Origin of the sequence: Prevotellamassilia timonensis (genome assembly GCF_021531665.1) — a bacterium.
Lineage (GTDB): Bacteria > Bacteroidota > Bacteroidia > Bacteroidales > Bacteroidaceae > Alloprevotella.
The window spans coordinates 1-57,404 of record NZ_JADYUH010000006.1 but is presented as its reverse complement, the minus strand read 5'-3'; the positions used below and the strand labels follow the sequence as shown (position 1 = coordinate 57,404).

General features: G+C 49.7%; 58 protein-coding genes (1 of these 58 running past the window's edge). 52 read left to right on the top strand and 6 right to left on the bottom strand.

Annotated elements, in window-relative coordinates:
* The 8 genes from I6E40_RS02780 to I6E40_RS02745 form a co-directional block, all read left to right on the top strand.
* Positions 1–1,110: the 3' portion of an OmpA family protein gene (locus I6E40_RS02780; RefSeq protein ID WP_235385346.1), read on the top strand. It extends 39 nt beyond the left edge of the window; the window shows 1,110 of its 1,149 coding nt (coding positions 40–1,149); the start codon falls outside the window, past its left edge; the stop codon is at positions 1,108–1,110.
* A 1,091-nt stretch (positions 1,111–2,201) separates the two neighbouring features.
* Complete coding sequence (locus I6E40_RS02775) at positions 2,202–2,759, top strand: fused DSP-PTPase phosphatase/NAD kinase-like protein (RefSeq protein WP_235385344.1); 558 nt, start codon at positions 2,202–2,204, stop codon at positions 2,757–2,759.
* A gap of 46 nt (positions 2,760–2,805) precedes the next feature.
* The gene (locus I6E40_RS02770) at positions 2,806–3,798 is read left to right on the top strand and encodes a 5' nucleotidase, NT5C type (RefSeq protein WP_235385343.1); all 993 of its coding nucleotides are present in this window, start codon (positions 2,806–2,808) and stop codon (positions 3,796–3,798) included.
* A gap of 71 nt (positions 3,799–3,869) precedes the next feature.
* On the top strand, positions 3,870–4,235 hold the full coding sequence (locus I6E40_RS02765) for a hypothetical protein (RefSeq protein WP_235385342.1): 366 nt from the start codon (positions 3,870–3,872) through the stop codon (positions 4,233–4,235).
* Entirely contained in the window at positions 4,228–6,111 is a 1,884-nt protein-coding gene (locus tag I6E40_RS02760) for a DNA polymerase III subunit gamma/tau (protein WP_235385340.1), read from the top strand. The genes I6E40_RS02765 and I6E40_RS02760 overlap by 8 nt, the downstream gene beginning before the upstream one ends.
* Before the next feature lie 58 nt (positions 6,112–6,169).
* Positions 6,170–6,865 (top strand): peptidylprolyl isomerase, encoded by a 696-nt coding sequence (locus I6E40_RS02755; RefSeq protein ID WP_235385339.1) that lies wholly within the window; start codon positions 6,170–6,172, stop codon positions 6,863–6,865.
* A gap of 13 nt (positions 6,866–6,878) precedes the next feature.
* On the top strand, positions 6,879–7,955 hold the full coding sequence (gene aroC / locus I6E40_RS02750) for a chorismate synthase (RefSeq protein WP_235385338.1): 1,077 nt from the start codon (positions 6,879–6,881) through the stop codon (positions 7,953–7,955).
* A 277-nt stretch (positions 7,956–8,232) separates the two neighbouring features.
* A complete protein-coding gene (locus I6E40_RS02745) occupies positions 8,233–9,189 on the top strand; it encodes an Rpn family recombination-promoting nuclease/putative transposase (RefSeq protein ID WP_235385336.1) in 957 nt (318 codons plus the stop codon).
* A 219-nt stretch (positions 9,190–9,408) separates the two neighbouring features.
* Here the strand turns inward: I6E40_RS02745 and I6E40_RS02740 are convergent, their stop codons facing one another.
* Positions 9,409–10,308, bottom strand: coding sequence for a diaminopimelate dehydrogenase (locus I6E40_RS02740; RefSeq protein WP_235385334.1), 900 nt, complete (start codon positions 10,306–10,308; stop codon positions 9,409–9,411).
* On the opposite strand from I6E40_RS02740, the gene I6E40_RS02735 reads away from it, so the two are divergent.
* The 5 genes from I6E40_RS02735 to I6E40_RS02715 all read left to right on the top strand — a co-directional run bounded on the left by I6E40_RS02735 (position 10,286) and on the right by I6E40_RS02715 (position 22,030).
* Positions 10,286–10,522 carry a hypothetical protein gene (locus I6E40_RS02735; protein ID WP_235385333.1) on the top strand — a complete coding sequence of 79 codons (237 nt, stop codon included), beginning with the start codon at positions 10,286–10,288 and terminating at the stop codon, positions 10,520–10,522. The genes I6E40_RS02740 and I6E40_RS02735 overlap by 23 nt on opposite strands.
* Positions 10,523–11,361: 839 nt before the next feature.
* The gene (locus I6E40_RS02730; RefSeq protein ID WP_235385332.1) at positions 11,362–12,546 is read left to right on the top strand and encodes an AAA family ATPase; all 1,185 of its coding nucleotides are present in this window, start codon (positions 11,362–11,364) and stop codon (positions 12,544–12,546) included.
* 144 nt (positions 12,547–12,690) lie between these two features.
* The gene (nifJ, locus tag I6E40_RS02725) at positions 12,691–16,239 is read left to right on the top strand and encodes a pyruvate:ferredoxin (flavodoxin) oxidoreductase (RefSeq protein WP_235385331.1); all 3,549 of its coding nucleotides are present in this window, start codon (positions 12,691–12,693) and stop codon (positions 16,237–16,239) included.
* Positions 16,240–16,346: 107 nt separating this feature from the next.
* Entirely contained in the window at positions 16,347–17,426 is a 1,080-nt protein-coding gene (locus tag I6E40_RS02720; RefSeq protein WP_235385329.1) for an acyltransferase family protein, read from the top strand.
* A gap of 335 nt (positions 17,427–17,761) precedes the next feature.
* Positions 17,762–22,030, top strand: coding sequence for an Ig-like domain-containing protein (locus I6E40_RS02715; RefSeq protein WP_235385327.1), 4,269 nt, complete (start codon positions 17,762–17,764; stop codon positions 22,028–22,030).
* Between the two features lie 1,459 nt (positions 22,031–23,489).
* Here I6E40_RS02715 and I6E40_RS02710 read toward each other — a convergent pair.
* The 3 genes from I6E40_RS02710 to I6E40_RS02700 form a co-directional block, all read right to left on the bottom strand.
* Positions 23,490–27,038 carry a beta-N-acetylhexosaminidase gene (locus I6E40_RS02710; protein ID WP_235385326.1) on the bottom strand — a complete coding sequence of 1,183 codons (3,549 nt, stop codon included), beginning with the start codon at positions 27,036–27,038 and terminating at the stop codon, positions 23,490–23,492.
* A gap of 227 nt (positions 27,039–27,265) precedes the next feature.
* Entirely contained in the window at positions 27,266–27,520 is a 255-nt protein-coding gene (locus tag I6E40_RS02705; RefSeq protein ID WP_235385325.1) for a DUF6078 family protein, read from the bottom strand.
* A 294-nt stretch (positions 27,521–27,814) separates the two neighbouring features.
* On the bottom strand, positions 27,815–28,975 hold the full coding sequence (locus tag I6E40_RS02700; RefSeq protein ID WP_235385323.1) for a hypothetical protein: 1,161 nt from the start codon (positions 28,973–28,975) through the stop codon (positions 27,815–27,817).
* A 650-nt stretch (positions 28,976–29,625) separates the two neighbouring features.
* Between I6E40_RS02700 and rpsL the strand changes: the two genes are divergently transcribed.
* The 38 genes from rpsL to I6E40_RS02510 all read left to right on the top strand — a co-directional run bounded on the left by rpsL (position 29,626) and on the right by I6E40_RS02510 (position 52,928).
* A complete protein-coding gene (rpsL, locus tag I6E40_RS02695; protein ID WP_177875436.1) occupies positions 29,626–30,009 on the top strand; it encodes a 30S ribosomal protein S12 in 384 nt (127 codons plus the stop codon).
* A 95-nt stretch (positions 30,010–30,104) separates the two neighbouring features.
* Positions 30,105–30,581: a 30S ribosomal protein S7 gene (gene rpsG / locus I6E40_RS02690; protein ID WP_235385322.1), complete on the top strand. Its 477-nt coding sequence runs from the start codon at positions 30,105–30,107 to the stop codon at positions 30,579–30,581.
* A gap of 20 nt (positions 30,582–30,601) precedes the next feature.
* Positions 30,602–32,722, top strand: a complete 2,121-nt coding sequence (gene fusA, locus I6E40_RS02685) for an elongation factor G (RefSeq protein WP_235385321.1) — start codon at positions 30,602–30,604, stop codon at positions 32,720–32,722.
* 87 nt (positions 32,723–32,809) lie between these two features.
* Positions 32,810–33,115, top strand: coding sequence for a 30S ribosomal protein S10 (gene rpsJ, locus I6E40_RS02680; RefSeq protein WP_235385320.1), 306 nt, complete (start codon positions 32,810–32,812; stop codon positions 33,113–33,115).
* A 245-nt stretch (positions 33,116–33,360) separates the two neighbouring features.
* Entirely contained in the window at positions 33,361–34,581 is a 1,221-nt protein-coding gene (locus I6E40_RS02675; protein ID WP_235385319.1) for a hypothetical protein, read from the top strand.
* A gap of 20 nt (positions 34,582–34,601) precedes the next feature.
* The gene (locus I6E40_RS02670) at positions 34,602–34,778 is read left to right on the top strand and encodes a hypothetical protein (RefSeq protein ID WP_235385318.1); all 177 of its coding nucleotides are present in this window, start codon (positions 34,602–34,604) and stop codon (positions 34,776–34,778) included.
* Between the two features lie 1,031 nt (positions 34,779–35,809).
* Positions 35,810–36,427, top strand: a complete 618-nt coding sequence (gene rplC, locus I6E40_RS02665) for a 50S ribosomal protein L3 (RefSeq protein ID WP_235385316.1) — start codon at positions 35,810–35,812, stop codon at positions 36,425–36,427.
* Positions 36,428–36,430: 3 nt separating this feature from the next.
* Entirely contained in the window at positions 36,431–37,060 is a 630-nt protein-coding gene (rplD, locus tag I6E40_RS02660; RefSeq protein WP_235385315.1) for a 50S ribosomal protein L4, read from the top strand.
* 20 nt (positions 37,061–37,080) lie between these two features.
* Entirely contained in the window at positions 37,081–37,371 is a 291-nt protein-coding gene (gene rplW, locus I6E40_RS02655) for a 50S ribosomal protein L23 (protein WP_235385314.1), read from the top strand.
* A gap of 4 nt (positions 37,372–37,375) precedes the next feature.
* The gene (gene rplB, locus I6E40_RS02650; protein ID WP_235385313.1) at positions 37,376–38,200 is read left to right on the top strand and encodes a 50S ribosomal protein L2; all 825 of its coding nucleotides are present in this window, start codon (positions 37,376–37,378) and stop codon (positions 38,198–38,200) included.
* 25 nt (positions 38,201–38,225) lie between these two features.
* The gene (rpsS, locus tag I6E40_RS02645; protein ID WP_022480172.1) at positions 38,226–38,495 is read left to right on the top strand and encodes a 30S ribosomal protein S19; all 270 of its coding nucleotides are present in this window, start codon (positions 38,226–38,228) and stop codon (positions 38,493–38,495) included.
* 37 nt (positions 38,496–38,532) lie between these two features.
* Entirely contained in the window at positions 38,533–38,931 is a 399-nt protein-coding gene (gene rplV / locus I6E40_RS02640) for a 50S ribosomal protein L22 (RefSeq protein ID WP_235385312.1), read from the top strand.
* Between the two features lie 6 nt (positions 38,932–38,937).
* Positions 38,938–39,663: a 30S ribosomal protein S3 gene (rpsC, locus tag I6E40_RS02635; RefSeq protein ID WP_235385311.1), complete on the top strand. Its 726-nt coding sequence runs from the start codon at positions 38,938–38,940 to the stop codon at positions 39,661–39,663.
* Positions 39,664–39,683: 20 nt separating this feature from the next.
* On the top strand, positions 39,684–40,109 hold the full coding sequence (gene rplP, locus I6E40_RS02630; protein ID WP_235385310.1) for a 50S ribosomal protein L16: 426 nt from the start codon (positions 39,684–39,686) through the stop codon (positions 40,107–40,109).
* Between the two features lie 2 nt (positions 40,110–40,111).
* The gene (gene rpmC, locus I6E40_RS02625) at positions 40,112–40,306 is read left to right on the top strand and encodes a 50S ribosomal protein L29 (RefSeq protein ID WP_235385309.1); all 195 of its coding nucleotides are present in this window, start codon (positions 40,112–40,114) and stop codon (positions 40,304–40,306) included.
* A gap of 2 nt (positions 40,307–40,308) precedes the next feature.
* The gene (rpsQ, locus tag I6E40_RS02620) at positions 40,309–40,575 is read left to right on the top strand and encodes a 30S ribosomal protein S17 (RefSeq protein ID WP_235385308.1); all 267 of its coding nucleotides are present in this window, start codon (positions 40,309–40,311) and stop codon (positions 40,573–40,575) included.
* 2 nt (positions 40,576–40,577) lie between these two features.
* A complete protein-coding gene (gene rplN, locus I6E40_RS02615; protein WP_235385306.1) occupies positions 40,578–40,943 on the top strand; it encodes a 50S ribosomal protein L14 in 366 nt (121 codons plus the stop codon).
* Between the two features lie 16 nt (positions 40,944–40,959).
* The gene (gene rplX / locus I6E40_RS02610) at positions 40,960–41,280 is read left to right on the top strand and encodes a 50S ribosomal protein L24 (RefSeq protein ID WP_235385305.1); all 321 of its coding nucleotides are present in this window, start codon (positions 40,960–40,962) and stop codon (positions 41,278–41,280) included.
* On the top strand, positions 41,280–41,834 hold the full coding sequence (gene rplE, locus I6E40_RS02605) for a 50S ribosomal protein L5 (protein WP_235385304.1): 555 nt from the start codon (positions 41,280–41,282) through the stop codon (positions 41,832–41,834). Before rplX ends, rplE begins: the two co-directional genes overlap by 1 nt.
* A gap of 9 nt (positions 41,835–41,843) precedes the next feature.
* Complete coding sequence (gene rpsN, locus I6E40_RS02600) at positions 41,844–42,146, top strand: 30S ribosomal protein S14 (RefSeq protein ID WP_235385303.1); 303 nt, start codon at positions 41,844–41,846, stop codon at positions 42,144–42,146.
* A 48-nt stretch (positions 42,147–42,194) separates the two neighbouring features.
* A complete protein-coding gene (gene rpsH / locus I6E40_RS02595; protein WP_235385302.1) occupies positions 42,195–42,590 on the top strand; it encodes a 30S ribosomal protein S8 in 396 nt (131 codons plus the stop codon).
* A gap of 15 nt (positions 42,591–42,605) precedes the next feature.
* Positions 42,606–43,175 carry a 50S ribosomal protein L6 gene (rplF, locus tag I6E40_RS02590; RefSeq protein ID WP_235385301.1) on the top strand — a complete coding sequence of 190 codons (570 nt, stop codon included), beginning with the start codon at positions 42,606–42,608 and terminating at the stop codon, positions 43,173–43,175.
* A gap of 17 nt (positions 43,176–43,192) precedes the next feature.
* Positions 43,193–43,537: a 50S ribosomal protein L18 gene (gene rplR / locus I6E40_RS02585; protein WP_235385300.1), complete on the top strand. Its 345-nt coding sequence runs from the start codon at positions 43,193–43,195 to the stop codon at positions 43,535–43,537.
* A gap of 5 nt (positions 43,538–43,542) precedes the next feature.
* Positions 43,543–44,049 carry a 30S ribosomal protein S5 gene (rpsE, locus tag I6E40_RS02580; protein WP_235385299.1) on the top strand — a complete coding sequence of 169 codons (507 nt, stop codon included), beginning with the start codon at positions 43,543–43,545 and terminating at the stop codon, positions 44,047–44,049.
* A gap of 5 nt (positions 44,050–44,054) precedes the next feature.
* The gene (gene rpmD, locus I6E40_RS02575) at positions 44,055–44,231 is read left to right on the top strand and encodes a 50S ribosomal protein L30 (protein WP_235385298.1); all 177 of its coding nucleotides are present in this window, start codon (positions 44,055–44,057) and stop codon (positions 44,229–44,231) included.
* A 19-nt stretch (positions 44,232–44,250) separates the two neighbouring features.
* A complete protein-coding gene (gene rplO, locus I6E40_RS02570) occupies positions 44,251–44,697 on the top strand; it encodes a 50S ribosomal protein L15 (RefSeq protein WP_235385296.1) in 447 nt (148 codons plus the stop codon).
* Positions 44,698–44,712: 15 nt separating this feature from the next.
* A complete protein-coding gene (secY, locus tag I6E40_RS02565; protein ID WP_235385295.1) occupies positions 44,713–46,062 on the top strand; it encodes a preprotein translocase subunit SecY in 1,350 nt (449 codons plus the stop codon).
* A 15-nt stretch (positions 46,063–46,077) separates the two neighbouring features.
* Positions 46,078–46,872 (top strand): type I methionyl aminopeptidase, encoded by a 795-nt coding sequence (gene map / locus I6E40_RS02560; protein ID WP_235385294.1) that lies wholly within the window; start codon positions 46,078–46,080, stop codon positions 46,870–46,872.
* Position 46,873: 1 nt separating this feature from the next.
* A complete protein-coding gene (gene infA / locus I6E40_RS02555; RefSeq protein ID WP_235385293.1) occupies positions 46,874–47,092 on the top strand; it encodes a translation initiation factor IF-1 in 219 nt (72 codons plus the stop codon).
* Positions 47,093–47,103: 11 nt separating this feature from the next.
* The gene (gene ykgO, locus I6E40_RS02550; protein WP_235385292.1) at positions 47,104–47,220 is read left to right on the top strand and encodes a type B 50S ribosomal protein L36; all 117 of its coding nucleotides are present in this window, start codon (positions 47,104–47,106) and stop codon (positions 47,218–47,220) included.
* Positions 47,221–47,253: 33 nt separating this feature from the next.
* Positions 47,254–47,634: a 30S ribosomal protein S13 gene (gene rpsM / locus I6E40_RS02545; RefSeq protein ID WP_235385291.1), complete on the top strand. Its 381-nt coding sequence runs from the start codon at positions 47,254–47,256 to the stop codon at positions 47,632–47,634.
* A 19-nt stretch (positions 47,635–47,653) separates the two neighbouring features.
* Positions 47,654–48,043 carry a 30S ribosomal protein S11 gene (rpsK, locus tag I6E40_RS02540; protein WP_022100994.1) on the top strand — a complete coding sequence of 130 codons (390 nt, stop codon included), beginning with the start codon at positions 47,654–47,656 and terminating at the stop codon, positions 48,041–48,043.
* Positions 48,044–48,081: 38 nt separating this feature from the next.
* Complete coding sequence (gene rpsD, locus I6E40_RS02535; RefSeq protein ID WP_235385290.1) at positions 48,082–48,690, top strand: 30S ribosomal protein S4; 609 nt, start codon at positions 48,082–48,084, stop codon at positions 48,688–48,690.
* 20 nt (positions 48,691–48,710) lie between these two features.
* Positions 48,711–49,703 (top strand): DNA-directed RNA polymerase subunit alpha, encoded by a 993-nt coding sequence (locus I6E40_RS02530; protein WP_235385288.1) that lies wholly within the window; start codon positions 48,711–48,713, stop codon positions 49,701–49,703.
* Between the two features lie 8 nt (positions 49,704–49,711).
* Positions 49,712–50,227: a 50S ribosomal protein L17 gene (rplQ, locus tag I6E40_RS02525; protein WP_235385287.1), complete on the top strand. Its 516-nt coding sequence runs from the start codon at positions 49,712–49,714 to the stop codon at positions 50,225–50,227.
* A gap of 266 nt (positions 50,228–50,493) precedes the next feature.
* Entirely contained in the window at positions 50,494–51,237 is a 744-nt protein-coding gene (locus I6E40_RS02520; protein WP_235385286.1) for a glycosyltransferase family 2 protein, read from the top strand.
* Between the two features lie 27 nt (positions 51,238–51,264).
* Positions 51,265–51,909, top strand: a complete 645-nt coding sequence (locus tag I6E40_RS02515) for a lipid-A-disaccharide synthase N-terminal domain-containing protein (protein WP_235385285.1) — start codon at positions 51,265–51,267, stop codon at positions 51,907–51,909.
* Entirely contained in the window at positions 51,906–52,928 is a 1,023-nt protein-coding gene (locus I6E40_RS02510; protein WP_235385284.1) for an NAD-dependent epimerase/dehydratase family protein, read from the top strand. Before I6E40_RS02515 ends, I6E40_RS02510 begins: the two co-directional genes overlap by 4 nt.
* 162 nt (positions 52,929–53,090) lie before the next feature.
* Here I6E40_RS02510 and I6E40_RS02505 read toward each other — a convergent pair whose 3' ends face one another.
* A complete protein-coding gene (locus I6E40_RS02505; RefSeq protein ID WP_317207394.1) occupies positions 53,091–55,970 on the bottom strand; it encodes a TonB-dependent receptor in 2,880 nt (959 codons plus the stop codon).
* A 306-nt stretch (positions 55,971–56,276) separates the two neighbouring features.
* Between I6E40_RS02505 and I6E40_RS02500 the strand changes: the two genes are divergently transcribed.
* Positions 56,277–57,227 (top strand): metallophosphoesterase, encoded by a 951-nt coding sequence (locus I6E40_RS02500; RefSeq protein WP_235385283.1) that lies wholly within the window; start codon positions 56,277–56,279, stop codon positions 57,225–57,227.
* Here the strand turns inward: I6E40_RS02500 and I6E40_RS02495 are convergent.
* The coding region (locus tag I6E40_RS02495; protein WP_235385282.1) for a hypothetical protein at positions 57,203–57,404 on the bottom strand (202 nt) is incomplete at its 5' end. The genes I6E40_RS02500 and I6E40_RS02495 overlap by 25 nt on opposite strands.

Sequence of the window (57,404 nt, the reverse complement as noted above, 5' to 3'; positions counted from 1 at the left end):
GTCCTCAGCGGCAATGCACAGAAGACCATCCAGGGCTCTCGTTTCTTTGACAACTGGTCCATTGGTCTCGTTGGTGGTGCTTACACCAAGACCACTCACAACGCTATGTTCAAGAATGCTCGTGCTGCCTACGGTCTTGAGGTGACGAAGCAAATCACCCCGATCTTCGGTGTCGGCGTGCAGGGAACTGCCACCAACAACATCACCGACAGCAAGACTGTCATCGATGCTGTGAACGCTGACTTGCTTGCTAAGTTCAACCTCACCAACGCCATCTTCGGCTACAAGGGTGAACCCCGCGTCTTCGAGGTGGAAGGTGTCTATGGCATTGGCTTGATGCACTACTTCAAAGTCGGTGATGACGGTGGCAATGACATGACCTCTCAAGCAGGTTTGAACTTTAATTTCAACCTTGGCAAAGAGAAGGCTTGGACGGTCGCCCTCAAACCCGCCATCGTTTGGAACCTTGACGGTGGCTCCAAAGAGCAGAACACTGCCTACAACGTGAACCACAGTGCCATCCAGGTGCTCGCCGGTGTGACCTATCACTTCAAGAACAAGAGCAACGGCAAGCACTACCTCACCTTCGCCAAGGGTTACGACCAGGCAGAAGTGGATGGTCTCAATGCCAAAATCAACGACCTCCGCGCTCAGGTGAGCGACAAGGACGCTCAGGTTTCCAAACTCAACGGACAAATCCGCACGCTCCAGCAGCAGCTCAACGACGAGCGCAACAAGAAACCCGCCGTGCAAATCCAGAAAGTCGTGGAAACTCAGAAGGGTGCCAACTCTCTCGAACAGACCATCACCTTCCGTCAAGGCAAGAGCGTCATCGACGCTTCTCAGCTCCCCAACGTGGAACGTGTGGCTACGTTCATGAAGAACCACAAGGACGCCAAAGTGACCATCAAGGGTTACGCTTCTCCCGAAGGCTCTGCAGAAATCAACGCCAAGATTGCCAAGGCTCGTGCTGAAGCCGTGAAGACTGTCCTCGTGAACAAGTACAAGATTGACGCTTCCCGCATCGTGGCTGAAGGTCAGGGCGTGGGTGACATGTTCAGCGAACCCGACTGGAACCGTGTCAGCATCTGTACGATTGAATCCAAGTAATTAGAACATATTGTTTAGTCTCCCGAGCGGGGCAGCGTCATCACGATGCTGCCCCGCATCATTTTGATGCAAGCTGATGAACCAACGAGGGCAATGCTGTCGTGCCACACCGTTTTCGTCAGAACCTCGTTCGCGGTCAGCGTGGCGTCGTTCCTGCGCGCAGGAGTGACGAAACGGCGGGAAAAAGTGACGTATGAGTTTTCAGTCCGTTAGCGATAGATCTGCTTTGAAAGTAGAAAAAAACGGAAAACCTTTTCTCGGCAGCACCACGTCCCTTTGTCTCTTTGTCCCTTTGTCTCTTTGTCCCTTCGTCTCTTTGTCTCTTTGTCTCTTCGTCCCCTCGTCTCTTTGTCCCTTCGTTCCGGGGAGTTTGCAACCGACTCAGTTGTGCGCTGCAGATGCTATAATCGACATTGGCAAGGAAAAGCTGCTGAGAAGACAGTAAATTGAGGTGTTTTTGAAGGGAGACTGCTTGTCTTGTGTATATATCACACAAAAAGTTTTATTGTTCAGAATAAACACATTAACTTTGCTACGTAAATTTAACGCAATAAGGAATATGAACAAGACAGATGAAGAGTTGAAATACTGCTATAGGTACCCCCATCCGAGTGTAACGACGGACTGTGTCATCTTTGGGTTTGACGGCACGAAATTGAGGGTCCTTTTGGTGCAACGAGGCATCTTGGAGCACTTCATTAAGGATGATGAATCTCATATCGTATGTCTTGCATGTGAATTGTTACAAAACTATGATAAATAACAGAGAATATGTACATATGTGATAGATGTAGTGTTACTTTTGCCTCAATACTATCATAAACGTAATGAAGGGAGGATAATGCTGATGCAGAGATATACTTCCTTTTGGGATCCGACAAACTGTATTTGCTCATACATTTTTCAAGCCATAGAGGCTTTCAGGATATGTTGAACGTTTTTGTTAAGCCACATGAGCAGAGTCAGGCTTGCTTGAGCTCGGCCCTGGCAAGAAAACGAAGGATGAAATCCAAGGTTGTCCTCTATACAAGAGGAAATGTCCGGAATAATATGAAGCGTGTTGAAGAAGTATTAAGAAAAGCAAAATAAAAATGGACGTACAAAGAATGATAGATAGTGGGATACCGGATGTGGCTCCTGTTTTTGGTGGAGTACGAGGACGAACATTGTCGTCAAGGCACCTGAAGTATGCATGGCCAATCATAGCAGAAGCGGGTATTAAGACCGTCATAGACCTTCGGAATCTGGATTCCTCAAACAGGCTTGTGGAGTATTGCGAACAATACGGAATGGAGTTCTTCCATTATCCTGTTGACAAGAAGAAGTTGAATACAGAGGTGATGGTTGATCGACTGCTACGGTTCTGCGAACTCATAGAGCGAGGTGACTTCTATATTGCTTGCGCCATGGGATTGCATCGAACAGATATTGCACTCTCTGTATATTGGGTTTTCTATGGAGCAGACCAAGGTCTCGATGCGCCAAATCTCAGAGGCTATACGGAAGCATCTGGTCATGATACTAACAATATCATGCAAGTTCTCAATGCCATGTATAACTGTATGACAGAACGAAATGGACAAAATCCTATGCCTGAAGAAGTTTTCAAAGAAAGGAAGAAGGCTATAAATGAAAAGAGTAGGTCATGAAGATGTATATGAACGAAAAAAGAATTGAAAAATGGAAGAAAATTATATGGCTACCACACGGAACGGGCACGAACTGAAGGATATGTATAATCCAGAGACAAACACTCTGGATATACGTTCTAATGGTTTGTACCCCTCCAATGTGCTCAGCAACATGTGCAGCAACGGTTTCCGTTTCGATGGAATGGTATGCGGCAGTATGGAGGGTTTCCTGCAATCTCTGAAGAGGAAGGAACTTGACAAGCAACGGCAGATATGCAGCATGAAGGGCGGCAATGCTCGGAAGGTGAGCGTCACTTCTTGGCAGACTGACCAGATAGTATGGTGGAAGGGGCAGGCACTAGACCGCCAAAGCGAAGAGTATCAGCAACTCATACGCCGTGCTTATCAATCAATGTTCGAGCAAAGTGAACGGTTCCGTGCCGCACTGATGCAGACTCGTGGCATCACACTCGTTCACACAAGCGGTGAACCGAGTTCATACAAGACAATACTCACGCCTTCAGAGTTCTGCGGCATCCTGATGGATTTGCGCGACAGTTATGATCTTCGGGACAAGACAAAGGAATTGGAGAAGAAGTCAATTCGAAGGAAGAAACGAGTGTTTGTGGATATGGACAATGTGCTTGTGGATTTTCAATCGGGACTTGACCTTCAGTCAGATAAGATCAAAAAAGAATACGAAGGACGTCTTGATGAGATTCCCGGCCTCTTTGCCGAGATGAAACCTATGCCGGGAGCCATCGAGGCTATGCACACGTTGCAAGAGCATTTTGATCTCTACATCCTCTCTACAGCCCCTTGGAAGAATCCTTCGGCATGGTCAGATAAGGTGAAGTGGGTGACACGTTATTTGGATGATGTGTTCCACAAACGTATGGTCATTACCCATTGCAAGAACCTCTGTAAAGGCGACTATCTCATTGATGACCGTGGCAAGAATGGCACAAGTGAGTTTGAAGGAAAATGGATTCAGTTTGGCAATGATGAATTCCCTGGTTGGGAAAGTGTGGTAAACTATTTGTTGAGACAAGAATAATGTTGGTGATACATCCCAAAGACAAGACCACGGCCATGCTTTCTGTCCTGTATGAAGTGCTGTAAGCACAGGTGGTTGATGACTATCGTTCAACCAAGGAGATGGGGCATCTGTTGCGTCATGTCTTTACGCAGGAGCGCATCATGTTGCTGGGGTCTGGCTCTGGCAAAGGACTGTTCTACCGTACAGATGACAACAAGGATGAGTTTGTTTCTGTCCTGTCCTCTTTCGGAGAAGATGAGACGCGTGTTGAATCAAGGCATGAGCTGACGGTATCCATCCAAAACAGAGAAAAACGAGGCAGTCTGCAAGTTGTTGTGCGAAAAAAGACTACCTTTGCTTCGCGTATAGAAAGTGTGACCTATACATTATTATATATAGCACATCATTATATAGCACACCTTCATCGGAACATCCTTTTCAACAATTATGGATAAATATATCGTTTCAGCGCGAAAGTATCGTCCTTCCTCCTTTGACGCGGTGGTGGGGCAAAGTGCGCTGACCACCACGCTGAAGAACGCCATAGCGCGTGGCAAACTCGCTCACGCCTATCTCTTCTGCGGACCGCGAGGCGTCGGGAAAACCACCTGCGCCCGCATCTTCGCCAAAAATATCAACTGTCTTCACCCCTCTCCGGAGGGAGAAGCGTGTAACGAATGCGAAAGTTGCAAGGCTTTTGAGGAACAACGCTCCTACAATATCCACGAACTCGATGCTGCCTCCAACAACTCCGTCGAGGACATCCGCGGTCTCATTGAGCAGGTGCAGATTCCGCCACAGGTCGGAAAATACAAAGTCTTCATCATCGACGAGGTCCACATGCTCAGCCAGGCAGCCTTCAACGCTTTCTTGAAAACGCTTGAGGAACCGCCCGCTCATGCCATCTTCATCCTCGCTACCACCGAGAAACACAAAATCCTTCCCACCATCCTCAGTCGCTGCCAAATCTTCGACTTCTCCCGCATGAGCGTCTCCGACATGGTGCGCCATCTGGAGTACGTTGCGAAGAGTGAGGGCTTCACCACCGAACCCGAAGCGCTCCATGTCATCGCCGAAAAAGCCGACGGCGGCATGCGCGACGCACTCTCCATCTTCGACCAAGTCGCCAGTTACTGCGAGGGAAACATCACTTACGCCAAAGTGATTGAAGACCTCAATGTGTTGGACTATGACGAATATTTCGGCATGACGGACGCGCTGCTTGCCGGTGACGTGCCGACGTGCATGTTGCGGCTCAACCGTATTCTCTCCAAAGGTTTTGGTGGAAACTATTTCATCGGCGGACTTGCCTCACACTTCCGAGATTTGCTCATGGCACGCGATGCTGTCACCCTGCCCCTGCTCGAGGTGAGCGAGAGAGTGGCACAGCGCTATCAAGAACAAGCGGCGAAGTGTAACCCCGCCTTCCTCTACAAAGCCTTGAAACTGTGCAACGACTGTGACTTGAACTACCGCGCCTCGCGGAACAAACGCTTGCTGGTCGAACTGACCCTCATTCAAGTCGCACAACTGATGTCGGACGAAGAAGATGCTGCTTGTGGGCGTAGCCCTAAGCAAATGATTAAACCCCTCTTCCAAAAGACTGACGCACCAAGCGGAGAGTCTGCCTCCCACGCGCAAGTTGCAACCGCTCCTTCCGCTGCTCCTGTTGCTGTTCCTCCTTCCGTAGCTCCTGCTTCTTCTGCTGTCCCCGCCGGACAGGCTTTGCAGGAAGCGGCGCAACCTTATTCCTCCCGGCAGACAGCACCTGCAAGTCCCGTTGGTGGCATCGCCTCTCCCGCGAGTCCGAAGCCTACAAACAGTCCTAAGTCTCTCCGACATCCGCAATCACTTTCGCTCAAGAGTCTCGCCCAAAAGGCGCAACAAGGAACTCTTGAAAACTCGGAACAACCTGCAGCCACTACGGCAACGCCCACTCATGTCACAGACAATCCCCCGCAGTTGGTGACACCCTTCACGCAGGACACGCTGATGTACTATTGGTTCCGCTATATTCAGATTCTTCCCCAGGAACAGACCGCTATGGCGGGCAGGATGAAGGGAATGACTCCCGAATTGCAAGAGGGATGGGTGGTTCATTTGGTGTTGGAGAACGAAATGGTGGAGCAGGAAATGCAACACATGCTCCCCAACCTGCAAGCCTATCTCCGCACACAACTTAGAAACGACCTCATCCAAATCAAGATTTCCGTCAGCCACGACAAGGTGCAACACAAACCCACGGGACGTGCAGACATGTTGCGCGACCTGACGGAACAGTATCACAGTCTTGCCATCCTCTGCGAACGCCTCAATTTGGAATTGGCGTGATGAAGCGAAGGACTATTCAAAAAAACATATCATAAATCATAATTATCAAAATTGACCAATGGAAAATATGGCTCATAAATATGTCACTGTGGCATATAGTCTCTACACCGACAATGAAAAAGGAGTGCACGAACTGATCGAACGTGCTCCGGAGGAACACCCCTATCAGTTTATCACCGGTTTGGGCGTCACACTTGACGCTTTCGAGAAACACATTGACGAGGTGGCTGAAGGCGAAGCGTTTGATTTCGTCCTGACGCAGGATGAGGCTTACGGTCCCTACGATGAATCTCATGTGGTCGAATTGCCCAAAAACGTTTTCCGCGTGAATGGTCACTTTGACAATCAGATGGTCTATCCCGGCGCAGAACTTCCCTTGGTCAATGCCGACGGAAACCGTTTTGTCGGACTCGTTGTCGAGGTGAAAGAGGAAGTGGTGGTCATTGACCTCAACGAACGTCTTGCTGGCAAAGACCTCCACTTCGTTGGTAAAGTGGTCACCAAACGTGATGCCACCAATGCCGAAATTGAAGGCACGCTCCGAATGCTCTCCGGCGAGGGTGGCTGCGGATGCGGCTGCGATGATTGTGGCGGAGGCTGCGGCGACCACGAAGAAGGTTGCGGCTGCGGACATCATCACGACCACGAAGAAGGTTGCGGCTGCGGACATCATCACGACCACGAAGAAGGTTGCGGCTGCGGACGTCATCACGACCACGAGGAAGGTTGTGGCTGCGGACATCATCACGAATAAGATATAATACTAAATGAATACCTTCGGCGAACTTTTCCGTCTCACCACATTCGGTGAGAGTCACGGCCCCGGCGTGGGTGGCGTCATTGACGGAATGTCTCCCGGTGTGGAGGTCGATTTGGACTTCATTCAGCACGAGTTGGACCGTCGCCGCCCCGGTCAGAGCGCTCTGACGACGGCGCGCAAGGAAGGAGACAAAGTGGAGATTCTTTCCGGCGTTTTTGAAGGAAAAACCACCGGCTGTCCCATCGGTTTCTTGGTGAGAAACGAGAATCAGCATTCCAACGACTACGACAACCTGCGCAACCTCTTTCGCCCCTCCCACGCAGACTTTACCTATTTCAAGAAATATGGCCTGCGCGACCATCGTGGCGGCGGTCGCACTTCGGCTCGCGAAACCATCGCTCGCGTCGTCGGAGGTGCTTTTGCAAAACTTGCGCTGCGTCGCTTGGGCATCAGCATCACTGCCTACACCTCTCAGGTTGGTCACATCGCGCTGCCCGGCACCTACGCAGACCTTGACCTTTCGCTCGTTGAAAACAATCCCGTGCGCTGTCCGGATGAGAAAGTGGCAGCAGAAATGGCGAAACTCATTGCCGAGGTCAAAGCAGAAGGTGACACGATTGGCGGCATCATCAGCTGTGTCGTCAAAGGCTGTCCGCCGGGACTCGGTGAGCCTGTGTTCGGTAAGCTTCACGCTCGCTTGGGTGCTGCCATGCTCAGCATCAATGCCGTGAAAGGGTTTGAATATGGTGCCGGTTTCGCTGGCGTGACTCAGCGAGGCAGCGAGCAGAACGACGTCTTCGTGCGTCGAAGTGACGGAAGCATCGGTACGCTCACGAATCGAAGTGGCGGCATTCAGGGAGGCATCAGCAACGGCGAAGACATCTACTTCCGTGTTGCTTTTAAGCCCGTGGCTACTCTTCTGCGTGAGCAACAGACCGTGGACATTGCCGGAAATGCGGTGTCAGTGAAGGCTCGCGGACGCCACGATCCCTGTGTCTTGCCCCGTGCCGTTCCCATCGTGGAAGCCATGACTTCGATGGTTCTTTTGGATAGTTATATGTTCTATAGCAGATATAAATGTTAAAACCCGCTTATTTTGGCAAGAAAGCATGACATTCCTTTGTGTTATATGCTTTAAGGGTCTATATTTGCACTATCCAGTTGTCGTGAGATAACGTTTGTAAATAGTTTAGTTAAGTCTAGTTTAGTTTTTGTGTTGGTTAATGGAGGCGCATTTTGATGCTGCCTCCATTAATTCTATTTCTCTCTACACTTCTTGATTTCGCGTCGAAATAAACAAAAAATTTTGTGGTGTTGGATTTAATCTCTACTTTTGACCAAAGAAAACAAAATGAACGGTTATGCTGACTGAAAACAAATACATACGCTTTGACTGGGCTGTGAAACGAATGTTACGTGACAAAGCCAATTTCGCAGTTTTGGAAGGGTTGATTACGGTTCTTCTGGGTGAGAAAATAATCATCACCGAACTTCTTGAGAGCGAAGGCAATCAGAACTCAAGCGATGACAAATTCAACCGTGTTGACATCAAAGCAAAAAACAGCAAAGGTGAAATTATCATCGTGGAAGTGCAACTCACTCGTCAGTTGTATTATCTCCAGCGTATGCTTTATGGCGTCTCCAAAGCCATCACGGAACATATTCAGATAGGTAACAAGTATGACCAAGTAAAGAAGGTGTACTCCATCAATATCCTCTATTTTGACCTTGGTCAGGGTAGTGACTATCTCTACCACGGAAAAACCATTTTTACGGGTGTGCACACAGGAGACCAATTGAAAGTAAACACAAAAGAAGCCAATGAGATAAGGATGACCGTTCCTGAGAACGTCTTTCCTGAATACTATATCATCCGTGTCAATGAATTTAATGATGTGGCAACCACACCTATTGAGGAATGGCTTGACTATCTGAAAAACAATCATATTAAAGAAAATACTTCTACTCCGGGACTACAAGAAGCCCGCAAAAAACTTCTCTACATGACCATGAGCGATTCCGACCGCCGTGCATACGATGCACACATGGATGACATCATGGTGCAGAACGATGTGCTTGACACAGCGAAAATGGAAGGTCGTGCCGAGGGTTTGGAAGAAGGCAGAGCCGAGGGTCGTGCCGAAGGTTTGGAAGAGGGCAGAGCCGAAGGTCGTGCCGAGGGTCGTGCCGAAGGTTTGGAGGAAGGAGTTCAGAAAAAGGCGTTAGAAGTGGCAAAAAATCTGAAATCCATGGGGCTAAGCATCCAAGATATTCAACGAGTGACAGGTCTCAGTAAAGACGAGATAGAATCTTTGTGATTCCATGTTTCACAGTTTCATTTTTGCGGCTTGTTTGCATGAGAGTTCGTTCATCGCTTGTATAAGTCTATTTCAACGCCCCGCTTCTCTTCATACACGGTTGTAAATATGGAATGGTGCAGGAATGATACAATCCTCCTAATATTTCCTAACAGAAACGTGCCACCAAGAACCGTTGAGATTCTTGGTGGCACGTCTTATAGATGTAGGGATGAAAAGTCAGACGAGATGGCGAATGATTTCTTCCTTGTCACCCGGTAGGAGGTCAATGACGGGTACTTCAATCATGGTGTAGCATCCCGGTGCGCGGTGCATGGTGGCACGAGCGACACCAACGAGGACTTGTGCGGTGAGCGCAGGGTTGTTGATGCGCATGTTGAACTCAAAGAGTTGGTTCTGGGTTGTTCCACTGACGCCCTTGCGGGTCAGATTCACGCCGTGTCCCATGTCAATGACGTCATCCACTGACGGCACGAGATTCACGTGAGTCTCATCGGAAGCAAAGTAGGGGTCTGCTTTGATGGCAGCAGCCACTTTGTCAAACTCGTAACCCTCCTCAAGCTCTACGTAAACCATGCGGCGATGGATTCCGGTTCCAGTGGGGATGGTCATGCTGAGTGCTTTCTTCACTCCTTCGATTGCTTTCACTGCCACGGTGTGTCCCATGGACATTCCCGGACCGAAGTTGGTGTAGGTGATGCCTTTCGGTGCGAGAGCCTGCATGAGTGTGCGGACGATGCTGTCGGAACCCGGATCCCATCCGGCGGAGATGATGCTGACTGTTCCGTGTTCTTTTGCCACTTTGTCAAGTGAGCGGCGAAGGTCCACGATTTGTGTGTGGATGTCGAAGCTGTCCACGGTGTTAATTCCGAGCGCGAGAATTTCTTTGGCGTAAGTTTCCACGCTGCGAGTTGGAGTGGCGAGGATGGCAACTTGCACATCGTTCAATTCCTTGATGTCTTTGACCACGGCATATTTCTTCAGTTCTTCCGGGCAGTTCTCTGCTCCTTTTCTTCTGACGATGCCGGCGATTTCAAAGTCCGGTGCTGCTTCCAGTGCCTGGAGCGTGTAGTGTCCGATGTTTCCGTAGCCAACGATGGCTGCACGAATCTTTTTCATTTTGTGTTTGTTTTGTGTTAAGTTGATTTGCGGAGCAAAGATAGTGCAAGGCGAGAGCAAAAATGCAAGCTTGCTTGCGTTTTTTGCCGAGCCGCAGCCTATCTTCGTGATTTTTGAAGCAAAGATAGTGCAAGGTGAGAGCAAAAATGCAAGCTTGCTTGCGTTTTTTGCCGAGCCGCAGCCTATCTTCGTGATTTTTATGGAGCAAAGATAGTGCAAGGCGAGAGCAAAAATGCAAGTTTACTTACGTTTTTTGCCGAGCCGCAGCCTATCTTCGTGATTTTTGTGAAGCAAAGATAGTGTAAGGCGAGAATAGAGCGAAACGAAATGCCCGCGGATTTTGTTTTTTTCTATGAGAGACGTCTTTTTGTGAACAAATTCAATGGGAAGCAGACTGTTTTCAAGAATTCTTTAAGTTTAGTAATCCTCAAAAAATAACCTGCATCATCTTTGAAAATCTTTTCGTTCCATATTCCCTCCCTCATCAGTCACATAGCTACGGCTATGCTCCTTCTTCGGGTGAAAATCTGACCTCGAAAATCTAATTCAAATCTGACGCAACTTATTATTTTCATATTACTTAAAAACGTTTCTCTTGCAGATTCCATGGTTGGTCTTTGGTTGCCCTATAACCATTTCATTCTTTACTGGGGTGTTCTAAAAATTAGGTTGAGTTGATTTTGATTTCTTAGAGATGAACTTTTGTCAGTTGAGGAAGGAGCATAGCGGGCTATGTGACTGACGAAACTTACAAAAGGGCGCGCAAAGAAACGAAAAGCGACCAAAACGTAAGCACTTTCTTTTGAACGTTCCTTATCCCGTAATTTTTAGAACACCCCTACTATTCTTGCGTGTTGTCGGGGCGGAATCCGTCAAATGCCGAAGGGAGGAAGAAAAGTAATGAAAAATGTAAAGTAGGCTTTGCAAGTTTCGGGATAACTTCGTACCTTTGCCGTGAATCGCAAGTACGATGCTGACTTTCCGTCTTCCGACTGATTCAATACGCTGGGAACGAAGAGCAGATGTATTTACGGAAAACGGAAATCTTTTACTATGGAGACGTTCTTTATCTCACATGCCTACCTCATGGAGCATTTTCATGCTCCGGTTCGCCGCTCGCTGATGGACTCCATTGATTGGAGTTATCGCATGATTGGCATTCGTGGTCCCCGAGGCGTGGGTCGCACTTCTTTTCTTCTGCAGTATGCAAAGGAAAACTATGACGTGCGTCTGCGTCAGTGTCTTTACATCAACGTCAACAGTTTCTATTTTCAGGCTCACGGCATTGTGGATTTTGCCGGACGCTTCGTGGCGGAGGGCGGACAGGTTCTGCTGATTGACCAAGTGTTCAAGTTGCAGAACTGGCGCGAACAACTCTGTGAGTGCTATCGTCTCTATCCTTATCTCCGCATTGTCTATACCACCACGTCGGTCTCGATGGGTGAAGAAGAAGACACCACCGGTTTGTCTTCGCTAAGCCGCACCTACGTTCTTCACGGCTTTTCTTTTCGTGAGTATATCAATCTCGCCACACAACAAAGTTTTGAACCCTACACTTTCGACAAGCTCTTGAATGACCACGAGCAGATTCTTCGCACCATTCTGCCGAAAGTGCATCCTTGGAACTACTTCTTAGACTACCTAAAACACGGTTACTATCCCTTCTTCCTTGAAAATCACAATTTCACCGAGGCTCTTCTCAAGGCGATGAACAACATGATTGAGGTGGACCTTCTGCTCAACAAACAGATTGAGTTGAAATATCTTGCCCGCATCAAGAAGTTGCTCTATCTCTTGGCAATCAACGACCCGACTTCTCCCAATGTCAGCAAACTTGCCACGGAAATTGGAACGTCGAGAGCTACGGTGATGAACTATCTGAAATATTTGGAAGAAGCACGCCTTATTAATATGGTGCACCGTGAAGGTGAAAAGTTCTCCAAGAAACCGGCTGCCATTTATCTGCATGACGCCAATTTGATGTACGCCGTCTATGAACCCTCCATGACGGAGCAGACCATCATGGAAACGTTCTTCGTGAACTGCCTCTGGCGTCACCACACCGTTCACAAGGCACGTCGCGCCGGACTCTTCAGGATTGACAACACCACCAACATCTGCGTCTGCGACAAGACTAAGCGTGTGAGAACCGCTGCCGACACAATCTATGTGAAATACAACACCGACATCGGAAGAGAAAAGGAAATACCTCTTTGGCTCTTCGGTTTTCTTTATTAGAATTTTCTATCGGGGCGCCTTGTGCGCCCCGCAGTCAGATATTCAAATTAACTCAATATTTATATTACAATCCCGTGGAAATCAGTCCGCAGAACGAACTCCCACGAACGTTTCCTCGGGATTTTAGATGAACAAACAATCACTATGGCAAACAAAAAGTTTATCACCTGTGATGGCAATCAAGCCGCAGCGCACATTGCCTACATGTTTTCCGAAGTGGCAGCCATCTACCCCATCACTCCGTCCTCTCCGATGGCGGAGCACGTGGATGAATGGTCCGCTCAGGGTCGCATCAATCTCTTTGGCGACACCGTCAAGGTGCAGGAAATGCAAAGCGAAGGCGGTGCCGCCGGTGCCGTTCACGGTTCTTTGCAGGCTGGTGCATTGACCACCACCTTCACCGCCTCACAGGGTCTTCTGCTCATGATTCCGAACATGTACAAGATTGCAGGTGAACTCCTGCCTTGCGTGTTCCACGTTTCTGCTCGTACTCTCGCCAGTCACTCTCTCTGCATCTTCGGTGACCATCAGGATGTCATGGCTTGCCGTCAGACCGGCTTCGCCATGCTCTGCGAAGGTTCTGTGCAAGAAGTCATGGACCTCTCTGCAGTCGCTCACCTCGCCACGCTTGAAAGCCGCGTGCCCTTCATCAACTTCTTCGACGGCTTCCGCACTTCTCACGAATACCAGAAGATTGAGGTGATGGACCAGGAAGACCTTCGTCCGCTCGTTCCCATGGACAAGGTCAGCGAGTTCCGCAACCGTGCCCTCTCTCCCGAACATCCCGTCGCCCGAGGCATGGCTGAGAATCCCGAAACCTTCTTCGCACACCGCGAAGTTTGCAACGCCTACTATGACGCCGTACCCGCCATCGTGGAGAAGTATATGGCTGCCGTTTCCAAAATCACCGGTCGTGAATATAAACTCTTCAGTTACTATGGTGCCGACGATGCAGAACGTGTCATCATCTGCATGGGTTCTGTCACCGAGGCTGCTCGCGAAGCCATTGACTATCTCAACGCCAAGGGCGAGAAGGTCGGCATGGTCAGCGTTCACCTCTACCGTCCCTTCTCTGTCAAGCACCTCCTCGCCGCAGTGCCCAAGACCTGCAAGAAGATTGCCGTGCTCGACCGCACGAAGGAACCCGGTGCCAGCGGCGAACCTCTCTATCTTGACGTGAAGGATGCCTTCTACAACGAGAAGGAACGTCCCGTCATCGTTGGCGGACGCTACGGTCTCGGTTCTGCCGACACCACGCCGACCATGATTATCTCCGTCTTCGACAACCTCGCTCTGCCCGAACCCAAGGACCACTTCACTGTGGGCATCGTGGACGATGTGACCTTCGCTTCTCTGCCTTTGGAAGAAGAGAAAGCACTCGGTGGCGAAGGCATCTTTGAGGCTAAGTTCTACGGTCTTGGTGCAGACGGTACGGTCGGTGCCAACAAGAACTCCGTCAAGATTATCGGCGACAACACCGACAAGTATTGCCAGGCATACTTCTCTTACGACTCCAAGAAGTCCGGCGGTTTCACCTGCTCTCACCTGCGTTTTGGTGACACCCCCATCCGCTCCACCTATCAAATCAAGACCCCGAACTTCGTGGCATGTCACGTGCAGGCTTACCTCCACATGTACGACGTGCTTCGCGGTCTGCGCGACAACGGCACCTTCCTTCTCAACACCATCTGGGAAGGCGAAGAACTCGCAGCCAACCTGCCGAACAATGTGAAGCGCTACTTTGCCGAGCATAATATTACCGTTTACTATATTAACGCCACCAAGATTGCGCAGGAAATCGGTCTCGGCAACCGCACCAACACCATTCTCCAGTCTGCTTTCTTCCGCATCACCGAAGTCATCCCCGTGGACCTTGCAGTGGAACAGATGAAGAAGTTCATCGTGAAGTCCTACGGCAAGAAGGGACAGGATGTGGTTGATAAGAACTATCAGGCTGTGGATCGTGGCGGCGAATACAAGCAACTCGCCATTGACCCCGCTTGGGCTTCCCTGCCCGCTGATGCCAAGGTGGAACGCGATGAGCCCGCCTACATCTCCGAGCTTGTTCGTCCCATCAACGCTCAGAACGGTGACCTTCTTCCCGTCAGTGCCTTCAAGGTTTCCGAGGATGGAACCTGGGAACAGGGAACAGCAGCTTACGAGAAGCGTGGCGTCGCTGCCTTCGTGCCGGTTTGGAAGAAAGAGAACTGCATCCAGTGCAACAAGTGTGCTTTCGTTTGTCCTCACGCTGCCATCCGTCCGTTCGTGCTCAACGAAGAAGAACTCAAGGGCTATCAGGGCGAATCCATCGAGATGAAGGCACCCGCCGCCATGAAGGGCATGCACTTCGTTCAGCAGGTCGATGTTCTCGACTGCCTCGGTTGCGGCAACTGTGCTGACGTCTGCCCGGGTCTCAAGGGTGTCAAGGCTCTTGAAATGGTGCCCCTCGAAGGACAGATGGGCGAGGCTGCCAACTGGGACTACTGCGTCAAGAACGTCAAGAGCAAGCAAGACCTTGTGGACATCAAACTCAATCCCAAGAACTCTCAGTTTGCCACTCCGCTCTTTGAGTTCTCCGGCGCTTGCTCCGGTTGCGGTGAGACTCCTTACGTCAAACTCGTTTCTCAACTCTTCGGTGACCGTCAGATGATTGCCAACGCCACCGGTTGCTCCTCCATCTATTCCGGTTCCATTCCTTCCACTCCCTACTGCAAGAACGAGAAGGGTCAGGGTCCCGCTTGGGCAAACTCCCTCTTTGAAGACTTCTGTGAGTTCGGTTTGGGCATGGTGATGGCAAACAAGAAGATGCGTGCCCGCATCGAGTCTCTGCTTCGCAAAGTCCTCATGTGCGAATGCTCTTGCGCAGAAATGAAAGAACTCGCTCAGCGTTGGATTGACAACCAGAACGACGCCGCCATCACTCGTGAAGTGGCTGACAAGATGAAACCCATACTCGAGGCTGGTGCTGCCAAGGGTCACGAACTCGCTCAGCAACTCCTTGAACTCAGCCACTATCTCACCAAGCGAAGCCAGTGGATTATCGGCGGTGACGGTGCTTCCTACGACATCGGTTACGGTGGTCTCGACCACGTGCTCGCAAGCGGTGAAGACGTGAACATCCTCGTGCTTGACACGGAGGTATATTCCAACACCGGCGGTCAGGCTTCCAAAGCCACTCCCGTGGGTGCCATTGCTCAGTTCGCTGCTGCCGGCAAGCGTGTCACCAAGAAAGACCTCGGTCTCATGCAAGCCACTTATGGTTACGTCTATGTCGCTCAGATTGCCATGGGCGCCGACCAGGCTCAGTGCTTGAAGGCCATCCGTGAAGCTGAGGCTTATCCCGGTCCTTCTCTCGTCATCGCCTACGCTCCCTGCATCAACCACGGTCTGAAGATCAAGGGCGGCATGGGTCGCAGTCAGGAAGAAGAGAAACGCGCCGTTGCTTGCGGCTACTGGCACCTCTGGCGCTACAATCCCGCTCTTGCTGACGAAGGCAAGAACCCCTTCACCCTCGACAGCAAGGAACCCGATTGGGACCTCTTCCAAGACTATCTTGACCACGAGGTACGCTTCCTCTCCTTGAAGAAGGCGCTTCCCGAACAGGCTCAGGAACTCTTCGACGAGACCAAGAAGGCTGCTCAGCGTCGCTACGCTTCCTACGTTCGCAAGACGAAAGAAGACTGGTCTCTTTGAACTTAAATCCAACCTTTAGAAATTCCGCGGGCGCAGTCATTCCGGCTGCGCCCGCTTTTTCGGAAATCAGAAACGCAGAGAAAACTGACATCACTTTCTCCTCAACCATGCAAACGACTTCTTCCCGTTTGGCCTCTCTGGACATTCTCCGTGGCTTAACCCTTTTCCTCCTCGTGTTTTTTCAACCCGTTCTGTGGGCGTTGCTCAGTCCCGTTGATGCCGACTGGTCACGTGCCGTACTCCATCATTTTGACCATGAAGTCTGGGAAGGTTTCCGCTTTTGGGACCTCGTCATGCCTTTGTTCCTTTTCATGAGCGGTGCGTCCATGCCTTTCTCCTTCGGCAAGATGCTCCGCGAGGGTGGCAAGATGGCAGTCGTTCGCAAGGTCATTCGCCGATTCTTCATCCTCTTTCTCCTTGGCATGGTCGTGCAGGGAAATCTGCTCGGTTTGGACTTGGCACACATTTATATATATACGAACACGCTGCAAGCCATCGCCGCGGGCTATTTGCTGACGGCGATCGTGATGTTGTTTTTTGACAAGAAAGGGCGTTGGGCGGCGCTTGTCTTTCTTTTGCTTGCCTACAGTCTTCCGATGATGTGGTGTGGCGATTTCAGTTTAGAGGGTAATCTCGCGTCTCGCATGGATGCTGCCGTGTTGGGCAGGTTTCAAGGTGACCCGACCTACGCTTGGCTTCTTCCCTCCTTCACCTTTGGCGTGACAGTTTTGCTTGGCGCTTTGGCTGGCGACATCATCCGTGAGGGACGCAATCTTTCCGACCGTCGCCGTGTCAGTCTGCGTTTGTTGTCTTTCGGTTTGCTGCTTGTTGTGCTCGGCTTGGGCTTCAGTTTCGCCATGCCGATTGTCAAGCGCATTTGGACCGCCAGCATGGCGCTCTATTCCGGCGGTCTTTGCATGCTTCTGCTCGCCGCGTTCTACGAAGTCATTGACGTCCGCGGTCATCATCGCGCCGTGGATTGGTTGAAGATTTACGGCATGAACTCCATTGCAGCCTACATGCTCGGCGAGGTCATCAACTTCCGCTCCGTGGTGGATTCCGTGAGTTACGGTCTTGCACCTCGTCTCGGCGACTATTATCCCGCCTGGCTGACCTTCGGTAACTTTGCCCTTGTCTTTCTCATCCTGTGGTGTATGTATCGCAGCAAGGTTTTCCTGAAAGTCTGAGGATGCTCTATGCGACCATCTTCACCCACCGTTTTTCGGAGAGCCTTCGGCGTCTGCCCACACCGCGTCAAGGAAGTGGAAACATCGATTCCCTTGTGTTGATTTCGGGACACGAATCCGCTTCGTCAGGCAAATAATTAACAACTTTATCTTCCTCTCTTTTGCACGAAGCGAAAATACTGCTTATTTTTGCAGAGAATTAAATAGTTAACTGTATTCTTTTTCGGAAAGGAACTATTTGCCGCCACGCAGTTTTGCCGTTGCGCGACCTTTCCGCCTTTATCTTACGTTTAAAAAATCTTATTCAATTACTTAACTTCTAAAATCTAATGCGTATGAGAAAATTGTTCTCCTTGATGCTGCTGTTCTTGGCTGTGTCCTTGCAGGCAAGTGCAGACATCATTCAGGCTTCCACTACGCTCCCCGGAGGGGATGGAAAGCCTGAGCATCTCTACACGATGCTGAGTGGCAACAACTACTATGCCACTTCGCTCACCTCGCCCACGCAGACAGCCGACAACTACGGTTACTTTGCGTTCTATGCTGTGGATGGGATGGAAAACACCTACTACATCTACAGTTACAAGAACAACAAGTGGTTGGGCTATGAAAAAGCCGCCAGTTACTCCAACAAGACCGGCTTCGTCACCCTCACCGACGAAAAGACGGAGGGTGCTTATTTCTACGTTGAAAACTACGCTGACGAAAACTACAATGTCAAGCCCTACAACAGTACCGGCGTTTCCGGAAAATATCTGAACTGGTACCAGGGAACTGGCAGCAATCCGTTGGACGGCACCATCACTCTGGGCATCTGGCAACAGGGTGGTTCACAAGACGCCGGTAGCCGTTGGACCTTCACCGAAGTCAATTTGAGAACCTACGAATACACGATGGTTCTCCCCGAGGGCGTGACAGTCACCATTAACGGAAACACCTACGCCAACGGCGAGACCTGCACCGTGGATGCTGCGCTCAAGAAGAGCGATGTCATCGTGCCGGTTCAGGAAGGCAAGTTTGCTGTGCTCTCCATCAATGACCTCACCGAAACGGTGACCCTCACCTACGCCAACATTCCCGTGCAGGCAGAGAAGGCTGTCTATGCCAATGCGGTTGTCTATCCCGCTCAGCAGGATGCTGTCGGCGCAGCCGTCGCCACGGAAGCCGATGGTGTCTTCACGCTGGAGAACAACGTGCTCGCCGCTTCCTTCGTCAAGGTCGGCGATGCTCTCTTCTTCGGCGGTTCCAAAGCCATGAACCTTGAACCCGGCACCGAACCCTTCACTGTCGCTGTCGGTTCGGGTCTCACCGTGCCCGCTTCCTCCATGACACTCCAGAGCCTCGCCTTCGAAGACCTCACAGGCAGTGAAGACGCTGTGGGCGGTGCTGAACACTTCAACGGCAAAGCACTCGTGGCTAACTATACCTATAATTATAAGGAATGCGTGCTGAACATCGTTTGGAAGGCTGTGCTCCGCGACGGCAGTCACTATCTCCGCACCGAGATGGAACTGACCAGCGAAACCGGCGTGGACATGTATGACGTGATTCCGATGATTTACTCCGTGGACGCAAAAGCCGCAGGCTCCGCTCCCAAAGTGGTGGGCAACACCCGTGGTGCGGTCTTGATGAGCGACAAGATTTTCGCCGGACTTGAGAACCCCGTGGGCTACAACACCGTGGGCGGCGTCAGTGACGAGGAAATCTATGACACTCCGAACGTGCTCTCTCCCATGAGCATCGCCGTGGCAGACTGGACGCAGGTGCCCGAGGCTGATGTGCCCAACCGCATCACCGAAGCCACCGGCGCAGGCTATCCCAACGTCTATGCCGTGAAGCAGACGGACGTGGAACTCAAAGAAGGACAGAAAGTCTCTGTGCTCTTCAAATATACCTCCGGTGACAACAAGTTCTACATCGGCGGTGTCGATTTGCTGGACGCAAGCGGCAACATCGCAGCCAATGACTATCACGTAGGCTACACCGGTACTGCACATCAGGACAACACCTACACCTTCACCGTTCCCTACGATGGAACCTTCTCCATCCGCGTCATGGTTCACAACGCACAGGAAGCCATCGTTTCTGCCAGTACGCTCACCACCAGCATCTACACCCTCAAGGAAGGTTTGACCATCAACACTGACCTCGTGGACATTCAAGGACGCTGGAGTCGCAACACAACGCTTGCCGCCGGTGAAGACTGGAAGATTTCTGCCGTCGTGGGTCTCGTCGCTCAAGACGGAAGCCAGAGCGAAGAAAACATCCACAAGACACAGAAGCGTCGCTCCTTCCTTGCCTACAGCGAACGCGAACGTGCCGTGCCTTGGCGTGCTAATCCCGCCTACATCTCTTGGTATGAACTCAACATCAACCGCAACAACGCGGCTGACCCGACTCAGAACATGACGTCTGACCAAGTGGTTGACGTGATTTCTCACTGGAAATCCGACTTCTACGACCGCTATGGGGTTGCCCCCAACAGTTTCGTCATCGATGACGGATGGGACAACTACGGTCTTTGGACCTTCCACGCCGGCTTCCCCCACGAAATGCGTGACATGGCTGCGGCTGCAGCCGAAATGGGTGCAGGTGTTGGCGCATGGCTCGGTCCGGTCGGTGGCTACGGCACCAGCGGCAACTATCGTCGCGCCTACTGGAACGCTGAAGGACGCGGAGGCATGCAACTCTCCAACCCCGCTTACTATCAGACCTTCCTCAACGCAGCCGAGAACCTGACCAAGAACAACGGTGACTTCCGCTTCTTCAAGTTTGACGGCATCTCCGCACAGTTCAGTGCCATCGGTCCTGACGCCGGCGACACCGGAAACGAAAACGCCGAAGGAATCATCCGCCTCGAACGCTACGTTCGCGAGAACCTCCGCCGCGACATCTTCTTCAACACCACCGTCGGAACCTGGGCAAGCCCCTTCTGGTATCACTACACCGATGCCACCTGGCGTCAGGAGAATGACTACGGCGTCATCGGCAACAACTCCATCGACCGCGAAAACTGGATTACCTATCGTGACCGTCTGGTTTATCAGAACTATGTGACCAACTCGCCCATCTGCCCCATCAACACCTTGATGACCCACGGATTCATCCTTTCGCAGTATGGCAGCGTCAGCAGGAACATGGACTATGAGGCAGTGCTCCGCGAACTCCGCTGCGCCTTTGTCTGCGGCTCCGGCATGGTCGAACTCTACAACGACTATCCTTTGATGAACTCCATCAACAACGGACAACTCTGGGCTGACCTTGCCGAGTGCATCAGTTGGCAGAAACGCAATGCCGACGTGCTCCCCGATGCTCACTGGGTGGGCGGCAGTCCTTGGACCGGTGCTAAGGCTCAGGTCTATGGTTGGGCTTCCTGGAACGGAACGAAATCCACGCTCGCTCTTCGCAACGGCGCCAACGACGCGCAGACCTACACCTTCACGCTTCGCGAAGCACTCAACATTCCTGCCAACGTCAGCGGAAGCATCGTGCTCCACAAGTCCTTCGGCGTGCAAGATGCGCTGGAAGGTCTGAACGAAGGAGAAGCCATTGACATTGATGCTTCTCTCACCGTCACTCTGCCCGGCAGCAGCCTCTTCGTCTTTGACGGACTTGATGCCGCTCAGACTCCCGTTTCCGTGACTGACCTCGTTCTTGCCACTGAAGGCAATGCCACCGAGATTGAAGTCGGAAGTACACTCGTTGCCACTGCCACTGTAGCGCCCGCTGAGGCTTCCTTCCCCGCTGTGACTTGGACCAGCAGTAACCCCGAAGTGGCAACTGTTCGCGGAGGTCTCATCATCGGCGTTGCTGAAGGCACTGCCACCATCACCGTGACTGCCAACGATGGCAGCGGCGTGAGCAAGTCCATCGTCATCAGCGTCGTGCCCGAGGTGCTCGAACCCTACCACGTCAACTTTGACAAGGACGCAAGCCCCTCCAGAACTGACCGTTGGACTTACAAAGTCTCTCTTACGGAAGAAGGAGGAGAAGCACAGGAAATCACCGTGGCTGCTTCCTCCGGTGTGTTCAAACCCTACCTCGACAAGACGGCTGACCCGGAACTCACCTGCCACGCCGGTGAAAACCTCACCGTGGCTTTCACTCAGGGCGCCGGCATTTGGGTGAATGCTTACTTCTACATTGACCTTGGCAACGACGGACAGTTTGACTTCAACGCCAACAGCACCGACATCACCGGCACGGATGTGATGACCTACAGTTTCTACTCCGGCGACCCGGGCGATGACACTTCCGGTCAGAACTCCGCCGGCACAGCACTCTCTGGACGTTCTCGCAACACCATGGACTGCCCTTCTTTCTCTGCTCCCGCGACTCCCGGACTCTATCGCGTTCGTTTCAAGGTCGATTGGAACAGCCTTGACCCCGCCGGTCAGTTGTATGTCAATGACGCGAACGTAGGTTTGCTTCGCAACGGCGGTTGCATCGTGGATGCCATGCTTCGTGTGGGAGACCCCACCGGCATCAGCAACGTGACCACCACTTCCGAGAGAAAGTCCATGTATGACCTCTCCGGTCGTCGTTTGGAAAAGGCTCCCGCCAAAGGTGTTTACATCCTCAACAACCGCAAGGTCGTGAAGTGAGAACACTTCTTTAGCGCAAATATTCAGCCCGAAGCCCGCTAAAACGGACTTCGGGCTTTGATTTTGTTCAAAATTATTGCTGTCCGCTAAATGTCTTTTGAAGTTATGTCTAAACGCTGCTATGACACTGCTATGATGCCTCGGTGATGCCGTCACCGACCCGTCACAGCAGCGTTGGAATTTATTAGTTGACCATATACCGGCTGTCCGAAGAATTTACGACTTTCGCTCATGGTTATCTACGTTCATCAGCAAAAGCAACGTAACCATTTAGGCTGACTCCTGCAACGGGTGCCAGCCCTAATTCTTCACCTTCGTCTTGAAAAGGTCATGAATAGTTTAGCGGACAGAAATAATATATACCATATTACAAGGGCAAGAAAAAACTATGCAAACTATACACAAACCCTACATTTAACCCATCATTCCTCTGATTTTCCGCACGTTACGATGTGTATAGTTTGAGGTGCAAACCCTACACAAACCCTACATTGAACTATACATTGAGTCGTTTCAAACCCTACACAAAAACTATACATGAAAGCCTACACCGCCACACGAACCCTACACAAAAACTATACACAAAAGCCTACACCGCAACCCTACATTGCAACGGCACGCAATTCTACTTAGGAGCGCACCTAGGAAAAACTAGGAGCGCACCTAGGAAAAACTAGGAGCGCACCTAAGAAAAACTAGGAGCGCACCTAGGAAAAACTAGGAGCGCACCCGGTTAAAATTTGCCTTCCTCAAATTTTTATTTGCCTTCCTCAAATTTTTATTTGCCTTCCTCAAATTTTTATTTGCCTTCCTCAAATTTTTCTTTCCCTTCCTCAAATTTTTCTTTCCCTTCCCCTAGTTCTTCTTAGCCTTCCCCTAGTTTTTCTTAGCCTTCCCCTAGTTTTTCTTAGCCTTCCCATAGTTTTTCTTAGCCTTCCCCTAGTTTTAATTAGGTACGCTCCTAAGTAAAACTGCGCGCCGATGTAATGTAGGGTTTGTGTTCCCGTTCGTGTAGGGTTCGCACTCCGTTTTGTGTAGGGTTTGCGCACCGTTTTGTGTAGGGTTTGCACTCCGTTTTGTGTAGGGTTTTGAACGCCTTAGTGTATAGTTAATGTATAGTTTGTGTATAGTTTGAAGCACAAACTATACATTGCGTAATACGCGGATAATCAGAGGAATAAAGAACAAAATGTAGGGTTTGTGTATAGTTTGAAGAGTTTTTTTGTTTCCCCTTTAATTTACGTATAGTGTAGTGTCAAGGTGTGTCGCAATACAACGATTGTTGTCCGGTGGAAGTTTCGCTGAGAAAAACAAACCAAAACTTTACCGGGCAGCAATGATTTCAAAAAAACTGCACCGTGAAACGTGTCACGATGCAGCCTTCTGTGTTCAGTGTGTGTTCGTTGTTTGCGACTTGTCTCGCTCTCTCCTCAGGGCGAGAGTCGGGAAGCGCGAATCGTCAGGGACGAATCAGTTTTTGTCCTCCTTCGGTGACGCAGACTCCGCGAGTGGCTTTGCCGGTTTGGCGACCTTGAAGGTCATAGAGTTTGCCGGAGTTGGTGCGCGTTTCGGTTGTGGTCGACTGGATGCCCGAGAGGATGTTCGTTTTCTCAAAAGTCCAAATGGAGGCGCCCCAAGCCTTCGGTTTCAGCAAGACGTAGTTCCACGCGTTTGGGTTGGTGTACCAACTCGTTTCTCCACCGGGCGCGAGGATGTTGATGCCCGTTTGTCCTTCGTCACAGGTGTTTTCCATCAGCGTCCAGGAAGTGGGGTTCGCACCGAGTTTCACCTTGGTGTCGGCGTTGGATGAAGTCACGCAGGCAGCGGTGCCGGTGGCTTTGTTGAAGAGGCAGATGGTGTTGTCTGCGTTCTTCTTGATGGTCCAAAGGAATCCTTCGTCGTCCGCCACGAGAGTCTTGGGTTGGACTTCGCCGGTGCTGACGCCTTTGGCGTATTGCGCGGTGAAGTAGGCGTTCCGGATGCGGTAGAGATAGGCTTCGTCGAGCATGTCCACGGGCGAGGTGGTGGGGTAGGCGAGGAAGCGGTTGTAAATCTCCACGTACGCCAGATAAGTCTCCTCGCTGACCGTTTCAGCCGAAGCCAGTTCCGTTTTTGCCGGCGTGATGAGTTCCTGTTTCAAGAAATCAAGTGCTTCCTCGGTCGGCTCGCCCATCTTGCCCGGTTGTGTTCTGAGCACGGTCAGTTCTGCCTTGTTCAGCAGTCCTTCCAGTTGTGCGCGGAAGTCCGTCACTTTAACGATGCGCCAGGTGCCTTGATAGTAAGGCGCGTAACTGTTGTATGCCTTTGCATAGCCCGTGCAGTCAGCGAAGAGTCGGCGCACGTTGGTGGTGCCGGCAGTTTCGACGGCGGAGAGGACGAGCGTGCCGGGAATGTAGGTTGCGGCAGCGTCAAGCGCGGTCGGTGTGGCGATGGTCAGTGTGGTTCCGGCGTCGGTCAGCGAAGCATTGGCATTGTAGGTTGCCAGAGTCAGTTCGCTGCCGGACTGCACGTTGCGCACCTTGTAGCCTCCCTCTGCGGACACAAACTGCCAGAGTTCTTCGGGCTCCGTCTGCGGCGTGTAGTGGAAGCGCACGGTTTGGTTGTCCTTGGCGTAGAGCGTGGAGCCCTCGTATTGTGCCTTATAATAGGAAGAAGCAGACACGATTTGGTAAGTCTTTCCAGCCTCGGGCATTGCCACGGGTGCTTGTTTGTAGGTTGTGAGCGCGTTTTGCAGCGCGGCGAGCGGCGCCGTTTTGTCTTCGGCGTTGCGGAGCGCGTCGGCTGCTGCTTTGAGTGCGTCCCATGCGGCTTGGCTCGGGTGTCCGACGCAACCCGGGCGGGCTGCCTGCAAGAGGGCGTCAGCCTGTGCAAGTGCGGCTTCTTCGTCGGTTTGCGGTGTCGGCTCGATGTAGTGGCGAGCGTAGGTCAGTCCCATGCGGTCCAAAATCTCGTCGTGACTTTGCAGACGGGCGTAGAAACTGCTCCATTGCTTTTTTGCCTGCGGCAGCCAGCCCGTTTCGCTCAGCGCCAGCATGCGCGGCAGCAACTGATATTCCAACTCGATGGAATCGTTGCAGGTCTCCGTCCAAAGGTTTCCTTGCACGCCGAGGCAGAAGTCTTCGCGACCTCCGAGGGAAGCAACGGGGTTGAGATTGTAGGCACTCTCCACCGAGTTCACCCAGTTCTCGCCCCAACCGCCTTGGTAGGGTTCGTCAACGAAGCGCTTCTCGGGGGGAGCCTGATAGAAGTCAAGATAGAGGCTCTGATAGGGCACGACGATGCTCTTCAGACCGTAGTCCGCCGCCGTTGCGCTTTTGTTGATGTGATTCCACGCCATGATGACCGGTTGCACCGTGTTCGCGGCGTTCCAGTGGCTCAGCAGTTCGTCCCAGACGACGAGGTCTTTGCCGTATTCCTGCTTCAGCCATGTGCCGAGTTGCTCGACGAGCCAGGATTGCAGTTCGTTCACTCCGCCGAGCCCTTCTTCCTCCACGCGGCGCAGACAGTCCGCATTCGTTGCCCACTGGTCCGTGGGGCATTCGTCGCCGCCGATGTGAACGTATTGATAGGGGAACACCTCGGCAATGTGACCGAGCACACAGCGCAGGAAGTCAAGCACTTCGTCCTTTCCGATGTTCAACACGTCCTTCGAGATGCCGCCGTCGATGCGCACGGCATATTCCTTTGACGGGTCGCAGGAAAGCAGTTCGGGATAGGAAGTGACGGCAGCCACCATGTGTCCCGGCAGGTCAATCTCGGGAATGATTTCGATGTGGCGCGCCTTGGCGTAAGCCACAATCTCGCGAAGGTCGTCCAGTGAGAACCAAAGTCCGCGACCGTATTCCGTGTCGTCAAAGAACTTGGATGCACCTCCCGCGTTGGTGAACGAACCGGCGCGGATGCTGCCGACTTCGGTCAAGCGCGGATATTCCGGAATCTCAATGCGCCATCCCTGGTCGTCGGTGAGATGCCAGTGGAAGCGGTTGAGTTTATAGGAAGCCATGACGTCAAGCACGCGTTTGATTTCTGCCTTTGAGAAGAAGTGGCGCGCCACGTCCAGCATGAAACCGCGGTGGGAGAACTGCGGCTGGTCGGCAATCTGCACGAAGGGCAGCGACCAGTCAGCGCCGGGGTCAGCCGTCGTGCCGTAGATGGCATTGGGAAGAAGTTGCTTGAGCGTCTGCAAAGCGTAGAAGAAACCGGTGGAGTCGGCAGACGCGATTTGCACGCCGGTTTCGTTGATGTCGAGGGTGTAGGCTTCGTGTGCCAACGCCGGATTCACGGTCAGGCTGATGCCGGATGCTGTTCCCGAAGTTGAAACCGTCAGCGCGATGCCCGAGGCATTCTTCAGACGGTCGGCAAAGTCTTTACAATGTTTCAGCGCGGCTTCATCGGCGCAGGCGATGCCTTGCAGCGCACTGAGGGCGAGGCGTCCCGTTCCCATCTTGATGGACTGCGGATAGGGGATGAGAGCGGCCTTCGGGAGATAGTACTGATAGTCCTCCTCGCTGAGGAATCTCACGGGTTGGTTCTGGTCGCTGCGGTCATTCCAGAGTCCGAGTGTGACGCCGACTCCGGCGCCGCCCCATTGGTTCATGAAGACCGCCTTGTTGGCAGCGGGGGAGAGCACGAAACCGTCGGCATAGGTCGTGTTCGTCGTGGTTTGGATGACGAAGAGCGTGGCAGTTGAGGAAGGCGCGGCGGCAGAGCGGAACTTGCCTTCCTTGGCAGTCGTGGTTACGTAGAGTTTCTGACCGGAGCGGCTGATGAGTTCATAGCCCGTCGTGTTGTCGCCCACGAGTTTCCAGAACTGAGCGTCGCTGCCGTCGAGTGCGGCGGTTTTCACCTCAGCGCCGTCGGCTTGTGCTTCCAGCACGTTGTTGCCGTTGAGAAACTGGATGAGATACCACACCTCCTTCTCTTCATCGCTTGCCACCGGCAGGTCGGCGGCACGGGCGGAGAAGAAGGCGAGAATAGCAAACAGAAGAGGGAGAAATTTCTGTTTCATGGATGATGAGGTTTAGGTGATATGAAATAAGTTTGAGAAATGTGATTCGGAAAATCATGCCGGAGGTAATCTTAACGCATTACCTCTTTGCTGATGCGGCAAATGTACGAAAAAAACTTTTTTGCCGTGGAAACGGTGGTTGTGGTTTTATGCGGCGAAACAAAAACACCGTTCCGAGCGGAGGGCGCGGAACGGTGGTAGATTTTTTGATTGGAAAGTGAACCGGCTTAGGGTTGGACGACGGTGTCATAGACGGGCGGCGTCTCTACTCCATGCTTGGAAAATGTTTCTGCAATGAAAGCCTGCTGAGCGGCGTCAATGTCTTTTTCTCCGTTTTTCAGACGATAATAAAGTCCTTTGCCGAAATGGGCGACTAAGTCCTGTTTGATGGCTGAAGCCACGGAAGTGCTGACTTCATCATAGATGTTGGTCATTCCTCTGACCACGGTGGCGTCAGTCCGGTTTGAGTTGTGTTCGTTCATTTGTTTATTGAATTAAAGTCGTGGCGAAATTACGAAAAACCTTGTGATATTTCCTCGTTTTCTTTCAAGAAGTTTGGCGTGCGAGGCTGCGAGTGCAGGTTTTGGGAACTATTTGAAGGGGTGTTCTACAAATTAGGTTGAGTTGTTTTTTGATTTCTTAGAGATGAACTTTTGTCAGTTGAGGAAGGAGCATAGCGGGCTATGTGACTGACGAAACTTACAAAAGGGCGCGCTAAGAAACGAAAAGCGACCAAAACGTAAGCACTTTCTTTTGAACGTTCCTTATCCCGTAATTTATAGAACACCCCTAAAACGTTTGAGCAGGAAAGACGGGGAGATTCGCAGATAGAACCCAAAGGAATAGTTGAACGTGTTCTTGTCCGACATTTCTCCTTCATAAGGCTGGTGGAAGCGGTTGCGAAGCAGTTGTCGAAGTTCTGCGTGAACGCCCCAGGCAAAACCCTTGCCCAAGGGTGCGGCATAGTCTCCCCGAAAAATGAAAAAACGCGGGGAAGAGTAGGTGAGGGAAGGGTCGTCCACGCTGAAGGAATTGTACATCGGATTGCCAAACAGACTGGCGAAGTGATGACAGAGCCAATAACCTGCCGTCAAACGAAGCCCATCGTAGCAGCCCGTCACGCGGGAGTAGAAACCATAGCCTTCGTCAAAAGGATAGATGTCGCCGTCCGTCTGTGAAAAGAGCAGTCCCGTGGCTTCAACTTCCAACGCCGCAGGCTTCTTCGCTGCAAACGGGATGCGCACGGCAGCGCCGGCGGCGGCGTTGAAGGCGGTGCGAACCGAACGATCCGGATTTTGGGTGTCAAGTTCTCCGCCGCGATGACGAAACACCAGTTGAAGCGGCAAAGACCACTGCACGCGTGCTTTGCGGCGGGAGGGTTTGAAACGGGCAGAGAGTCCGTAAGTCAGTGCCTCCTGGTGTGCGTCGTTCTTGAAAATGAAGTTCTCCCAATTCACCCAAGTCTCTGCTTCAAGATAGGATTCCTTAAAACCTATCTGTAAACCTGCCTCCGGGTCGGCGGTGAGATTCAGTTCTTCGTCGTAGAGCGGCTCCACCAATCCGTGCTGACTCTTGCCGCGGAGCGTCCCAATCGTCACGCGTAGCGAAGGAAGCAGTTGAAGTTCACCGCGAAAAATCGGTACGCAGTGAAAACCGTGACCAATCTTGCTGCTTGAAGCGTCAGGCAGCGTCAGATAGTAGGCGGTAGGATAGCGGTTCGTCCCCCAATATTTCAAAAGATGGGCGCCTGCTTCCACGCGGAGGTTCTTCAGCGGCTGATAGGAAACGGTCGGCGCGAGGAAGAAACCGGGGAGCGTGTAGCCGTTGCTGAAACTGCTCGCATACTCGTCATCGCGGAAAAAGTTGAGGTTTTCAATGTGCAAGCGAAGTTCTCCCTTGCCTGCCTCGGTCAGACTGTCGTTTTGAAAGTAGAGCAAAGAGTCCGATTGCGCGACAGCGAATGACGGCGCAAACATACCTATATATATAATAAGGAGTGCAGAGGGGAAAAAACGTGGCATTTTGGGAAAACGGAACTACATGGGCGATGTGTTTGCGACGCTTCAGACGGCGTGGCGGAGCAACGCGACGCCGCGGCGGGCAAACCGAGTGCAAAAGTAGAAAAAGAAAAAGTGACAAACAAACCTTCCGGTGTTCAATCCGACAAGCCAGAGTCCAACGAAGTCTCAGCCAGAGTCCAACGAAGTCTCAGTCAGAGTCCGACGAAGTCTCAGCGATGCGTTCTCAAGTTGCGCCGATAGGGTCTCAGCCAGAGTCCGACGAAGTCTCAGCGATACAATTCCGGACGCAATCTTGACGCGCTCCCCGAAGCCTCCTTTTTCGACTTTTTTTGCTTGTCGTTTGCCCGCACATTCTCTTGTCAAAAGTTCAAATATTCCTCCTTCATCTCATTCCTCGCGTGAGCGAATACGGAGCGAATGAGAAAAAACTTTGGTTTTTAGGCATTCAGAGCGTTGGTGTTTCCGTAAAAAGTTTGTAACTTTGCCGCTCGAATGGGGCAGTGTGCGCTGCCTCCTCCTGAAAGATAACAACAAAAATAATATATAACAAATTAAAAATCAACCAAATGCCTACTATTCAACAATTAGTAAGAAAGGGCAGAAACGTAGCGGCAGACAAGAGTAAGTCTCCTGCGTTGGATTCATGTCCTCAGCGTCGCGGCGTTTGTGTGCGTGTGTACACAACAACCCCGAAAAAACCTAACTCCGCCATGCGTAAGGTGGCTCGTGTGCGTCTGACTAACTCCAAGGAGGTGAACTCCTACATTCCCGGAGAAGGTCACAACTTGCAGGAACACAGCATCGTGCTCGTTCGCGGTGGTCGTGTGAAAGACCTCCCCGGTGTACGTTATCACATCGTTCGTGGTACGCTTGATACTGCCGGCGTTGCCAACCGCACCCAGCGTCGTTCTAAGTATGGCGCAAAGCGTCCTAAAGCCGCTAAGAAGTAAAAATAACTTGGTTTGCACAAAGGTTGAGTAAGTGTTCCTGCGTGAGCGCTGAAGCGAACTGAATGCAGCCCTAACAAAACCAATTTTTTTAAACAATGAGAAAAGCAAAGCCTAAAAAGCGGATCGTTTTGCCCGATCCCGTGTTCGGAGACCAGAAGGTTTCCAAGTTTGTGAACCACCTGATGTATGATGGCAAGAAGTCCATCGCCTATGACATCTTCTACAACGCACTCGAAATTGTTGGCGAGAAGATGCAGGACCAGGAAAAGAGCGCGCTCGAAATCTGGAAAACCGCTCTTGACAAGATTACTCCGCAAGTCGAAGTGAAGAGCCGTCGAATCGGTGGTGCAACTTTCCAAGTTCCTACTGAAATCCGTCCGGATCGCAAAGAGTCCGTTTCCATGAAGAATATGATTAACTACGCTCGCAAACGCGGCGGAAAGACCATGGCAGGCAAACTGGCTGCTGAAATCATGGATGCTTACAACGAGCAGGGTGGTGCCTACAAACGTAAGGAAGATATGCACCGCATGGCTGAAGCCAACCGTGCTTTCGCTCACTTCAGATTCTAATCTTATCGAGTTAAAACAAAATGGCAAAGCAAGACTTACACCTGACTCGTAACATCGGTATCATGGCGCACATCGATGCCGGTAAAACCACCACTTCCGAACGTATCCTCTTCTACACCGGTAAAACTCACAAAATTGGTGAAGTGCACGACGGTGGCGCAACCATGGACTGGATGGCGCAAGAGCAGGAACGCGGTATCACCATCACCTCCGCTGCAACTACCGCCTACTGGACTTGGAACGGAAATAAGTATAAGTTCAATTTGATTGATACTCCGGGACACGTGGACTTCACCGCAGAGGTGGAACGTTCTCTTCGTGTGCTTGACGGTGCCGTGGCTACCTACTGCGCAGTCGGTGGCGTGGAACCTCAGTCTGAGACCGTTTGGCGTCAGGCAGACAAATACAATGTGCCTCGTATCGGTTACGTCAACAAGATGGACCGCTCCGGCGCAGACTTCTTTGAAGTAGTTCGTCAGATGAAAGACGTCCTCGGCGCAACTCCCTGTGTCATCTCCGTGCCCATCGGTGCTGAAGAGAAGTTCAAGGGCATCGTGGACCTCATCCGCATGAAAGCCATCCTCTGGCACGATGAGACCATGGGCGCTGAATACGACGTGGAAGAGATTCCCGCTGAACTCAAAGACGAGTGCGAAGAATGGCGCGGCAAAATGATTGAACTCGCTGCTGAGCAGGACGAAGCCCTCATGGAAAAATACTTTGAGGACCCCGACAGTCTCACCGAAGAAGAAATCATCGCTGCCATCCGTAAGGGAACCCTCGCACTTGACATCGTCCCCATGACTTGCGGTTCTTCCTTCAAGAACAAGGGCGTTCAGACCTTGCTTGACTATGTCTGCATGTTCTTGCCCTCTCCGCTTGACACTCCCGCCATCGTTGGTACCAACCCCGATACCGGCGAAGAAGAGGACCGCAAGCCCAGCGAAGACGAAAAGACCGCAGCCCTCGCGTTCAAGATTGCTACCGACCCCTATGTTGGTCGTCTGACTTTCTTCCGCGTGTATTCCGGTAAAGTGGAAGCCGGTTCTTATATCTACAACGTACGCTCTGGCAAGAAGGAACGTGTTTCCCGTTTGTTCCAAATGCACTCCAACCACCAGAACCCCGTTGAAGTCATCGGCGCCGGTGACATCGGTGCAGGCGTAGGTTTCAAAGACATTCACACCGGTGACACGCTTTGCGACGAAGATGCACCCATCGTACTCGAGTCCATGGACTTCCCCGATCCCGTTATCGGTATCGCCGTAGAACCCAAAACTCAGAAAGACCTCGACAAACTTTCTCAAGGTCTCGCCAAGTTGGCTGAAGAAGACCCGACCTTCACCGTCAAGACTGACGAACAGAGCGGTCAGACAGTCATCTCCGGTATGGGTGAACTTCACCTCGACATCATCATCGACCGTCTGAAGCGCGAGTTCAAGGTGGAATGTAATCAGGGCAAGCCTCAGGTGAACTACAAAGAAGCCATCACCAAGACTGTCAACCTCCGCGAGGTTTACAAGAAGCAGTCCGGTGGTCGTGGTAAGTTCGCTGACATCATCGTGAACGTGGGTCCCGTGGACGAAGACTTCAAGGAAGGTGGCCTGCAGTTCGAGAACAAGGTGACCGGTGGTAACATCCCCAAGGAATTCATTCCCTCTGTTCAGAAAGGCTTTGAAAACGCCATGAAGAGCGGTGTCCTCGGTGGCTATCCTCTTGACAGCCTCAAGGTTGAACTTCTTGACGGTTCTTTCCACCCCGTGGACTCTGACCAACTTTCCTTCGAAATTGCCGCTTTGCAGGCATACAAGAATGCTTGCTCTCAGGCAGGTCCCGTCCTCATGGAGCCCATCATGAAACTTGAGGTGGTCACTCCCGAAGAAAACATGGGTGACGTGATTGGTGACTTGAACAAGCGTCGCGGACAGGTGGAAGGCATGGAAAGCAGCCGCAGCGGTGCTCGCATCGTGAAGGCTCAGGTTCCCCTCGCCGAAATGTTCGGTTACGTAACCGCTCTCCGTACCATCACCTCCGGTCGTGCCACCAGTTCCATGCAGTATGACCACCACGCTCCCGTTTCCTCCAGCATCGCTCGTGCCGTGCTCGAAGAAGTCAAGGGTCGCGTAGATCTCATCAAATAAGCAACTATTTTAATCTGCTTCGGCGCGTCGGGAATAACGAATGACTCTTATTCCCGATGGCGCAAAGCAAATACAACAAACACACAAATGAGTCAAAAAATTCGTATCAAACTGAAAAGTTACGACCACACTCTCGTAGAGAAATCTGCCGAGAAGATTGTGAAAAACGTTCGTGCCACAGGTGCTCAGGTGAGCGGACCCATTCCTCTCCCCACCCGCAAGCGCATCATCACCGTGAACCGTTCCACCTTCGTTAACAAGAAGAGCCGCGAACAGTTCCAGATTTCTTCTTACAAGCGTCTCATCGACATCTACAGTTCTACCTCCAAAACCGTAGATGCTTTGATGAAACTTGAATTGCCCTGCGGCGTAGAAGTAGAAATCAAGGTGTAGTTTCTCCTTCTGGCATATCGAAAAAATAGTGTAAAACTCCCTGCAGTCTTTGCGGGGAGTTTTTCTATATATGACCTATAGAAAAAGACGCTTCCTTTTTCTGAATTGACCAATGACTGTTACATATTTCCTCACGTAGAATTATTCTGACAATCATCTTCTTTTTCTTCTATTGTAAGTCCGTAAACTTGCAGCGGTTAACCACAGAGATATATTCAATTTTGCGAACCTATCAAAAGAAGAATATGAAAAAAATTACGTTACTACTTACTTTATGTTTTGCTTTCTCTCAAATAGCACAAGCCTATAAGGAAGTAAAACTGACATTCAACAGAACAGGAGCGGCAGTTTCTACCGTGACCGTAAACGTCGCAGACGAAAGCGGTAGTTCCATCAGCGGAGTTTCAGCCACGTTGGTTTCGGTGAAAAAGAAAGATGGAAGCGCTCTAAATCTCATGATCTCCGGCGGCGCCATCTCCTCTTCCGTCTTGGCACCCGCTGATTACGGCAATGGTTTGAACGATTCCATGGAGTTCCTTTTCCAAATCACAGGGCTTGGTACAGACTTTCTTCTGAATAAAGTCAAGATGGACGTACAAGCAGTGTCGGGTAACGGCGGCATTCAATCTGCGAGTGTACAACGCAATTTCACTTTTTCTGTGAAGACCGGTGCTACAGCCGAAACGCTCACAGACTTTGCAAGTGTGAGCGGTGATATCAACAAAAATCCAGAAATCTTTTCCGAATGGACGTTGCTGGGAAAAGGCACAGGCAGTGGTACGCTTTTTGTCAGCGTGAAACTGACAAAGAATGTGGATCTCGGTTGCTATGCCTCCTTGCGTTCCGTGTCGCTTGTCAAGCCCTACAGCGTCAATCTCTCCTCCACAGCCAACGTCAACAACGTCGCCACCTTCAGTGCGAACGAAAGAGTGGAAGTTTCAAACGACGTGTCAGTGTGCACCGTCACCGTCTCCGGCGACAAAGCCACGCTTCATGCCACTTCTTCCAATGCCGTTCCCGCCAATCAAGGCGTCATCTTGAGAAGTTCCACCGCCACTTCTGCCACGCTCTATGCTGTGAACGCGACGGCAGAGCAGACCAACACAGAACTTACAGAATTCACCAATAATCGTTTGCAACCTCAAGTTGAAGCCGGACGCCCGGAAGACGACGGGGAGAACACATTCTACGTCTTCACCAAGGACACCGAGAACAACGCTGTCTTCAAGTTGCTTGATATTTCCGGGTCACACTTTGCTGCCAACAAAGCCTACCTCTCCGTCCCCGCAGGCAGTCGCTCCATCCTTCGTCTCGGGTCGGATGATGTGCAGACCGGCATCTCCTTTGAATCAGTTTCTGAAAACGAGAACCAGCCCGAACTCTACGACCTCTTCGGAAGAAAAGTAGCGAAAGCCGTTCCTGGCAAAATCTACGTGAAAGGCGGTAAGAAATTTCTTGCAAAATAAAAACATAATAAACTAAAGAGATGAACAAGAAAACATACATTGCTCCTCAAGCGGAGTTTATTCAGATTGAGTCGGAAGGCATGCTTGCTGCCAGTAACGAAGTGACCATCAGCAATGACCCCAATGACATGGAATCCGGTAGTAATTCCCTTTCCGACAAGCGAGGTTCTTGGAACAGCGAACTTTGGGCAAACTGATGCCATGTTTCGTACTTCCCTCGGTCTCCACAGTCTCAAGTGGAGTGTGTAGAACGAACCGTTTTTGAGGTTATTCTCACTCAGGTTTTACTCATAATTAGTTTCTTTATTCAGGAGGTGGCATCAACGTGTCACCTCTTTTTTTGCGCTTTGCTTTCCATCAGTCTCTACACTAAACCCTACACACGATTTACATAAGACTTTACCCTAAACTCAACACAGTGATTCAGCACAAGTCTCTAATAAACTCTACACTCTGTTTTCAACATGATTCGGATGGAACGAATGACACAAATTGTCCAGCATTTTATGTGAAAGACTCCAACAATTTTGAGCCATTTTTCAGCGATTCGGCATTAACATTTTTAACCTTCGGGAACACTTTCTGCCTCCCAATTTTGCCTACTCGGCGCATAGTTTTACTTTCCCTTCCTCAAATTTAAATTAGAGGAAGGCAAATTTAAATTAGGGGAAGGCAAATTTTTTCCAGATGCGCTCCCAGATCCCCCGTTTTTAAAGGGAAAGTGACGAAAAAAGGGAGGAGCCGAGGCTCCTCCCATATCTCTGTACAAATATAATACTTTTCATCGCCAAAAGCAAGAAGTGTTAAAACCGAAAAACCGCCTTGGGTGTGGAAAAAATCCGGCAGTATCCTCTTCCGCCATTATATATATAATATTGTGTGGTCGTGAAGTCATGTGGCCCCATTCCGAGTTCGCTCTTTGCTGCTCTTTGCTGCTCTTTGCTGCTTTTTTCTCGTTTTCTGTTTGCTTTTTTCTCGTTTTCTGCTTGCTCCAGTTCGCTTTTCCCGCTTTTAAACCATTAAGAATCAAAAAAAGAGGGCGTTTTATTTGGAGTGAATGAAAAAATGCTTACCTTTGCACTCCGAAAAAGTAGGAAACGTCAGATAACTGCTTTGTTTTGAAGGCTTTTATGCCGCGGTTAGCAATAACCTTCCGACCCTTCCGCTTCTGCGGTTCTGGGCGACGGAGAAGAAAATAAATCTTTTTCAATAATAATATAAGACTGAAATGCCAGGATTATTAGGTAAAAAAATCGGAATGACTTCCGTGTTCAGTGCCGAGGGTAAAAATGTACCATGCACTGTTATCGAAGTAGGTCCTTGCGTCGTGACGCAGATTAAGACTGTCGAGAAAGATGGCTATGCAGCCGTTCAACTTGGTTTCCAAGATGCCAAGGAGAAGAACACCACCGCCCCCATGATGGGACACTTCAAAAAGGCTGGTGTGACTCCCAAGCGTCACTTGGCTGAATTCAAGGGATTTGACCAAGAGTTGAATCTCGGCGACACGCTCACAGTTGAACTGTTCAACGATGCGACTTACGTAGATGTTATTGGCACTTCCAAAGGTAAGGGTTTCCAAGGCGTTGTGAAGCGTCACGGATTCGGTGGTGTCGGTCAAAGCACTCACGGTCAGGATGACCGTCTGCGCAAGCCCGGTTCCATCGGTGCATGTTCTTATCCCGCCAAAGTTTTCAAAGGTCTTCGCATGGCCGGACAAATGGGTAACGAACGTGTCACCACGCAAAACCTGAAAGTGTTAAAGGTAATTCCTGAACACAATCTCCTTCTCATCAAGGGTTCTGTGGCAGGATGCAAAGGTTCAATCTTGATAATTGAGAAGTAAGCAATGGAAGTTAGTGTATTCAATATTAAAGGAGAAGACACCGGACGTAAGGTTACGCTTGCTGACAGTGTATTTGGCATTGAGCCGAACGATCATGTGATTTATCTTGACGTGAAGCGTTATCTCGCTGCACAGCGTCAGGGAACTGCAAAGTCAAAAGAAAGAAGCGAACTGAGCGGCTCTACTCGCAAACTCGGTCGTCAGAAAGGTGGCGGCGGCGCTCGTCGTGGTGACATCAACTCTCCCGTGTTGGTGGGTGGTGCTCGCGTGTTTGGTCCCAAACCCCGCAACTACAGCATCAAACTGAACAAGAAAGTGAAAGCTCTCGCTCGTCGCAGCGCTCTCAGCTATAAAGTTCAAGACAATGCACTCGTGGTGGTTGAAGACTTTACTTTCGACGCTCCCAAGACCAAATCTTTCTTGGAAATCGTGAATAATTTCAAGGCAGGCGACAAAAAATTCCTTATGGTTTTGCCGGGTGCAGACAAAAATGTATATTTGTCAGCTCGCAATTTGCCCAAAGCAAAAGTTGCCATCGCCTCTGACCTCCACACCTACGGCATCCTTGACGCCGGTCTCGTGGTTGTCACTGAAAATGCACTCTCTCAGATAGAGTCAGTCTTAACGAAGTAATTTAGAAGTTTAGTAGAATTATGGCATACATCATCAAACCCATCGTCACCGAGAAGATGACAGGGATTACCGAAAAACTGAATCAGTTCGGATTCATCGTACGTCCTGAGGCTAACAAACTTCAGATTAAAAATGAAGTTGAGGCTTTGTATAACGTGAACGTTGTCAGCGTGAACACCATGAAATACGCCGGCAAAAACAAGTCTCGTTACACCCGCTCAGGTCTTGTGAAAGGTCGCACCAACGCCTTCAAGAAAGCAATCGTCACTTTGAAAGAAGGTGAAACTATCGATTTTTATAGCAATATCTAAATAAATGGCAGTACGTAAATTTAAGCCCACTACACCGGGGCAGAGACACAAGATTATTGGTACGTTCGAAGAGATTACTGCATCCGTACCAGAAAAATCTCTCGTTTGCGGTAAACTTTCCACCGGCGGTCGCAACAACACCGGTAAGATGACCATGCGCTATCTCGGCGGCGGTCACAAAAGAAAGTATCGTTTCATCGACTTCAAAAGAGAGAAAGACGGTGTACCCGCTGTTGTGAAAACCATCGAATACGACCCGAACCGCTCGGCTCGCATCGCATTGCTTTTCTATGCAGACGGTGAAAAACGTTACATTATTGCTCCTAACGGTTTGAAGGTTGGCGACCAGCTCATGTCCGGCGCCGAAGCAGCGCCCGAAGTCGGAAACGCACTTCCCCTTCAAAACATTCCCGTTGGTACTGTGATTCACAACATCGAACTTCGTCCCGGTCAGGGCGCGGTGTTGGTTCGCTCAGCAGGAAACTTCGCACAGCTCACCTCTCGTGAAGGCAAATACTGTGTCATCAAGCTTCCTTCAGGAGAAACTCGTCAAATTCTCAGCGCTTGCAAGGCTACAGTCGGCAGCGTCGGTAACTCCGACCACGCCCTCGAAAGTTCCGGTAAAGCCGGACGCTCTCGCTGGCTCGGTCGCCGTCCTCACAACCGTGGTGTTGTTATGAACCCTGTTGATCACCCGATGGGTGGTGGTGAAGGACGTCAAAGCGGTGGACACCCCCGTTCACGTACCGGCTTGTATGCTAAGGGTCTCAAGACACGTGCACCTAAGAAGCAGTCAAGCAAGTACATAATTGAAAGACGTAAAAAGTAATAAGCACTTAATCTAAGTAGAATTTATGAGTCGTTCTCTTAAAAAAGGTCCTTATATCGCAGTCTCTCTTGAAAAGAAGATTCTTGCCATGAACGAAAGCGGCAAGAAAAATGTGGTTAAAACATGGGCCAGAGCTTCAATGATATCTCCCGACTTCGTCGGACATACTGTTGCAGTTCACAACGGAAACAAATTCATTCCTGTTTATGTCACCGAAAACATGGTCGGACACAAGTTGGGTGAGTTCGCACCCACACGTAAGTTTGGTGGCCATGCCGGTAACAAAAAGAAATAAACAGGTATAACCCAAAAGAAATAAACAAACAAAAATAATGGGAGCAAGAAAAAGATTAGCGGCTGAAAAAAGAAAAGAAGCCCTGAAAACCCAATATTTTGCAAAGTTGCAAAATGTACCTTCTTCCCCACGTAAAATGCGCTATGTAGTGGACATGGTCAGAGGCATGGAAGTCAACCGTGCGCTCGGAACCTTGAGATTCTCCAAAAAAGCCGCCTCCGTGCAGGTTGAGAAACTCCTCCGTTCCGCTATCGCAAACTGGGAACAGAAGAATGACCGTAAGGCTGAAGATGGCGAATTGTTCATCACTAAAATCTTTGTGGACGAAGGCGTTACACTCAAAAGAATGCGTCCTGCACCCCAAGGACGTGGATACAGAATTCGCAAACGTTCAAACCATGTGACTATTTTCGTGGGTACTAAAACAAATGATTAATTCGGTATGGGACAAAAAGTAAATCCAATCAGTAATCGTCTTGGCATCATCCGCGGATGGGACTCCAACTGGTACGGAGGTCGTAGCTTTGGAGAAAATATCCTTGAAGATAGCAAAATTCGTAAATATCTTGATGCCCGTCTGGCAAAAGCCAGTGTTTCTCGTATCGTCATCGAACGTACTCCGAAACTCATCACCATCACAGTTTGCACCTCTCGCCCCGGCATCATCATCGGTAAAGGCGGTCAAGAAGTAGACAAACTCAAAGAAGAACTCAAGAAAATCACCGACAAGGACGTACAGATTAATATCTTCGAAATCAAAAAGCCCGACCTTGATGCTTCTATCGTTGGTAAAAGCATCGCTCGCCAAGTAGAGGGCAAAATCGCCTACCGTCGCGCAATCAAAATGGCTATCGCAAATGCCATGCGCATGGGAGCAGAAGGTATCAAAGTGCAGATCTGCGGTCGTTTGAACGGAGCTGAAATGGCACGCAAAGAGATGTTCAAAGAAGGAAGAACCCCTCTCCACACTCTCCGTGCTGACATTGACTACTGTCAGTGTGAAGCTTTGACAAAAGTAGGTATCCTCGGTATCAAAGTCTGGATCTGCCGCGGCGAAGTTTATGGCAAACGCGACCTGGCACCCAACTTTACACAAGAAAAGGATGCACGCGGAGGATTCGGCAACAACGGCCGCAAATTCCGCAACAAGAGAAACAGTAACCGCTAAAACGTTTCATTCAGAGTATTATGTTACAACCTAAAAGAACAAAATACAGAAGACCGCAAAAAGGTCGCTGCAAAGGCAACGCACAGCGAGGAAACCAGTTGGCTTTCGGAAGCTTCGGCATCAAAAGCCTTGACACACACTGGCTCACTGGACGTCAGATTGAAGCAGCTCGTGTCGCTATGACACGCTACATGCAGCGTGAAGGACAGAGCTGGATTCGCATCTTCCCCGACAAACCCATCACAAAGAAGCCTGCTGACGTGCGTATGGGTAAAGGTAAAGGTGATCCTGTAGGATATGTTTTCCCCATCACACCGGGACGTATTATCTTTGAAATTGAGGGTGTTTCTTTTGAAATTGCCAAAGAGGCTCTTCGCCTGGCAGCACAAAAACTCCCCGTTACCACAAAATTCGTTGTTAGACACGACTACGACAAAAACGCCTAAGCATGAAAATTTCAGAAATCCGTCAGATTCCTGCAGCCGAACTCTCCGAGCGTATTAACGACGAGGTTGCAAAGTACAATCAAATGCTGCTCAACCACAGCATTTCTCCTCTGGAAAATCCTGCACAGATTAAGGAAGCGCGTCGTACGATTGCTAAAATGAAGACTGTGCTGAGAGAAATCGAACTTCAAAAATAATAATGGTCCAGATGGAAGCTAGAAATTTAAGAAAAACAAGACAGGGTGTCGTTATTAGCAATAAGATGGATAAGACCATTGTTGTTGCTGCTAAGTTCAAAGAGAAACACCCCATTTACGGTAAGTTTGTCTCCAAAACTAAAAAGTATCACGTTCACGATGAAAAGAACGACTGCCAAGTCGGTGATACCGTGCTCATCATGGAAACTCGTCCCTTGAGCAAAACAAAGCGTTGGAGAGTTGTACAAATTGTAGAAAGAGCTAAGTAATTATGATACAGACAGAGTCAAGATTAACTGTAACGGACAACAGCGGTGCTCGCGAAGCACTCTGCATCCGTGTGCTCGGCGGAACAAGAAGACGCTATGCCTCTGTGGGTGACGTGATTGTCGTGACCGTCAAGAACGTAATCCCCTCCAGCGATATCAAAAAAGGAACCGTTTCCAAGGCGCTGATTGTTCGCACCAAAAAAGAAATTCGTCGCGCAGATGGTTCCTACATCCGCTTCGATGATAATGCTTGTGTTTTGTTGAACAACGCCGGTGAATTGAGGGGAAGTCGTATCTTCGGACCGGTTGCCCGCGAACTCCGTGCTGTAAACATGAAGGTTGTGTCTTTGGCACCCGAGGTACTTTAAACAAGATTCATAAGTAATGAGCAAGTTACATATCAAAAAAGGTGACACGGTCATTGTAAATGCCGGTGACAACAAAGGACAAACCGGAAAGGTCGTAAAGGTCCTGGTAAGCAAGAACCGTGCAGTTGTGGAAGGTGTCAACATGGTTTCTAAAAGCCAAAAACCCAGTGCAAAAAATCCGCAAGGAGGCATCGTGAAGGTAGAAGCACCCATCCACATCTCAAATTTAAATGTTGTAGATCCCAAAACAGGCAAAGCAACCAGAATCGGACGTCGTCTCAACGAAAACGGTAAGTTGGTTCGCTATGCAAAAAAATCAGGTGAGGAGATTAAGTAATGAGTAATACTGCACAACTTAAGAAAGAATATAAGGAGCGTATTGCTCCTGCCTTGAAGAAACAGTTCAACTATACTTCTTCAATGCAGATTCCCGTCCTGAAGAAAATTGTGATTAACCAGGGCTTGGGTATGGCTACTGCTGACAAGAAAATCATTGAGGTCGCAATCAATGAACTGACTGCCATCACAGGTCAGAAAGCTGTGGCTACTGTGTCTCGCAAGGACGTTTCTAACTTCAAACTTCGTAAGAAAATGCCCATCGGCGTCATGGTAACTCTTCGCCGTGAACGCATGTATGAGTTCCTTGAAAGACTCATCCGCGTGGCATTGCCCCGTATTCGTGACTTCAAGGGTATTCAGACTCGTCTCGACGGTCGTGGCAACTACACCCTCGGTATTCAGGAGCAAATCATCTTCCCTGAAATCAATATTGATGCCATTGACAGAATCCTGGGTATGAACATCACCTTCGTGACTTCTGCACCCACTGACGAAGAAGGTTACGCTTTGCTGAAAGAATTTGGTCTCCCTTTCAAAAACGATAAAAACTAATTCGAAACTATGGCAAAAGAATCAATGAAAGCCCGTGAGGTGAAGCGTGCCAAACTCGTCGCAAAGTATGCAGCGAAACGTGCAGCCCTCAAGGAAATTGTCAATAAGTCGAATGATCCGGTTGAAGCTTACGAGGCTGCTCGCAAACTTCAGAAGATCCCTCGCAATGCTAACCCCATCCGTTTGCACAACCGTTGCAAACTCACCGGTCGCCCCAAGGGATATATCCGACTCTTCGGCTTGTCTCGTATCCAATTCCGTGAGATGGCATCCAGCGGTCTCATCCCCGGCGTAAAGAAAGCAAGTTGGTAACTTTATTATTTAATATTGTCGGGGTAGCCCCGATTAATTAAACAAATCATGACAGATCCTATAGCTGATTTCCTGACGCGTTTGCGTAATGCAATCAAGGCTAACCACCGAGTGGTGGAAGTGCCCGCGTCAAACCTGAAAAAGGACATCACCAAGATCCTTTTTGACCAAGGCTATATCCTCAACTACAAATTCATTGAGGATGGCCCTCAAGGCACCATCAAAATCGCCTTGAAGTATGATGCAAAATCCAAAACAAGTGCCATTAAGTCTCTGACTCGCGTGTCACGCCCCGGTATGCGTAAATATACTGGTTACAGAGAAATGCCGCGTGTAATTAATGGTTTGGGTATTGCCATCATCTCCACCTCCAAAGGTGTGATGACAAATAAAGCCGCTGCAGATTTGAAAATCGGCGGTGAAGTTCTTTGTTACGTATATTAATCAAGGAGAAACATAATGTCTAGAATAGGTAAATTGCCGATTAACATTCCTGCTGGTGTCACTGTCACCATGAAGGATAATGTAGTGTCCGTAAAAGGACCGAAGGGTGAGCTCAGTCAGTTTGTTGATCCTTCCATCATCGTCACAATCGATAATAATACGATTACTTTCAGCATCGATGAAAACAACGACACTGTAGAAACAAAGCAAAAGCAGGCCTTCCACGGTCTCTATCGTGCTTTGGTGAACAACATGGTCGTTGGTGTCAGCGAAGGTTATAAGAAAGAAATGGAACTGGTCGGTGTGGGTTATCGTGTGTCCAACCAGGGCAACTTGGTAGAGTTCTCTCTGGGCTACACTCACAGCATCTTCCTCCAGTTGCCTCCCGAAATCAAGGTTGAGACCAAGTCTGAAAGAAACAAGAATCCTTACATTTGTTTGGAATCTGCCGACAAGCAACTTCTTGGTCTTGTTTGTGCAAAGATTCGTTCTTTCCGCAAGCCTGAACCTTATAAGGGCAAGGGTATTCTTTATCTGGGCGAACAGATTCGTCGTAAGTCTGGTAAGTCCGCCGGTGCCAAGTAATTAAATTCATTCAGATTATGACAACAAAGAAAGAACAAAGACGCGTAAAAATCAAATATCGCGTTCGCAATAAGATTTCTGGAACAGCAGCACGTCCCCGTCTGTCTGTCTTCAGAAGCAACAAGCAGATCTACGTTCAAATTATTAACGATGAAAACTCATCTACCCTCGTGTCAGCTTCTTCTTTAGGCATGGAAGCCATGCCCAAGAAAGAGCAAGCTGCTAAGGTGGGTGAAGCAGTCGCACAGAAAGCCATTGCAGCAGGTATTACTGAAGTAGTTTTTGACCGTAACGGATATCTTTATCACGGACGTGTCAAGGAAGTTGCAGAAGGTGCCCGTAAAGGTGGACTTAAATTCTAAAGATTATGGCAAACAGAATAAACGTTAACGCAGAAGAATTAAAAGATAGACTGGTTGCTATCAATCGTGTAGTTAAGGTAACCAAGGGCGGTCGCACGTTTACTTTCGCTGCAATTGTAGTTGTGGGTGACGGAAAGGGCGTTATTGGTTACGGTCTTGGCAAAGCCGGTGAAGTCACCGCTGCTATTGCCAAAGGCGTAGAAGCAGCCAAAAAGAACCTTGTGAAAGTTCCTGTCATCAAAGGAACCGTGCCTCACGAGCAAGCAGCTCGTTTCGGTGGTGCAGAAGTCCTCATCCTTCCTGCCTCCGAAGGTACCGGAGTTGTTGCAGGCGGCGCCATGCGTGCCGTTCTTGAAAGTGTCGGTGTGAAAGACGTTTTGGCTAAGTCCAAAGGCTCCTCCAACCCTCACAATCTTGTTAAAGCAACAATCTTGGCTTTGAGTGAAATGCGCGATGCACGTACGGTTGCTCAACAACGTGGTGTATCTTTGGAAAAAGTATTCAGAGGATAAAAACTATGGCAACGATTAAAATTCAGCAAGTAAAGAGCCGTATCGGTGCTCCCAAAGACCAAAAGAGTACGCTTGATTCTCTTGGACTGCGAAAGATGAATCGAATCGTCGAAAAAGAAGACACTCCCGCCATCCGAGGAATGATTCGCAAGGTTCATCACTTAGTAAAGGTCATTGAATAATTTGAATTATAGAAGCTTTATGAAATTACATACTTTAAAAGCTGCTGAGGGTTCAACCCACTCTCGCAAACGCATCGGTCGCGGTCCGGGTTCCGGTATGGGAGGAACTTCTACCCGTGGTCACAAAGGTGCGAAGCAGCGTTCCGGTTATAGCAAGAAAATTGGTTTTGAAGGAGGTCAGATGCCTTTGCAACGTCGTGTTCCCAAGTTTGGTTTCAAAAACATCAACCGCGTGGAATACAAAGCCATCAATCTTGGTCTGTTGCAAGCCTTGGCTGAGGCAAAGAACCTTGAGAAGATTGGAGTAGCCGAATTGGTTGCTGCTGGCTTCATCTCTTCAAAGCAGCTTGTGAAAATTCTCGGTAATGGAGAATTGAAAGCAAAACTTGCTGTGGAAGCTCATGCTTTCTCAAAGTCTGCCGAAGCAGCAATCACTGCCGCAGGCGGTTCTGTCACCAAACTCTAAATCCAATTTATTTCGATGAAAAAAATAATCGAGACCATCAAGAACATTTGGAGAATTGAGGACCTGCGCGTGCGCATCCTCATCACGATTCTCTTCGTGGCGATTTATCGCTTCGGTTCATTTATTGTACTTCCTGGCATTGATCCCAGCCGCTTGGCAAAGTTGCAGGAGCAAACCAGCGAAGGCTTGATGTCCTTGTTGAATATGTTCTCGGGTGGTGCATTCTCTAACGCGTCTATCTTTGCGTTAGGTATTATGCCCTACATTTCTGCATCGATTGTCATTCAGCTTCTTGCCATTGCGGTGCCTTACTTCCAAAAAATGCAGCGCGAGGGCGAGAGTGGTAGAAGAAAAATCAACCAGTACACTCGTTGGCTGACCATCGCCATCTTGATTTTCCAAGCTCCCACCTATCTCATCAACCTCAAGGCTCAAACCGCAGGTTCTGGTGCGTTTATGGTAGGAGACGGCTTTTGGTTCATGCTTTCTTCCACCCTTATTCTTGCTGCAGGAAGTATGTTCATTCTCTGGTTGGGTGAACGAATCACAGACAAAGGCATTGGAAACGGCGTGTCCTTAATCATTATGATTGGTATCATCGCACGTATGCCTGCTGCCTTTGGTCAAGAATTTGTTACTGCATTAAGTGGTGCCGAAGGTGGTGGTCTCATCAAGTTCCTTTTTGAGATTATTGCTCTGCTCTTTGTAATGGGGCTTGCAATCACCTTGGTCAAAGCCACTCGTAAAGTTCCGGTTCAGTATGCTAAACGTGTTGAAGGTAACCGTGCAATAGGTGGTGCTCGTCAATACATTCCTGTGAAACTTTTCGCAGCGAATGTGATGCCTATCATCTTTGCACAAGCAATCATGTTCATCCCTTTGACGCTTGCACAGGCTGCAACTAAAGACGGAGGAAGCTGGTTCCTCAATCAGTTCCTTGATCATACGAGTGTGCTTTACAATCTCGTGTTTGTGTTCCTCATCATTGCATTTACATATTTCTACACTGCCATCACTCTGAACCCTGTTCAAATGGCAGAGGATATGAAGCGTAACAATGGTTTCATTCCCGGTGTTAAACCCGGAAAACCCACTGCCGACTATTTGGATACAGTGATGAGTCACATCACTTTTCCCGGTTCTCTCTTCATCGCTTTAATTGCAATCATGCCTGCTTTCGCCGGCGTGTTGGGAGTGAAGCAGGAGTTTGCACAGTTCTTCGGGGGAACCTCCCTGTTGATTCTTGTGGGTGTGGTTTTGGACACATTGCAGCAGATTGAAAGTCATTTGTTAGTTCGCCACTACGACGGTCTGTTGAATTCAGGTCACGTTCGTCAGCGTTCAAACAAGATGGCAGCCTATTAAAGTTTGAAGGTCTGAATGATTTATCTTAAAACAGACGATGAGATAGAGTTGCTGCGTAAAGCCAATTTGTTGGTGAGCGCGACACTCTGTGAGATAGCAAAAATTGTTGAGCCGGGTGTCACAACCCGCCAGTTGGACACCTTGGCTGAACAATTCATCCGTGACCATGGAGCGGTTCCCACTTTCAAAGGTTTCCCTAATCCCTACGGAGATCCTTTTCCCGCTTCCATCTGTACTTCGGTCAATGAAGTCGTGGTGCATGGCATTCCGGACGATACTCCTTTGAAAGACGGTGATATTGTTTCGGTTGATTGCGGCACATTTATTGATGGCTTCTGTGGCGACTCTTGCTACACATTTTGTGTGGGAGAAGTCAAGCAAGAAGTTCTTGATTTACTTGCTGCGACAAAACAGTCTCTCTATCTGGGCATTGAGCAAGCGATTGCCGGTCATCGTTTAGGCGACATTGGCTATGCTGTTCAAACTCATTGCGAGAAGTTGGGCTACGGAGTGGTTCGAGAGTTTGTCGGTCATGGCATCGGTCATGAAATGCACGAAGACCCTCAGGTTCCCAACTATGGTAAACAAGGCACCGGCAAGCAGTTGAAAAACGGTCTTTGCATAGCGATTGAACCCATGATAACCTTAGGAAGTCATGAATTGCTTATGTTGCCTGACCATTGGGGAGTCGTGACACGTGACGGCAGTCCTGCCGCACACTTTGAGCACACCATTGCAATCCACCATGGAAAGGCAGATATCCTCTCATCGTTTGAAGAAATCGAGAAAATAGAAAGACAAAAGAATTAATATGGCAAAAGAAGCTGCTATTGAACAAGACGGAACCATCGTTGAGTCTTTGAGCAATGCGATGTTTCGTGTGGAATTAGAGAATGGTCATGAGATTACGGCTCATATCTCGGGTAAGATGCGAATGCACTACATCAGGATTCTTCCCGGTGACAAGGTAAAGGTTGCTATGAGTCCGTATGATCTTTCCAAAGGAAGAATAGTCTTTAGATACAAATAAGCATCAAATATATGAAAACAAGAGCATCACTTAAGAAACGGTCAGCCGATTGCAAAATCGTTCGTCGCAAGGGCCGTCTGTATGTAATCAACAAGAAGAACCCTAAGTTCAAAACTCGTCAGGGTTAATCTCCGGTTCAGCAATAATATCAAAATTAAAATATGGCAATAAGAATTGTTGGTGTAGACCTTCCTCAAAACAAGAGAGGTGAGATCGCCTTGACCTACATTTTCGGTATAGGTCGCAGTAGCTCGGCTAAGATTTTAGATAAGGCCGGCATTGACAGAGATATCAAAGTAAAGGATTGGACAGATGATCAGGCCGCCAAGATCCGTGAGATTATCGGCGCAGAGTTCAAGGTGGAAGGTGATCTTCGTTCTGAAATCCAGTTGAACATCAAGCGTCTGATGGATATCGGTTGTTATCGTGGTGTGCGTCACCGTAACGGTCTTCCCGTTCGCGGACAAAGCACGAAGAACAATGCCCGTACTCGCAAGGGTCGCAAAAAGACTGTTGCAAACAAGAAGAAAGCTACGAAGTAATAAGTGAGAATTAATCAATATGGCAAAGAAAACAGTTGCAGCAAAGAAAAGAAATGTGAAGGTTGACGCTATGGGTCAGCTCCATGTTCACAGTTCTTTTAACAATATCATTGTATCTCTTGCTAACAGTGAAGGTCAGATCATCTCTTGGTCTTCCGCAGGTAAGATGGGTTTCCGTGGTTCCAAGAAGAACACGCCCTACGCAGCACAGATGGCTGCTCAGGATTGTGCAAAGGTGGCTTACGACCTTGGTCTCCGCAAGGTGAAAGCCTACGTCAAAGGTCCCGGTAATGGACGCGAGTCCGCCATTCGCGCCATCCACGGTGCAGGAATCGCAGTTACAGAGATTATCGACGTAACTCCGTTGCCTCACAACGGTTGCCGTCCTCCGAAGAGAAGAAGAGTATAATCAACCTCAGTTCACGTTTAAAAAGATTTTCATAGAAAATGGCAAGATATATTGGTCCTAAGTCTCGCATTGCCCGTAGATTCGGCGAGGCTATTTTCGGTGCAGACAAGGTTTTGTCCAAGCGTAACTACCCTCCCGGTCAGCATGGCAATTCTCGTCGTCGCAAAACTTCTGAGTACGGCATCATGCTTGCAGAAAAGCAGAAGGCAAAGTACACTTACGGTGTTCTTGAGAAGCAATTCCGCAACATGTTTGAAAAGGCTGCCTCTGCCAGCGGCATTACCGGTGAGGTTCTCCTCCAGAGCCTTGAGTGCCGTCTTGACAACGTTGTCTTCCGTCTCGGAATCGCGCCCACTCGTGCCGCTGCTCGTCAGTTGGTGAACCACAAGCACATTGTGGTGGATGGTAAGGTTGTCAGCATTGCATCCTACAGTGTAAAGCCCGGTCAGATTGTTGGTGTTCGTGAGAAATCCAAATCTCTCGAAGTGATTGCTGACTCTTTGGCTGGTTTCAACCACAGCAAATATCCCTGGATTGAATGGGACGACAATTTGAAGTGCGGCAAGTTCCTTCACAAGCCCGAGCGTGCTGACATTCCTGAAAACATCAAGGAACAGCTGATTGTCGAGTTGTACTCTAAAAACTAATTAAAAAATCCCTTCTTTTCATGGCGATATTAGCATTTCAAAAACCTGACAAAGTAATTATGCTTGAGGCTACTCCTCAGTACGGAAAGTTTGAATTCCGTCCTTTGGAGCCCGGCTTCGGTACGACTGTCGGAAATGCGTTGCGTCGAATCCTGCTTTCCTCTTTGGAAGGTTATGCCATCAATACCATCAAGATTGAAGGTGTTGAGCATGAGTTCGCTTCCATCCCCGGGGTAAGAGAAGACGTGACCAACATCATTCTTAACTTGAAGCAAGTTCGTTTCAAGCAGGTAGTAGAAGAATACGAAACCGAGAAGGCTACTATCACCATCTCTAACTCTACCGAGTTCAAAGCTGGCGATATCAATAAGTACCTCACTGGATTTGAAGTGTTAAATCCTGAATTAGTGATTTGTCACTTAGATTCAAAAGCCACGATTCAGATTGCAATCTCCATCAACAAGGGAAGAGGTTATGTTCCCGCAGAGGAAAACCGAATCTTTTGTCAAGACATCAATGAGATTGCCATCGACTCTATTTACACTCCCATCCGTAATGTGAAATACGTAGTTGAGCCCTTCCGCGTTGAGCAGAAGACGGACTACGACAAGCTTGTGCTTGAGATTTCCACGGACGGTTCCATTCACCCGAAGGACGCGCTGAAAGAAGCAGCCAAGATTCTCATCTACCACTTCATGCTTTTCTCCGATGAAAAAATCACCATTGAAGACCAAGCAGACGTGGACAATGAAGAGTTTGACGAGGAAGTTCTTCGCATGCGTCAGCTTCTCAAGACAAAACTGGTTGACCTTGACTTGAGCGTGCGTGCGTTGAATTGCTTGAAGGCGGCTGATGTCGAAACTCTTGGAGAACTTGTTCAGTTCAACAAGAACGACCTCTTGAAGTTCCGCAACTTCGGTAAGAAATCGCTCACCGAGCTTGATGATTTGCTGGAGAGTCTGAATCTTTCGTTTGGAACCGACATTTCTAAGTATAAATTAGATAAAGATTAAAATCTAAAATGAGACATAACAAGAAATTCAATCATTTGAGCCGTACTGCTTCTCACAGAAAGGCAATGCTCTCCAACATGGCCAATTCTTTGATCAAGCACAAAAGAATCACTACGACTCTTGCAAAGGCAAAAGCTCTCAAGAAGTATGTAGAGCCCCTGATCACCAAGTCTAAAGAAGACACCATGAACTCTCGTCGTGTCGTCTTCAGCTATCTTCAGGACAAGTACACTGTCACTGAGCTTTTCCGTGAAATTCGCGAAAAGATTCTTGATCGTCCCGGTGGTTACACCCGCATCATCAAGACCGGTTTCCGTCCTAGCGACGGTGCTGAAATGTGTTTCATCGAACTCGTTGATTACGATGAAAACATGGCGAAGACCAAGAAGAAGTCCACTCGCACTCGCCGTAGCAGAAAATCTTCTGCTGCAGCTGAAGCTGCTCCCGCTGCTGAAGAAGCAGTAGAAACTGCTGAAGAAGTGGCTGCAACTGAAGCACCCACAGAAGAAGCTAAGGCTGAGTAAAAACATATTCTTGCTTTTTGCAAGGTAGTATTCACTTTTAAAGCATGAACAGGTTTCTTGAAAACTTGTTCATGCTTTTTTTCTACTTATTTCGGTTGGCTATATGGAATGCGCATAATTTCGTAACTTTGCAGCGTTGAATCTTTTGAAAGCAGTGTTTTTTCTTCGGACTTTCACTTCTTTGGAGTTCATCTTTCTTCAAGGTCGTTTTCATCGTAGGTTCATCAATCTTCAGAAATATTCTTTTCTCTGGAAAAACATTTACTATGAATCCAACTTCCCAATACGAGTTTACCATTGTCGTACCAGTGTATAATGAAGAGGACAATGTGGAGCGACTTGAAAAAGAGTTGTCCGCTTTTCTTCCCACGTCTTTGAAGAGAGCCTGTGTGCTGTTCGTGAACGACGGCAGTCGTGACCGCAGTTTGGACTTGCTTCGTGAGGTATGTAAAAGACACAGTGATTTCTTCTACGTGTCACTTGCGCAGAACAGCGGGCTGAGTGCTGCCATGAAGGCAGGCATTGACACTGCTCAGTCGCCTTTGGTGGGTTACATTGACGCAGATCTTCAAACCTCCCCGGAAGATTTCAACCTCCTGTTGCCTTATGCTGCCGACTATGAACTTGTCATGGGCATTCGTGCCAACCGAAAAGACTCCTTCTTCAAGAATCTTCAGTCCAAGATTGCCAACGGCTTTCGCCGTTCCATGACCGGAGACACCGCAAAGGACACGGGGTGCCCGTTGAAGGTCATGCACACCGATGTGGCGCGCCGTCTTCCTTTCTTTACCGGTATGCACCGTTTTCTGCCCGCTCTCATGTTGTTGGAGAAAGGTCGTATGATGCAGATTCCCGTACGCCATTTTCCTCGAATGGCAGGTGTTTCAAAATATCATCTTTGGAATCGTTTGGTCTCTCCCTTCATGGACTGCTTTGCATATCGTTGGATGAAGAAGCGCTACATCCGCTATCAAGTCGGCGAGCACAACTTTGCAGAAACAGAAGTTTGACACGCCTGATTCCGTAGCATCATCGTTATGAGTTCCATCTACGTCTATGCCATTGGCTTTGTCGCGCAGTTGTTCTTTTCCGCTCGCATTCTGATTCAGTGGATTATGTCAGAGCGTGCGCGTCACGTGCTTTCTCCCACCTTGTTCTGGGTGTTTTCCCTGCTGGGTTCCTATTTGCTTTGCCTCTACGGTTGGCTTCGCACTGACTTCAGCATTGTGTTGGGTCAGTTTGTTTCCTATTATATTTATATGTGGAACCTGCGTGCCAAGGGAGTTTTGTCTCGTTTGCCATGGTTGGTGACTGCCGTGCTATTGCTCACTCCGGTTGCAGCCATTGCCTGGGTTTCGCAGGATGCCGCCGGTTTCGTGCGTGATTTCCTTTGCAACGAAGAGATTCCTTGGTGGATGGTATGTTGGGGAAGCATTGGTCAGTTGGTTTTCACTTTGCGTTTTGTCTATCAGTTCGTCTATTCTCGTCATCGCGGCGAATCCGTTCTTCCCGCCGGTTTTTGGATTATGAGTCTCACCGGCTCTTTATTGATTGTCAGTTATGGCGTTGCCCGCCTTGACCCCGTTCTCATTTTGGGTCAGAGTTTCGGCTTGGTTGCCTATTCCCGTAATCTTTGGATTGGAACGCGCGAGAAGCGTTCCCAACAACCTTTAGTGAAATGAAACAAGCACTTGTGACCGGAGCCGCCGGTTTCATTGGATTCCACTTGGTTCGTGCCCTCCTTCGTGCAGGCTATGCCGTGGTGGGCATTGACAATCTCAACTCCTACTATTCTCCTGCTCTCAAACTTGCCCGTCTCACCGAGAGTGGCATTGACGCTGACACTTTGGAGAAGGAGGGGAAGGCTTCCTCCGTTAAGGGCGAACCCTATCGTTTCTTGAAACTCGACCTCGCCCATCGCGAAGCCATGGAACGCCTTTTTGAGGAAAACCATTTTGACCTCGTCATCAATCTTGCCGGTCAAGCCGGTGTGCGCTATTCCATTGAGAATCCCTATTCTTACGTTGAAAGCAATGTGCTCGGTTTTCTCAACGTCTTGGAGTGCTGTCGGCACCATCGTCCGGACCATTTGCTCTATGCTTCTTCTTCCAGCGTATATGGTTTACAAGAGACTACTCCCTATCGAGAAGACCAAATGACCGACACTCCCGTCAGTCTCTATGCTGCCACAAAGAAAAGCAACGAATTGATGGCGCACGCCTATTCCAAACTCTACGGCATTCCTGCCACGGGACTTCGTTTCTTCACGGTCTATGGTCCTTGGGGACGTCCCGACATGGCTCCCTTCCTCTTTCTTCGCAACGTCATGGCGGGTCAGCCCATTCGCGTTTTCAATCATGGCAATCTGAGTCGCGACTTCACCTACGTTGATGACATCATTGCCGGCGTCATGTCGCTTCTGAATCATCTTCCTTCCGGCGCCGTTCCTCACAGCGTCTATAACATTGGTCATTCCTCTCCCGTTCGTCTCATGGACTTCATCCACGAGATAGAGCGTGTTGCCGGTCGCCCCGCGGTCATGCAGATGGAGGAGATGCAGCCCGGCGATGTCTATTCCACTTTTGCCGACACGACTCGTCTTCACGACGCAACGGGTTATGCACCTCGTGTGGCTCTTCCCGAAGGCATTTCCCGTTTCTACGAATGGTATGTAGGGTTCTACGGCGAGGGAACAGTTTAGTGCGAATGGGCTTCCTTCAGAATGAAGGGCGTTTTAACCCAAGTTCGACTTCGTTGATGCTTGTGCAAGAAATCCAACTTGCAAGCAAAAAATGTCGGCTTGGGCGAAAGCATACAAAAAATGCCGTTTCCATCGGAGGAAACGGCATTTTTTGTATGCTCTTTAGAGTTGGATTTTCACGCCGGCGTTGAAGCGAGTTCCGTAGTGTTCGCTCTGCATGGTGCGAGAGGTGACGCCCTGATAGTAGCGCAGCGGCTGGTTCAGCAGATTGACGGCTTCGGCATAGACAGTTGTTTTGAAAGATTTGCCGAAGGTGTAGCCGATGTTCAAATCCAGGTAGTTCACCTTGTCGTAGTAGCGGTCGTAGAATGCACTTGAACCCATTTCGTCGATGAAGGCAGAGGCGAAGTTGTAACTTAGACGCGCGTTGAATCCTGCTTTTTCAAAGAAGAGAGAAGCGTTGGCGGTGTGTTCCGGTGAGCCGGGCATGCGCAGTCCGCTTTCATTTTCTCGTCCTTCAAAGTTGAAGTTTTTGACGCGGGAGTAAGTGTAAGTGTAGTTCGCATAGATTCCGAGGCATTTGAGAGCCGGTGCGATGAATCCGAAGTCACGTTGGAATGCCACTTCTACGCCGAGGAGGTTCGCGTTTCCGGAGTTGCGGGGTTGGCAGAAGGTGGTGTAAATGTTGCCGTTCCACTCGTATCCTCTCAGAGTTTGATCGACGATGATGTCGTTCACGCGTTTGAAGAAGATGCCTGCGCTGACGAGACCGACGCTTTTGAAATAGTATTCGGCGTTCAAGTCCAGGTTGTAACTGATGGTCGGTTTCAGTCCGGGGTTTCCGAGTGTGATTTCGTTGTCGTTTCGGTCAATGCTGATGTTCGGTGCGAGTGCGGAGTATTTGGGGCGTGCGATGGTGTTTGTGAAGGCACCTCTCACTTTGAGGTCTTTCTTAGGTTCCCATTTGACGAGGAGTGAGGGAAGGATGTTGATGTAGTTGTCGCTTTCGTAGCCTGTGCGTGAGGTTTTGTCCTCATCGGCGTCATACTGGCTTCCGCTGTAGCGCACATGAGTGTTTTCGAGTCGGAGTCCGACCATAGCGTCCCATTTTTCTCCCAGTTTTTGGTCAAAGCGCAGGTAGGCGGCAGTCACGGTTTCCATGGCTTTATAGTTTGTTGCGAGTTCTTCTGCCACTTGTTCCTTTTCGAAGAGTGTGGGGTCGTTGAGGTTGAGGTGTCCGACGTATTCTTTGCTGACGAAGGAGCCGACCTGGTAGTTGTTGTCGGGCATGTATCCGCTTCTGTTTTGGTTGACGGCAGCGTTCAGACTTGCCTGGTTGAAGGCGTCCTCATCGAGCGGCGTGTATTCATAGAAGTCAATTTCCTTCTCTTTGCTTTTTCTGACGAGTTTTGCTCCGAAGGAGAGTTTGTTTCCGAAGCGTCCGTTTTTGAGCGGGAGTTTGAAATCGACCTTTGCTTTGAGGTCGCGTTCCATAATCTCTTCTTGTTGTTCGGTGAGTTCTTTGAGCGAGAAGTCCTCGTTGAGCGTCATGGTGCTGCCCTCTTGTGGTGTGGCGAGCGGCCATTTCTCGTCGCTGAGGTCAAGGTCGAATTTTTGTTTTTTGAGTTGATAGTCAATGTATCTTTCGTTCGGTCGATTTTCAGATGCTTGGGCGTAGTTGATGCTCCAGTCCATGCCGAGTTTTCCGAAGAGGTGTTCACCGCCGAGCGTGTAGTCCATTGTGCGTTGGCGTTCGAGACGTGCGTTTCGGTTGTCGGGTGTTCCCGCTTTGGTTTGGATGCGCACGGTTGCTTTGTTGTTCACCACGCACTGGTCGTCGTCCATGTTGAAATCTTTGAGCGTCACGCGGTAGCGGTTCTCCCAGTCGTTTCGGTTGTTGAAAATCCCTTTGAAATTGAGGCTGTGGTTTTTGTTGATGATGAAGTCAAGCGCTGCAGAGTAACTTTGTCTTTCGCGGGTGACGTAGTACTGACGCAACTGGTAGTCCGTGATGGTCACTTCTCCCGTGTTGACGTCTTTGTCCCAGACGAATTCCACGTCATCGCTGCCTGCGGGTGAGTTTTGATAGGAAGCGGCGAGCATCAATCCGAGTCGGTTTTTGAAGAATCGCTGTCCGTAGGTGAAGCCCAGGTTCAAGTTCAGTTTTTCGCTCACCTGATTCCATCCGGTTCCGGCAGTCGCGGTGATGAAGCGCTTGTAGGGTGAGTTTTTCGTCACGAGGTTGATGCTACCGCCGATGGCGTCTGCATCCATTTCTGGAGTGACGACTTTGTTCACCTCAACCATTTGAATCATGTCAGCGGGAATGAGGTCGAGTTGCACGTTTCTCGTGTCTCCTTCAGCGGAGGGAACACGGTTTCCGTTGATGGTGACGCTGCTCAGGTCGGCAGATGTTCCGCGCACCTGACCGAAGCGTGCTTCGCCCTGGTCATACTGCACGTTGATGCCGGGAATGCGTTTCAGTGCGTCGCCGATGTTGGAGTCGGGGAACTTTCCGACTTGGTCGGAACTGACCACGTTCGTCAGGTTCAAGTTGTTTTTCTGTGTGTTGATGGCTCTTGCCTGTCCGCTGAAAGTTCCGCGCACCTCAGCCTCTCCCAGTTCCACCGCTTCGCGCAGTGTAAAATCTTGTTCCAGCGTGGCACCGGCTTCAATTTTCAGTTTGATTTCCAAGGGGGCGAGTCCGACGTAGTGCGCCTTGACGGTGTAGGTGCCGGGTTTCAGTCCCTGCATGACGAATCGTCCTGCTTCGTCGCTGACGGCTTTGACGTGGAGGGCGTCAATGGTGAGCAGTGCACCGGGGAGATAGTTTCCGTTTTCATCAATGACGCGTCCTTTCACGTTGCCTCCCTTTTCGGCGGCAGGAGTGGCGGGAGTGGAAGAAGTTGTGGCAACGGTCTTCACCGTTTCTGCCGGAGTGTTTTTTCGGTTGGCGTCACGTTTGTCTGCCAGACCGGACTGCGGTGCGAGAGCACCCGCGGTTAGGAGTGCGGAAAGCACGACCCATGATTTCTTTCTCATAAAATCTATCAACTAAGAGTTAGTTTTTGTTTGTCGCTGCAAAAGTAGAGGGCACGTGTTAAGTTCTTTTTGCAAAAATGTTACGTACTTGTGAACATTCTCCCGCAGCCCGAAATCTTCACACTTTCGTAAAACAAACGAAACCAACGCTTCACATTTCCGTCACACCTTTGCAGTGCAAAAAGTGCGAGGGCATCTGAAGCGTCAACGTGAAAGGTTTGCCACTCCTCTTCCTTGATTGTCTGCCCCTCGGTTTTGATTGCTCGCCACTCTTCCTTGATTGCTTACATCTTATTATATAAGTATATGAAACGCAAGTTTACTTCCATTCTTTTTCTTTTCTCGTTCCTTTTCCTCTCTCTTTCTTCCGCTTCTGCGCAGAACCCTCAGGCGTGGAAGGCACTTGAAGGAACGCTCAATTTCTATGTGTGCAACGACACGGGGCGCAACGGCTACTACGACCAAAAGCCCATCGCAGAACTCATGGGCACGATGGCAGAGACGATTGGTCCCGAATGCGTCTTTGCCGCCGGCGACGTTCACCATTTTGAAGGCGTTGAGAGCACTGCCGACCCGCTTTGGCAGACCAACTACGAACTCATCTATTCTCACCCGGAACTCATGATTCCCTGGTATCCGGTTCTGGGAAATCACGAGTATCGTGGAAACACCCAGGCTGTGCTTGACTATTCCTCCATTTCTCGCCGTTGGCAGATGCCGGCGCGCTACTATTCCAAAGTCTTCAGCAAGAAAAACCTGTCCATTCGTTTCGTCATGATTGACACGACGCCGCTCATTGACCGCTATCGTCAGGACACGCTGACCTATCCCGACGCCGTTCGCCAGAGCCGCGAGGCGCAGTTGGCTTGGCTGGACAAAACGCTTTCCGAGGCAAAAGAGGATTGGGTGGTGGTCATCGGTCATCATCCCGTCTTGGCGGAGACTTCCAAGGACGTTTGCGAGCGCGAGGACATGCAGCGTTTTCTGCTTCCCATCTTTGAGAAGCATCCGAACGTCAGCCTCTACGTTTGCGGTCACATTCACAACTTTCAGCACCTGCGCCGCAGCGGACTTTCCACCGAGTTTGTTGTCAATTCTGCCGGCGCACTGAGTCGCAAGGTGAAGGAGACGGAAGGCACCGTTTTCTGTTCTCCGCTCACCGGCTTTTCTGTGATTTCCGCCACCTCAAACGCTTTGAACCTCTACTTCATTGACAAGGAAGGCAAAGTGATTCACACCGTCAGCCGCAGCAAGTGAGACTCGCTTGGCGCGGGTTTTGAAAAACATGCCGAGAGCGAAGAGAACCACTTGCCCAAACTTTCGGTCAAAAGTGCGGATTCCAAGTGAAGCGGCAGAAAACCTTTTCCACACCCAAGGCGGTTTTTCGGTTTTAACACTTCTTGCTTTTGGCGACGAAAAGTATTATATTTGTAC

Bases quoted from the DNA above. Each gene is read 5' to 3' on its own strand.
- I6E40_RS02505 (WP_317207394.1), bottom strand. From the start codon at position 55,970: ATGAGAAAGAAATCATGGGTCGTGCTTTCCGCACTCCTAACCGCGGGT.
- I6E40_RS02760 (WP_235385340.1), top strand. From the start codon at position 4,228: ATGGATAAATATATCGTTTCAGCGCGAAAGTATCGTCCTTCCTCCTTT.
- rplC (WP_235385316.1), top strand. From the start codon at position 35,810: ATGCCAGGATTATTAGGTAAAAAAATCGGAATGACTTCCGTGTTCAGT.
- rpsH (WP_235385302.1), top strand. From the start codon at position 42,195: ATGACAGATCCTATAGCTGATTTCCTGACGCGTTTGCGTAATGCAATC.
- I6E40_RS02740 (WP_235385334.1), bottom strand. From the start codon at position 10,308: ATGAAAAAGATTCGTGCAGCCATCGTTGGCTACGGAAACATCGGACAC.
- nifJ (WP_235385331.1), top strand. From the start codon at position 12,691: ATGGCAAACAAAAAGTTTATCACCTGTGATGGCAATCAAGCCGCAGCG.
- ykgO (WP_235385292.1), top strand. From the start codon at position 47,104: ATGAAAACAAGAGCATCACTTAAGAAACGGTCAGCCGATTGCAAAATC.
- I6E40_RS02530 (WP_235385288.1), top strand. From the start codon at position 48,711: ATGGCGATATTAGCATTTCAAAAACCTGACAAAGTAATTATGCTTGAG.
- infA (WP_235385293.1), top strand. From the start codon at position 46,874: ATGGCAAAAGAAGCTGCTATTGAACAAGACGGAACCATCGTTGAGTCT.
- rplD (WP_235385315.1), top strand. From the start codon at position 36,431: ATGGAAGTTAGTGTATTCAATATTAAAGGAGAAGACACCGGACGTAAG.
- I6E40_RS02510 (WP_235385284.1), top strand. From the start codon at position 51,906: ATGAAACAAGCACTTGTGACCGGAGCCGCCGGTTTCATTGGATTCCAC.
- I6E40_RS02715 (WP_235385327.1), top strand. From the start codon at position 17,762: ATGAGAAAATTGTTCTCCTTGATGCTGCTGTTCTTGGCTGTGTCCTTG.
- rplR (WP_235385300.1), top strand. From the start codon at position 43,193: ATGACAACAAAGAAAGAACAAAGACGCGTAAAAATCAAATATCGCGTT.
- rpsQ (WP_235385308.1), top strand. From the start codon at position 40,309: ATGGTCCAGATGGAAGCTAGAAATTTAAGAAAAACAAGACAGGGTGTC.
- rpsS (WP_022480172.1), top strand. From the start codon at position 38,226: ATGAGTCGTTCTCTTAAAAAAGGTCCTTATATCGCAGTCTCTCTTGAA.
- I6E40_RS02500 (WP_235385283.1), top strand. From the start codon at position 56,277: ATGAAACGCAAGTTTACTTCCATTCTTTTTCTTTTCTCGTTCCTTTTC.
- rpsN (WP_235385303.1), top strand. From the start codon at position 41,844: ATGGCAAAAGAATCAATGAAAGCCCGTGAGGTGAAGCGTGCCAAACTC.
- rpsM (WP_235385291.1), top strand. From the start codon at position 47,254: ATGGCAATAAGAATTGTTGGTGTAGACCTTCCTCAAAACAAGAGAGGT.
- rpsJ (WP_235385320.1), top strand. From the start codon at position 32,810: ATGAGTCAAAAAATTCGTATCAAACTGAAAAGTTACGACCACACTCTC.
- rplP (WP_235385310.1), top strand. From the start codon at position 39,684: ATGTTACAACCTAAAAGAACAAAATACAGAAGACCGCAAAAAGGTCGC.
- rplB (WP_235385313.1), top strand. From the start codon at position 37,376: ATGGCAGTACGTAAATTTAAGCCCACTACACCGGGGCAGAGACACAAG.
- rpmC (WP_235385309.1), top strand. From the start codon at position 40,112: ATGAAAATTTCAGAAATCCGTCAGATTCCTGCAGCCGAACTCTCCGAG.
- fusA (WP_235385321.1), top strand. From the start codon at position 30,602: ATGGCAAAGCAAGACTTACACCTGACTCGTAACATCGGTATCATGGCG.
- I6E40_RS02520 (WP_235385286.1), top strand. From the start codon at position 50,494: ATGAATCCAACTTCCCAATACGAGTTTACCATTGTCGTACCAGTGTAT.
- I6E40_RS02705 (WP_235385325.1), bottom strand. From the start codon at position 27,520: ATGAACGAACACAACTCAAACCGGACTGACGCCACCGTGGTCAGAGGA.
- rplO (WP_235385296.1), top strand. From the start codon at position 44,251: ATGAAATTACATACTTTAAAAGCTGCTGAGGGTTCAACCCACTCTCGC.
- rplV (WP_235385312.1), top strand. From the start codon at position 38,533: ATGGGAGCAAGAAAAAGATTAGCGGCTGAAAAAAGAAAAGAAGCCCTG.
- I6E40_RS02710 (WP_235385326.1), bottom strand. From the start codon at position 27,038: ATGAAACAGAAATTTCTCCCTCTTCTGTTTGCTATTCTCGCCTTCTTC.
- I6E40_RS02755 (WP_235385339.1), top strand. From the start codon at position 6,170: ATGGAAAATATGGCTCATAAATATGTCACTGTGGCATATAGTCTCTAC.
- I6E40_RS02730 (WP_235385332.1), top strand. From the start codon at position 11,362: ATGGAGACGTTCTTTATCTCACATGCCTACCTCATGGAGCATTTTCAT.
- rplN (WP_235385306.1), top strand. From the start codon at position 40,578: ATGATACAGACAGAGTCAAGATTAACTGTAACGGACAACAGCGGTGCT.
- rpmD (WP_235385298.1), top strand. From the start codon at position 44,055: ATGGCAACGATTAAAATTCAGCAAGTAAAGAGCCGTATCGGTGCTCCC.
- rpsC (WP_235385311.1), top strand. From the start codon at position 38,938: ATGGGACAAAAAGTAAATCCAATCAGTAATCGTCTTGGCATCATCCGC.
- rpsL (WP_177875436.1), top strand. From the start codon at position 29,626: ATGCCTACTATTCAACAATTAGTAAGAAAGGGCAGAAACGTAGCGGCA.
- aroC (WP_235385338.1), top strand. From the start codon at position 6,879: ATGAATACCTTCGGCGAACTTTTCCGTCTCACCACATTCGGTGAGAGT.
- rplX (WP_235385305.1), top strand. From the start codon at position 40,960: ATGAGCAAGTTACATATCAAAAAAGGTGACACGGTCATTGTAAATGCC.
- I6E40_RS02670 (WP_235385318.1), top strand. From the start codon at position 34,602: ATGAACAAGAAAACATACATTGCTCCTCAAGCGGAGTTTATTCAGATT.
- rpsE (WP_235385299.1), top strand. From the start codon at position 43,543: ATGGCAAACAGAATAAACGTTAACGCAGAAGAATTAAAAGATAGACTG.
- I6E40_RS02515 (WP_235385285.1), top strand. From the start codon at position 51,265: ATGAGTTCCATCTACGTCTATGCCATTGGCTTTGTCGCGCAGTTGTTC.
- rplQ (WP_235385287.1), top strand. From the start codon at position 49,712: ATGAGACATAACAAGAAATTCAATCATTTGAGCCGTACTGCTTCTCAC.
- I6E40_RS02770 (WP_235385343.1), top strand. From the start codon at position 2,806: ATGGCTACCACACGGAACGGGCACGAACTGAAGGATATGTATAATCCA.
- rpsD (WP_235385290.1), top strand. From the start codon at position 48,082: ATGGCAAGATATATTGGTCCTAAGTCTCGCATTGCCCGTAGATTCGGC.
- I6E40_RS02720 (WP_235385329.1), top strand. From the start codon at position 16,347: ATGCAAACGACTTCTTCCCGTTTGGCCTCTCTGGACATTCTCCGTGGC.
- rplW (WP_235385314.1), top strand. From the start codon at position 37,081: ATGGCATACATCATCAAACCCATCGTCACCGAGAAGATGACAGGGATT.
- rpsG (WP_235385322.1), top strand. From the start codon at position 30,105: ATGAGAAAAGCAAAGCCTAAAAAGCGGATCGTTTTGCCCGATCCCGTG.
- I6E40_RS02745 (WP_235385336.1), top strand. From the start codon at position 8,233: ATGCTGACTGAAAACAAATACATACGCTTTGACTGGGCTGTGAAACGA.
- rplF (WP_235385301.1), top strand. From the start codon at position 42,606: ATGTCTAGAATAGGTAAATTGCCGATTAACATTCCTGCTGGTGTCACT.
- rplE (WP_235385304.1), top strand. From the start codon at position 41,280: ATGAGTAATACTGCACAACTTAAGAAAGAATATAAGGAGCGTATTGCT.
- secY (WP_235385295.1), top strand. From the start codon at position 44,713: ATGAAAAAAATAATCGAGACCATCAAGAACATTTGGAGAATTGAGGAC.
- I6E40_RS02775 (WP_235385344.1), top strand. From the start codon at position 2,202: ATGGACGTACAAAGAATGATAGATAGTGGGATACCGGATGTGGCTCCT.
- map (WP_235385294.1), top strand. From the start codon at position 46,078: ATGATTTATCTTAAAACAGACGATGAGATAGAGTTGCTGCGTAAAGCC.
- I6E40_RS02735 (WP_235385333.1), top strand. From the start codon at position 10,286: ATGGCTGCACGAATCTTTTTCATTTTGTGTTTGTTTTGTGTTAAGTTG.
- rpsK (WP_022100994.1), top strand. From the start codon at position 47,654: ATGGCAAAGAAAACAGTTGCAGCAAAGAAAAGAAATGTGAAGGTTGAC.
- I6E40_RS02675 (WP_235385319.1), top strand. From the start codon at position 33,361: ATGAAAAAAATTACGTTACTACTTACTTTATGTTTTGCTTTCTCTCAA.